This window comes from Nonomuraea montanisoli (assembly GCF_013363975.1).
GTDB classification, from domain to species: Bacteria; Actinomycetota; Actinomycetes; order Streptosporangiales; family Streptosporangiaceae; genus Nonomuraea; species Nonomuraea montanisoli.
The window spans coordinates 1-50,732 of record NZ_JABWGN010000031.1 but is presented as its reverse complement, the minus strand read 5'-3'; the positions used below and the strand labels follow the sequence as shown (position 1 = coordinate 50,732).

At 72.5% G+C, this 50,732-nt stretch carries 50 protein-coding genes and 3 tRNA genes; 24 read left to right on the top strand and 29 right to left on the bottom strand.

Annotation, left to right across the window (positions count from 1 at the left end; translation table 11 throughout):
• Positions 1-211 (bottom strand): helix-turn-helix domain-containing protein (locus tag HTZ77_RS44280; RefSeq protein WP_175588630.1); only part of this gene is annotated, 211 nt, incomplete at its 3' end.
• Between the two features lie 137 nt (positions 212-348).
• Here HTZ77_RS44280 and HTZ77_RS44275 point away from each other — a divergent pair.
• Positions 349-843 carry a DUF2087 domain-containing protein gene (locus tag HTZ77_RS44275; protein ID WP_175595801.1) on the top strand — a complete coding sequence of 165 codons (495 nt, stop codon included), beginning with the start codon at positions 349-351 and terminating at the stop codon, positions 841-843.
• A gap of 301 nt (positions 844-1,144) precedes the next feature.
• Positions 1,145-1,540, top strand: a complete 396-nt coding sequence (locus HTZ77_RS44270) for a hypothetical protein (protein ID WP_175595800.1) — start codon at positions 1,145-1,147, stop codon at positions 1,538-1,540.
• A gap of 142 nt (positions 1,541-1,682) precedes the next feature.
• On the opposite strand, the gene HTZ77_RS44265 is transcribed toward HTZ77_RS44270, so the two are convergent.
• The 7 genes from HTZ77_RS44265 to HTZ77_RS44235 all read right to left on the bottom strand — a co-directional run bounded on the left by HTZ77_RS44265 (position 1,683) and on the right by HTZ77_RS44235 (position 11,345).
• On the bottom strand, positions 1,683-3,356 hold the full coding sequence (locus HTZ77_RS44265; RefSeq protein WP_175595799.1) for a beta-N-acetylhexosaminidase: 1,674 nt from the start codon (positions 3,354-3,356) through the stop codon (positions 1,683-1,685).
• A gap of 69 nt (positions 3,357-3,425) precedes the next feature.
• Positions 3,426-5,378: an NPCBM/NEW2 domain-containing protein gene (locus HTZ77_RS44260; RefSeq protein ID WP_175595798.1), complete on the bottom strand. Its 1,953-nt coding sequence runs from the start codon at positions 5,376-5,378 to the stop codon at positions 3,426-3,428.
• Positions 5,379-5,389: 11 nt separating this feature from the next.
• A complete protein-coding gene (locus tag HTZ77_RS44255) occupies positions 5,390-6,958 on the bottom strand; it encodes an alkaline phosphatase D family protein (RefSeq protein WP_175595797.1) in 1,569 nt (522 codons plus the stop codon).
• Between the two features lie 42 nt (positions 6,959-7,000).
• Positions 7,001-8,311: an ABC transporter substrate-binding protein gene (locus HTZ77_RS44250; RefSeq protein WP_175595796.1), complete on the bottom strand. Its 1,311-nt coding sequence runs from the start codon at positions 8,309-8,311 to the stop codon at positions 7,001-7,003.
• Positions 8,312-8,327: 16 nt separating this feature from the next.
• Positions 8,328-9,146, bottom strand: coding sequence for a carbohydrate ABC transporter permease (locus tag HTZ77_RS44245; RefSeq protein WP_175595795.1), 819 nt, complete (start codon positions 9,144-9,146; stop codon positions 8,328-8,330).
• Between the two features lie 10 nt (positions 9,147-9,156).
• Positions 9,157-10,041, bottom strand: coding sequence for a carbohydrate ABC transporter permease (locus HTZ77_RS44240; RefSeq protein WP_205304723.1), 885 nt, complete (start codon positions 10,039-10,041; stop codon positions 9,157-9,159).
• Complete coding sequence (locus HTZ77_RS44235) at positions 10,038-11,345, bottom strand: glycoside hydrolase family 36 protein (RefSeq protein ID WP_175595794.1); 1,308 nt, start codon at positions 11,343-11,345, stop codon at positions 10,038-10,040. Before HTZ77_RS44235 ends, HTZ77_RS44240 begins: the two co-directional genes overlap by 4 nt.
• Positions 11,346-11,518: 173 nt before the next feature.
• Between HTZ77_RS44235 and HTZ77_RS44230 the strand changes: the two genes are divergently transcribed.
• Complete coding sequence (locus HTZ77_RS44230; protein WP_175595793.1) at positions 11,519-12,688, top strand: ROK family transcriptional regulator; 1,170 nt, start codon at positions 11,519-11,521, stop codon at positions 12,686-12,688.
• Between the two features lie 94 nt (positions 12,689-12,782).
• Complete coding sequence (locus HTZ77_RS44225) at positions 12,783-13,670, top strand: NAD(P)-dependent oxidoreductase (protein WP_175595792.1); 888 nt, start codon at positions 12,783-12,785, stop codon at positions 13,668-13,670.
• Positions 13,671-13,684: 14 nt separating this feature from the next.
• Here the strand turns inward: HTZ77_RS44225 and bla are convergent, their stop codons facing one another.
• On the bottom strand, positions 13,685-14,668 hold the full coding sequence (gene bla, locus HTZ77_RS44220; RefSeq protein WP_175595791.1) for a class A beta-lactamase: 984 nt from the start codon (positions 14,666-14,668) through the stop codon (positions 13,685-13,687).
• A gap of 196 nt (positions 14,669-14,864) precedes the next feature.
• On the opposite strand from bla, the gene HTZ77_RS44215 reads away from it, so the two are divergent.
• Together HTZ77_RS44215 and HTZ77_RS44210 are read left to right on the top strand one after the other, a co-directional pair.
• The gene (locus tag HTZ77_RS44215; protein ID WP_175595790.1) at positions 14,865-15,146 is read left to right on the top strand and encodes a hypothetical protein; all 282 of its coding nucleotides are present in this window, start codon (positions 14,865-14,867) and stop codon (positions 15,144-15,146) included.
• A gap of 50 nt (positions 15,147-15,196) precedes the next feature.
• Entirely contained in the window at positions 15,197-15,682 is a 486-nt protein-coding gene (locus HTZ77_RS44210) for a GNAT family N-acetyltransferase (RefSeq protein ID WP_175595789.1), read from the top strand.
• 77 nt (positions 15,683-15,759) lie between these two features.
• Here the strand turns inward: HTZ77_RS44210 and HTZ77_RS44205 are convergent.
• The 4 genes from HTZ77_RS44205 to HTZ77_RS44190 form a co-directional block, all read right to left on the bottom strand.
• A tRNA-Val gene (locus HTZ77_RS44205) sits at positions 15,760-15,834 on the bottom strand.
• Position 15,835: 1 nt separating this feature from the next.
• Positions 15,836-15,909: transfer RNA gene (locus HTZ77_RS44200), tRNA-Cys, on the bottom strand.
• A gap of 13 nt (positions 15,910-15,922) precedes the next feature.
• Positions 15,923-15,994, bottom strand: a tRNA-Gly gene (locus HTZ77_RS44195).
• Between the two features lie 94 nt (positions 15,995-16,088).
• Positions 16,089-16,724: an ACT domain-containing protein gene (locus HTZ77_RS44190; RefSeq protein WP_175595788.1), complete on the bottom strand. Its 636-nt coding sequence runs from the start codon at positions 16,722-16,724 to the stop codon at positions 16,089-16,091.
• An 82-nt stretch (positions 16,725-16,806) separates the two neighbouring features.
• On the opposite strand from HTZ77_RS44190, the gene dusB reads away from it, so the two are divergent.
• Positions 16,807-17,916: a tRNA dihydrouridine synthase DusB gene (gene dusB / locus HTZ77_RS44185; RefSeq protein WP_328809123.1), complete on the top strand. Its 1,110-nt coding sequence runs from the start codon at positions 16,807-16,809 to the stop codon at positions 17,914-17,916.
• A gap of 16 nt (positions 17,917-17,932) precedes the next feature.
• On the opposite strand, the gene HTZ77_RS44180 is transcribed toward dusB, so the two are convergent.
• Entirely contained in the window at positions 17,933-18,712 is a 780-nt protein-coding gene (locus HTZ77_RS44180) for a phytanoyl-CoA dioxygenase family protein (RefSeq protein WP_175595787.1), read from the bottom strand.
• A 41-nt stretch (positions 18,713-18,753) separates the two neighbouring features.
• On the opposite strand from HTZ77_RS44180, the gene HTZ77_RS44175 reads away from it, so the two are divergent.
• Positions 18,754-19,965 (top strand): helix-turn-helix domain-containing protein, encoded by a 1,212-nt coding sequence (locus tag HTZ77_RS44175; protein ID WP_205304721.1) that lies wholly within the window; start codon positions 18,754-18,756, stop codon positions 19,963-19,965.
• 43 nt (positions 19,966-20,008) lie between these two features.
• Entirely contained in the window at positions 20,009-20,821 is an 813-nt protein-coding gene (locus tag HTZ77_RS44170; protein WP_175595785.1) for a hypothetical protein, read from the top strand.
• A 42-nt stretch (positions 20,822-20,863) separates the two neighbouring features.
• Here the strand turns inward: HTZ77_RS44170 and HTZ77_RS44165 are convergent, their stop codons facing one another.
• Positions 20,864-21,493: an alpha-ketoglutarate-dependent dioxygenase AlkB gene (locus tag HTZ77_RS44165; protein ID WP_175595784.1), complete on the bottom strand. Its 630-nt coding sequence runs from the start codon at positions 21,491-21,493 to the stop codon at positions 20,864-20,866.
• Between the two features lie 257 nt (positions 21,494-21,750).
• On the opposite strand from HTZ77_RS44165, the gene HTZ77_RS44160 reads away from it, so the two are divergent.
• Complete coding sequence (locus HTZ77_RS44160; protein WP_328809122.1) at positions 21,751-23,019, top strand: MFS transporter; 1,269 nt, start codon at positions 21,751-21,753, stop codon at positions 23,017-23,019.
• Positions 23,020-23,061: 42 nt separating this feature from the next.
• Here HTZ77_RS44160 and HTZ77_RS44155 read toward each other — a convergent pair whose 3' ends face one another.
• Positions 23,062-24,375 carry an FAD-binding oxidoreductase gene (locus HTZ77_RS44155; RefSeq protein WP_175595783.1) on the bottom strand — a complete coding sequence of 438 codons (1,314 nt, stop codon included), beginning with the start codon at positions 24,373-24,375 and terminating at the stop codon, positions 23,062-23,064.
• Positions 24,376-24,588: 213 nt separating this feature from the next.
• Here HTZ77_RS44155 and HTZ77_RS44150 point away from each other — a divergent pair, with 213 nt between their 5' ends.
• On the top strand, positions 24,589-26,109 hold the full coding sequence (locus tag HTZ77_RS44150) for a glycoside hydrolase 5 family protein (RefSeq protein WP_175595782.1): 1,521 nt from the start codon (positions 24,589-24,591) through the stop codon (positions 26,107-26,109).
• Positions 26,110-26,166: 57 nt separating this feature from the next.
• On the opposite strand, the gene HTZ77_RS47180 is transcribed toward HTZ77_RS44150, so the two are convergent.
• The 5 genes from HTZ77_RS47180 to HTZ77_RS44125 all read right to left on the bottom strand — a co-directional run bounded on the left by HTZ77_RS47180 (position 26,167) and on the right by HTZ77_RS44125 (position 30,251).
• Positions 26,167-26,874: a CGNR zinc finger domain-containing protein gene (locus HTZ77_RS47180; protein ID WP_328809121.1), complete on the bottom strand. Its 708-nt coding sequence runs from the start codon at positions 26,872-26,874 to the stop codon at positions 26,167-26,169.
• Between the two features lie 41 nt (positions 26,875-26,915).
• On the bottom strand, positions 26,916-28,061 hold the full coding sequence (locus HTZ77_RS44140) for a WD40 repeat domain-containing protein (protein ID WP_175595781.1): 1,146 nt from the start codon (positions 28,059-28,061) through the stop codon (positions 26,916-26,918).
• A gap of 5 nt (positions 28,062-28,066) precedes the next feature.
• Complete coding sequence (locus HTZ77_RS44135) at positions 28,067-29,077, bottom strand: hypothetical protein (protein WP_175595780.1); 1,011 nt, start codon at positions 29,075-29,077, stop codon at positions 28,067-28,069.
• 84 nt (positions 29,078-29,161) lie between these two features.
• Complete coding sequence (locus tag HTZ77_RS44130; RefSeq protein WP_175595779.1) at positions 29,162-29,524, bottom strand: DUF2203 domain-containing protein; 363 nt, start codon at positions 29,522-29,524, stop codon at positions 29,162-29,164.
• 46 nt (positions 29,525-29,570) lie between these two features.
• A complete protein-coding gene (locus HTZ77_RS44125) occupies positions 29,571-30,251 on the bottom strand; it encodes a GntR family transcriptional regulator (protein ID WP_175595778.1) in 681 nt (226 codons plus the stop codon).
• A 94-nt stretch (positions 30,252-30,345) separates the two neighbouring features.
• On the opposite strand from HTZ77_RS44125, the gene HTZ77_RS44120 reads away from it, so the two are divergent.
• The 7 genes from HTZ77_RS44120 (at position 30,346) to HTZ77_RS44090 (ending at position 35,845) form a co-directional block, all read left to right on the top strand.
• Positions 30,346-31,650 (top strand): MFS transporter, encoded by a 1,305-nt coding sequence (locus tag HTZ77_RS44120; protein WP_175595777.1) that lies wholly within the window; start codon positions 30,346-30,348, stop codon positions 31,648-31,650.
• Positions 31,651-31,743: 93 nt separating this feature from the next.
• Positions 31,744-32,676, top strand: coding sequence for an SPFH domain-containing protein (locus HTZ77_RS44115; protein WP_328809120.1), 933 nt, complete (start codon positions 31,744-31,746; stop codon positions 32,674-32,676).
• 226 nt (positions 32,677-32,902) lie between these two features.
• Positions 32,903-33,610, top strand: a complete 708-nt coding sequence (locus HTZ77_RS44110) for a sirohydrochlorin chelatase (RefSeq protein WP_328809119.1) — start codon at positions 32,903-32,905, stop codon at positions 33,608-33,610.
• Positions 33,611-33,689: 79 nt separating this feature from the next.
• The gene (locus HTZ77_RS44105; RefSeq protein WP_235996097.1) at positions 33,690-34,202 is read left to right on the top strand and encodes a GNAT family N-acetyltransferase; all 513 of its coding nucleotides are present in this window, start codon (positions 33,690-33,692) and stop codon (positions 34,200-34,202) included.
• A 263-nt stretch (positions 34,203-34,465) separates the two neighbouring features.
• Entirely contained in the window at positions 34,466-34,921 is a 456-nt protein-coding gene (locus HTZ77_RS44100; RefSeq protein WP_175595775.1) for a hypothetical protein, read from the top strand.
• A gap of 88 nt (positions 34,922-35,009) precedes the next feature.
• A complete protein-coding gene (locus HTZ77_RS44095; protein ID WP_175595774.1) occupies positions 35,010-35,414 on the top strand; it encodes a nitroreductase family deazaflavin-dependent oxidoreductase in 405 nt (134 codons plus the stop codon).
• A 62-nt stretch (positions 35,415-35,476) separates the two neighbouring features.
• Complete coding sequence (locus HTZ77_RS44090) at positions 35,477-35,845, top strand: PH domain-containing protein (protein ID WP_175595773.1); 369 nt, start codon at positions 35,477-35,479, stop codon at positions 35,843-35,845.
• Between the two features lie 83 nt (positions 35,846-35,928).
• On the opposite strand, the gene glgA is transcribed toward HTZ77_RS44090, so the two are convergent.
• Positions 35,929-37,113, bottom strand: coding sequence for a glycogen synthase (gene glgA / locus HTZ77_RS44085; RefSeq protein WP_175595772.1), 1,185 nt, complete (start codon positions 37,111-37,113; stop codon positions 35,929-35,931).
• 194 nt (positions 37,114-37,307) lie between these two features.
• Between glgA and glgC the strand changes: the two genes are divergently transcribed.
• Positions 37,308-38,543 carry a glucose-1-phosphate adenylyltransferase gene (glgC, locus tag HTZ77_RS44080; RefSeq protein WP_175595771.1) on the top strand — a complete coding sequence of 412 codons (1,236 nt, stop codon included), beginning with the start codon at positions 37,308-37,310 and terminating at the stop codon, positions 38,541-38,543.
• A gap of 245 nt (positions 38,544-38,788) precedes the next feature.
• Here the strand turns inward: glgC and HTZ77_RS44075 are convergent, their stop codons facing one another.
• Together HTZ77_RS44075 and HTZ77_RS44070 are read right to left on the bottom strand one after the other, a co-directional pair.
• Positions 38,789-39,142 (bottom strand): hypothetical protein, encoded by a 354-nt coding sequence (locus HTZ77_RS44075; RefSeq protein WP_175595770.1) that lies wholly within the window; start codon positions 39,140-39,142, stop codon positions 38,789-38,791.
• Positions 39,139-39,609 carry a hypothetical protein gene (locus HTZ77_RS44070; RefSeq protein WP_175595769.1) on the bottom strand — a complete coding sequence of 157 codons (471 nt, stop codon included), beginning with the start codon at positions 39,607-39,609 and terminating at the stop codon, positions 39,139-39,141. The genes HTZ77_RS44075 and HTZ77_RS44070 overlap by 4 nt, the downstream gene beginning before the upstream one ends.
• Positions 39,610-39,831: 222 nt before the next feature.
• Between HTZ77_RS44070 and HTZ77_RS44065 the strand changes: the two genes are divergently transcribed.
• Complete coding sequence (locus HTZ77_RS44065) at positions 39,832-40,395, top strand: hypothetical protein (protein ID WP_175595768.1); 564 nt, start codon at positions 39,832-39,834, stop codon at positions 40,393-40,395.
• Between the two features lie 41 nt (positions 40,396-40,436).
• Here HTZ77_RS44065 and HTZ77_RS44060 read toward each other — a convergent pair whose 3' ends face one another.
• Complete coding sequence (locus HTZ77_RS44060; protein WP_175595767.1) at positions 40,437-41,666, bottom strand: transcriptional regulator; 1,230 nt, start codon at positions 41,664-41,666, stop codon at positions 40,437-40,439.
• 235 nt (positions 41,667-41,901) lie between these two features.
• Between HTZ77_RS44060 and HTZ77_RS44055 the strand changes: the two genes are divergently transcribed.
• Positions 41,902-42,135: a hypothetical protein gene (locus HTZ77_RS44055; protein ID WP_175595766.1), complete on the top strand. Its 234-nt coding sequence runs from the start codon at positions 41,902-41,904 to the stop codon at positions 42,133-42,135.
• Between the two features lie 917 nt (positions 42,136-43,052).
• On the opposite strand, the gene HTZ77_RS44050 is transcribed toward HTZ77_RS44055, so the two are convergent.
• The 3 genes from HTZ77_RS44050 to HTZ77_RS44040 form a co-directional block, all read right to left on the bottom strand.
• Positions 43,053-43,571 carry a type II toxin-antitoxin system RelE family toxin gene (locus tag HTZ77_RS44050; RefSeq protein WP_175595765.1) on the bottom strand — a complete coding sequence of 173 codons (519 nt, stop codon included), beginning with the start codon at positions 43,569-43,571 and terminating at the stop codon, positions 43,053-43,055.
• A 2-nt stretch (positions 43,572-43,573) separates the two neighbouring features.
• Positions 43,574-43,882: a type II toxin-antitoxin system Phd/YefM family antitoxin gene (locus HTZ77_RS44045; protein WP_175595764.1), complete on the bottom strand. Its 309-nt coding sequence runs from the start codon at positions 43,880-43,882 to the stop codon at positions 43,574-43,576.
• Positions 43,883-44,245: 363 nt separating this feature from the next.
• Positions 44,246-45,205 (bottom strand): YeiH family protein, encoded by a 960-nt coding sequence (locus HTZ77_RS44040; RefSeq protein ID WP_328809118.1) that lies wholly within the window; start codon positions 45,203-45,205, stop codon positions 44,246-44,248.
• Between the two features lie 388 nt (positions 45,206-45,593).
• On the opposite strand from HTZ77_RS44040, the gene HTZ77_RS44035 reads away from it, so the two are divergent.
• From HTZ77_RS44035 to HTZ77_RS44025, 3 genes are all read left to right on the top strand, one after another.
• Positions 45,594-46,535 carry a LysR family transcriptional regulator gene (locus HTZ77_RS44035; protein WP_175595762.1) on the top strand — a complete coding sequence of 314 codons (942 nt, stop codon included), beginning with the start codon at positions 45,594-45,596 and terminating at the stop codon, positions 46,533-46,535.
• A 160-nt stretch (positions 46,536-46,695) separates the two neighbouring features.
• Positions 46,696-49,623, top strand: a complete 2,928-nt coding sequence (locus tag HTZ77_RS44030; protein WP_175595761.1) for an ATP-binding protein — start codon at positions 46,696-46,698, stop codon at positions 49,621-49,623.
• Positions 49,624-49,686: 63 nt separating this feature from the next.
• Positions 49,687-50,544: a hypothetical protein gene (locus HTZ77_RS44025; protein WP_175595760.1), complete on the top strand. Its 858-nt coding sequence runs from the start codon at positions 49,687-49,689 to the stop codon at positions 50,542-50,544.
• A gap of 61 nt (positions 50,545-50,605) precedes the next feature.
• Here HTZ77_RS44025 and HTZ77_RS48915 read toward each other — a convergent pair whose 3' ends face one another.
• The gene (locus HTZ77_RS48915; protein ID WP_407940651.1) at positions 50,606-50,701 is read right to left on the bottom strand and encodes a proprotein convertase P-domain-containing protein; all 96 of its coding nucleotides are present in this window, start codon (positions 50,699-50,701) and stop codon (positions 50,606-50,608) included.
• Positions 50,702-50,732: the final 31 nt, after the last annotated feature.

Genomic DNA, 50,732 nt, shown 5'->3' with positions numbered 1-50,732 from the left:
CCGCGGTGCGGTGCGGGGTCGTATGGGGCCGGCTGGAGCGGTCGTGCAAGCCCGCTTCGCCATGGTCGCGCCATCGACGTACCCACTTGTAGGCCGTGGGCCGGGAGATGCCCATCTCGGCGGCCACGTGCGCGACCGGGCGGCCGGACAGGACGCGGTGAACGAGCAGACGGCGACCATGAACGGTCAGCCGGGCGTTACGGTGGGACACGAGGCCTCCGCGTGTGCTGCAGATTCGACACCTACACCACACCGGAGGCCTCTCCTATGATCAACCCCCACTGTTAACAACGTCCGTGATCAATACAGCTAACACCAGGTTGATCAGCATGCTTCAAAATAGTACGAATGAGTGACGAGGACATCCGGAGAACTCTCGGCCTGCTGGCGCAGGAGGACACGCTGCGCGCGTTCGCGTCCCTGGTGCTCGGCGTGGAGGGCGAGCAGCCGCCCAGGGCCCTCGAACGGCTCGCGGGCGGCGGCCTGGCCGCCCGCGGCGAGGACGGCACGTGGCGGGCCACCCCCGGGCGCTTCCGCGAGCTGCTGCGACAACTCGCGGAACCGCCCGCCCCGCTGAGCGAGGAGGAGCGCCTGCTGCGGACGTTCCTGGTGGACGGCAGGCTGCGCACCATGCCGATGAAGCGCGAGAAGCGCCTGGTGGTGCTGCGCTACATCGCGCGGCTGTTCGAGCCGGGCGTGCGCTACGCCGAGAAGGACGTCAACGTGACGCTGCGCGCCTTCCACGACGACTACGCCGCCCTGCGCCGCTACCTCGTGGACGAGGGCCTGCTGTCGCGGGAGGGCAACGTGTACTGGCGCAGCGGCGGCCCCGTGGACGTCTAGCGACGCCGGAAAGCGCTTGGCACGAGCGCCGTCATTTGACCTTGACGCTGCGTCAACTTCTAGCATCGGGGCCATGTCGATCACCGTTGTTGACACCTACTCTGCCAGGAAGGGCCCTCGGCGACGATGTCGCCGCCCCGTTCGAACGTGACCGGCATCCGCGCCACCGCCGCGAACGTCATCTCCTCTCTGCGGCGTTTCCAGGAGTCCCCACGCCGGGTGCAGACCGGAGTGTGCACGCCGGCTCCCCCCTCCGGCTGTCCTGCCAAGCACTCCTGAGGCTTCGAAGGACTGTCTTACCTTGCCTCTTGTTCCACTTGTCCTGGTCAGCCATGGATCACCGGCTGAGTGCCATGCGCTCCATGTCGTCGACAGCGTCACCTTCGAGACGGTGATCCGCCGCAAAGGCCGTCTGGTCACGGCCGCCCATGTCGCCCTCGTCGACCCCCACCCGGTCTTCGGCAAGCAGGCGATCATCGCCGCACTCCATCTGCGCAACGCCGGAATGACGGCGATCGTCGGTGACCCGACGCTGGTGCCCGGCGATCTCGTCCGGTCGCTCCACGCCTACATGGCCAAAGCGTGGGCTGAGGCGGTGCCCGTCCAGACGGACGTCCTCTTCCTGGAGGACGCCATGCACTTCTATGACGACCTCCACGCGATCATCCGAGAGTTCGAAAGTGAGACGGTCCGATGACTCCGCCCAGGAAACCCATGCGCGTGGCGGTGACGCCGGCCGCATGTTACGGCGAGATCGAGGACTTCGACCCCATGAGCTGGACGGGTGGTTCCGATCCGGCTCAGAGGTCGTAGGCGATCATGGACCTGGTGACGGTCGTCTAGGGCTCGCGGATGTTGCGGGTCCAGGCGTCGATCTTGGCCTGCCAGGCGGCGTCGTCCTCCGGCCGTCCCGGCACGCCGGGCAGCCTCTGCCACGGCAGCGGCCCGCCCTCGCGCCGGTACTCCACGCCGATGGCGTCCAGCCGGGGCAGGTGCGCCGCCAGCCGCTCCCGGAAGTCCGGCAGGTCGCGCCCGGCGGGGCTCCACACGGTCTCGGCGAAGGCGGCCAGCCGCGGGAAGGCCATGTAGTCCACGCGCCGGGGCGAGTCGATGAGCTCGGTCCAGATCGCGCACTGCGAGCCGAGCACCCGCGCCCCGGCCGGGTCGCCGCGCAGCTCCGCGGGCACCGGTTCGAAGGCGTGGACGTCCTCCAGCGTCAGCACCGTGCCGAACGGCGCGGGCTCCTCCGGTCCCGGGCCCTGTCGGTAGTCGAGGTAGACGGACGTGTCGGGACAGGTGATCACGTCGTGGCCGCGGCGGGCGGCGGCGACCGCGCCGTGCTCGCCGCGCCAGGAGGCGACCACCGCGCCCGGCGGCAGGCCGCCCTCCAGGATCTCGTCCCAGCCGACGAGCCGCCGCCCGCGCCCGGCCAGGTGGTCGGCGAACTGGCGGATGAACCAGCTCTGCAGCTCGTCCTCGTCACGCAGCCCCAGCTCGGCGATGCGGCGCCGTGCCGCGGGGCTGGCCCGCCACTGGTCCTTGCGGCACTCGTCGCCGCCCACGCACACGTACGGCCCCGGGAACAGCTCCAGCACCTCGTCCAGGACGTTCCGGAAGAAGGCGATGGTGGAGTCCTCGACATTGAGCACGTTGACCCCGATGCCCCAGGTGGTGCGCACCTCCAGCGGGACGTCGAGGTTGCCCAGCTCGGGATAGGCGGCGATGGCGGCCTGGGTGTGGCCGGGCAGGTCGATCTCGGGCACGATCATGATGTGCCGGTCGGCGGCGTAGGCGACGATCTCGCGCAGGTCGTCCTGCGTGTAGAAGCCGCCGTGCGGGCGGCCGTCCATGGGGCCCTCCCAGCCGGCCTGGCTCTCCCGGCGCCACGATCCCACCTCGGTGAGCCGCGGGTAGCGCCGGATCTCCACGCGCCAGCCCTGGTCGTCGGTGAGGTGCAGGTGCAGCACGTTGAGCTTGTGCAGGGCCATCAGGTCGATGAAGCGCAGCACCTCGCGCTTGGGCAGGAAGTGGCGGGCCACGTCCAGCACGCAGCCGCGCCAGGCGAAGCGCGGCGCGTCCTCGACGAGGACGGCCGGCACCTCCAGCGGGACGCCGCCGGACGCACCCGCCCTGCGAAAGGCGCGCGGCGGCAGGAGCTGCCGGAGCGTCTGCGCCCCGTAGAACGCCCCCGCCGGGCCGCCCGCCTCGATGCGGGCGCCGCCGGTGTCCACGGTCAGCCGGTACGCCTCCGGCGGCAGGTCGGCCAGGACCAGGCTGATCGTCCCCGACGGCCCCGCGCCGGAGGCCGCGGGCCCACCGCCGGAGGCCGCCGGCCCACCCGGCGGGAGCGCCGGCCCGCCCGGCAGGAGCTCGCCCCCGGTCACCGGGGCGAGCTCGGCCCGCAGCCAGGAGGCCACCCCGCCGAGCGCCGGGTCGGCGACGAGCGCGGTGTCGCGGTCGAGGAGCCATCGGCCCAGGCGGGGCTCGTACCGGACGGGCTTGGGAACGATCATGTGCTCTCTTTCTCCTCGGGACGCGCTCGGACGCGCTCGGACGCGCTCGGACGCGCTCGGACCGGGGGCTCAGTCGCAGGTGATGGCGGCGTCGGCGAAGTCGGCGTGGTCGGAGGTCGCGTTGTCGCCGCCGTTGGTGGCGACCAGGCGCACGAACCGGGCGCCGCTCACGGACGCGGTGACCTTCTTGCCGGGCTGCGCGCCGGTCAGCACGCCGGAGTACGCGACCCGGCCGCCGTCGGCCCACACCTCGAACCCGGCCGAGCCGGCCGTGCCCACCTCGTCGTCGATCCCGGCGGTGAACTCCACGCTCCGGCACCGGCCGCCCGCGTAGAACTCGATGTCGGCGGGCGCGTGCGCGCCCAGGCCCTTGGCGTACCGGACGCCCTCGATCGTGAGAGGCCGCCCGTCGCCCGCCGCCTTGTCGCCGTTGCTGGTGTCGCGCTCGACGGGGCCGAAGTAGTTCTTGACGGAGGTCCACGCCAGGTCGCTGAGGTACGTGCGGCCCGTCCCCGGCGCCTGGACGACGGCGACGACGGCCGTGCCGGTGACCGTCCCGCCCGTGAAGGCGGCCGTGGTGGTCAGGTCGTAGGCGCGCGGCTCGGTCCCGGCGGGCGGGGTGACCGCCCAGGTGACGGTGAACGCCTCCCCGGCGTCGAGCCGGGACCGGGTCGCGGGGGTGCGCGCCTCGGCCTTCCACCCGTCGGGCACGGCGAGCGTGACGCGCAGGTCGCGGATCCGGGCGGTGGCGCCGGAGTTGACGACCCGGGTGACGATCTCGCGCTCCTTGCCGGGTTCGAGGGTGCCGGGCCGGTCGTCACCGAGGAAGGCCGGCGGGTCGGTCTCCACGGTGAGCAGGGGCGGGGCCTGCTCACGGCTCGGGCCGACGCGGTACATCACCGCGCCGTGGGCGGGCACGTGGGCGGACAGCTCGCCGGTGGTGGTGGCGACCTGCCCGGTCCACAGCTCCTCGGCGCGGTAGCGCCCGGCGGGCAGCCGGTGCGCGATGGTGGTCGCCCGGTTGCTCTCGTTGAACAGCACGACCGCCTGGTCGCCCCCGTCGAGGGGTTTGACGAGGACGTGGTACCAGCCGTCGCTCCGGACCAGCCGAGCGGGTACGCCCAGCTTGTCCTGGTTGACGGCGATCACCTTGGGGTTGGCGACGATCGCCTTCGGGGCGGCGGCCGGGTCGGCCTGGAGGACGAGGGGGGCGGCGCCCACGGCCCACAGCGTGAACTGGGTCCGGTACTCCGCCTCGGTCATGCCGCCGCGGCCGGCCTGGATCAGGTCGGGGTCGGCCCAGCTGCCCGGGCCGGCGTACTGCACGCGGAGCTGGTTGGTCTCCCAGACGTCCACCATGGTGGCGTAGACGTCGGGCAGCGGCCGGTTGTAGATGTTGGTCCGCCAGGCGACCGCCCCCGAGTCCTTGGCCCACAGCCACGGCACGGTGCTGCCGTCCTCGTTGTTCATGGCGAAGGCGACGGAGTCGCCGAGCGCCTGGCGCATGCGCGGGAAGAGCGTCTGGGCGATCTGCTGGACGTTCTGGCCGGGGAAGTCGGCGGCGGGGATGTTGCACCAGTCGTACCTGACGTGGTCGACGCCCCAGCTCCGGACCAGCTCGGCGTCGGCGGCCTCGTTGCGGTAGGAGCCGGGGCCGCCGCCCGAGCACGCCTTGGTGCCGGCCGACAGGCTGAGGCCGAGCCTGAGCCCCAGGCCGTGCAGGTGGTCGGCCAGGGCCTTGATCCCGCCGGGGAAGCGGGCCGGGTCGGGGGCGAGGGCGCCGCCCACGCGTTGCGGGGCGAGCCAGCAGTCGTCGAGGAGGACGAGGCGGTAGCCGAGGGGCGCGAGGGCGGCGAGCCCGGCGGCGGCCTGCCGTACCGACGCCTCGGACACCGAGCAGCCCAGGGAGCGGCTGCTCCACCCCATCGGCGGGCCGCCGGCCGGCGCCGCGGCGGCGCCGGGCGCCGGGAGGAAGGGCAGCATGAGGAGGGCCGCCGCGGCGGCGGCCGTGAGCTTGCGCATGGGGGTTCCCGTCAGACCTGGTTGAGCCGGGGGGTTCCGGGCTCGATGACGAAGGAGCCGGAGGTGTAGGCCGTGGCGTACGGTTCGGTGACGCGCGCCAGCGACCGGAAGTCGACCGTCATCTCGCTCTCGGTGAGCTTGGCGCGGACGTAGCCGCGGCGGCCGTTGAAGAACTTCACGTGCGGGTTCTCGGCCAGCAGGACCCCGGTGTTGGGGTACTCGTCCAGGCCGTCGCCGGCGCTCGTCACCGACGTGGTGACCAGCTCGACGGCGACGGACTTCGACTCGGGGTCCTGGAAGCTGCGCTTCACCTCGCCGGCCCAGTGGGAGTGGACGTCGCCGGTGAGGACGACGGCGTTGCGCTTCGTGGCCTCGATCGCGGCGGTCAGCCGGTCACGGGAGGCGACGTAGCCGTCCCAGCCCTCGTTGGAGTAGCCCTTGCCCTCGCCGTTGGTCCAGTCCATCTCCATCATGAACACCTGCTGGCCCAGCAGGTCCCAGGTGGCGCCGGAGTCCTTGAGCCGGCTCGCCAGCCACGCCTCCTGCTCCTGACCGAGGATCGTCCGGTTGGGCGCCAGGCGCTCCGCGCAGTCGGCGCCGACCGTGCCGCTCCTGCCGGTGCAGGCGTACAGGTCGCGGTACTGCCTGGTGTCGAGCATGTGCAGGTTGGCGACCGCGCCCCAGCGGATCGTGCGGTGCAGCCGCAGCGCCGAGCCCTGCGGCTGCTGGGCGCGGCGCAGCGGCATGTTCTCGTAGTACGCCTGGAAGGCGTCGGCGCGGCGCTTGAGGAACGGCGGATCGGGCTGCTCGGGCACGTCGCCGGCCCAGGCGTTCTCGATGTCGTGGTCGTCCCAGACCACCGCCCAGGGCGCGACCGCGTGGGCGAGCTGGAGCTCGGGGTCGGCCTTGTGCTGCGCGTGGCGTAACCGGTAGCCGGCCAGGTCGAGGCACTCGCCGCCGGCCTGGTCGCGCACCGGGTACTTGTAGTCGCCGTACTCGTAGATGTAGTCGCCGAGGAAGGCGATCAGGTCGGGCTCGTCCTCGGCCATCCGCCGGTACGCGGTGAACCACCCGGTCTGGTAGTCGGCGCACGAGGTGAACGACAGGTTGAGCGCCCGGCTGCGCGTGCCCGGGGCGGGGGCGGTGACGGTGCGGCCCACGGGCGAGATCTCGCCCTCGGCCCGGAAGCGGTAGAAGTACTCGGCGCCCGGCTGGAGCCCGCCGGGCTCCGCGTGGACGCTGTGGGCCTCCTCCGGCCGGGCCGTCTCGACGCCCTGCCGGACGACGTGGCGGAAGTTCTCGTCCTTGGCGAGCTGCCAGTGGACGGCGACGGGCCGGGACGGCATGCCGCCGAGGCCGTCGGCGGCCAGCGGGTCGGGGGCGAGGCGGGTCCACAGGACCACGCCGTCGGGGACCGGCTCGCCGGAGGCGACGCCGAGCCGGAACGGGTCGGACAGGGGGGTGCGGCGGAGGGCACGGGTGGAGGCGCTGGCGGCCGTCGCCTGCGCGGGCGGGACGCCCAGCGCGGCGGCGGCGCCCAGGCCGGCGCCCCCGGCGAGAAACGCACGCCGGGTGATCATGGGTGGGGGGCTCCCTACTTGCCGGTGGTCATTTGCCGGTGGTCATTTGACGGTGGCGTTGCCCTCGGTGACCGCCTGGTCGGCGGCCTGCTTCGGGGTGAGCCGGCCGAGGTACATCTCGTTGAAGATCTGGTTGAGCTTGGGCTCGAACCCGGTGAACCCGGTGGTCACCGGCATGGGGAACGTGGTGCCCTCGGCCTCCTTGACGAAGGCGGACACGTCGAGCTTGGCGGTCTTCGCCCAGTGGTCGACGTAGCCCTGGGTCAGCCCGTTGAGCGCGGGGAAGACGTAGCCCTCGTCGGCCATGAGCTTCTGCGGCTCCTCGGTGCCGAGGTAGGCGGCCAGCTTCTGCGCCTGCTCGGGGTGCTTGCTCTTGGCGTAGACGGCCTCGGCCAGGCCGTTGAGGTTGACCGCGCGCCCGGCCGGGCCCTCGGGCATGGGGGCGACGCCCACCTCGAACGCGGCGTCGGGCACCACGAACGGCAGCAGCGCGTTGTTGGCGGGGAACATCGCCACCTCGCCGGCCTTGAACATGTCGGTGGCCTTGCCGGTGGGCGGGTTGGTGCGGGTGGCGGGCGGCGAGACGTGGTGCTTGTTGACCAGGTCCACGGCGAACTGCAGGGCCTGCACGCTCGCGTCGTCGTTGAAGGTGTACTTGCCGAAGGGCTGGTCGAGCAGCTTCCCGCCGTTGCTGCTGACGAAGTTCATCCACTGGGTCTGGTAGTGGTTCCAGGACAGGAAGCCGTACGTCTTGATCGTGGCGGGGTCGAAGCCGGGGTCGCCGGGGTGCTTCCCGGCCGCGTCGGCGGTGAGCTTGCGGGCCGTCTCCAGGAACGTGCCGGACCCGTCGGGCTTCCAGGTCAGCGTGTCGGGCATCTCGACGCCGGCCTTCTTGAACAGGTCCTTGTTGTAGAGCAGGCCGACGACGCCCCAGTCCTTGGGCATGCCGTACTGCTTGCCCTGGTAGGTGAACGCCTCGGTCACGGTCTTGTGGTACTTCGTGGCGTCCACCGGGACGGGGCTGAGCACGCCCTTGGTGACGTACTCGGGGAACTGGGTGGGCGACATCCAGAAGACGTCGGGCGCGGTGCCCGCCACGGCGTCGGCCGTGAGCTTGGTCCAGTACTGGTCGTAGGGCAGCAGCTCGATCTTCACGTCGATCGACGGGTTGGCCTTCTCGAAGGCCGCCATGACCTTCTCGTAGCCGGCCTTCTGCTGCTCGTCCCACAGGCGGTAGGTCAGGGTGACCTTCTCTCCTGGGGCGCCGTCCGAGCCGCCGGAGCCGCAGGCGGTCAGGGTGAGCACGGCGGCGCCGGCGACGGACGCGGCCCAGCGAATGCGGGGGGTGAGCATGATTCGCTGACCTCTTTCACTTGAGGCCGGTGAGGACCACCGACCGGACGATGTACTTCTGGAAGAAGATGAAGATCGCCACCATCGGCGCGAGGGCGATCAGGCCGCCGGCCATCATGAGGCCGCGGTCGACGCCGATGCCGACCTTGAGCGCGGAGATGGCCACGGTGACGACCTTGGTCTCGTCGCCGCTGGTGATGATCAGGGGCCAGAGGAAGCTGTTCCAGGACGAGATCACGGTGATGATGGCCAGCGTGCCGATGGCCGGCCGGCACAGCGGGAGCAGGATCCTGAACAGGATGGTCAGGGGTCCGGCGCCGTCGATGCGCGCCGCCTCCTCCAGGCCGCCGGGCAGGCTCTTGAAGAACTGCCGCATCAGGAAGATGCCGTACGGGGTGCCGAGGATGTACGGGGCGAGCAGGCCGTACCAGGTGTTGACCGCTTCGAGCTCGCGCATGATGAGGAACAGCGGGATGACCGTGACGGCGCTCGGCACCATCATCGTGGCCACGTACAGCCAGAACAGCACGTCGCGGCCCCGGAAGCGGAGCCGGGCGAAGGCGTAGGCGGCGAACGTCGTGAACACGAGCTGCCCCAGCGTGAGCAGGGCCGTCATCACGACCGTGTTGAGCAGGAAGCGGGGGAAGTCGCCGCCGAGGATCTCGGCCAGGTTCGCCGTGGACGGCGGCAGGCCGGGCAGCCACGGCTCGGTGGTGCTGAGCTGGCGCCGGGTCTTGAACGCCGTCAGCACGACCAGCAGATACGGGAAGACGGACACGAACGCGCCGGCCGCGAGCGCGGCGTACAGCACGGTCCGCCTGAGCGGTGTCGTCACCGGTGCTCCCTCAGCTCAGGTCGTAGGTGGTGCGGCGGCCGAAGAACCTGACCTGCGCCAGCGTCACCAGGAGGATGACGGCGAACAGCAGCATCGACAGGGTCGAGGCGTAGCCGAAGTCGAACTCGCGGAACGCGGTGCCGAAGATCCGGAAGTTGATCACGTCGGTGCCGCCGCCCGGCCCGCCGTCGGTCATCACGAAGATCGTGTCGAACGCCTGGAAGGCGCCGATCAGGTTCGTCACCGTGACGAAGAACATCGTGGGGTTGAGCAGGGGTAACGTGATCTTCCAGAACCGCTGGGCGGGGGTGGCGCCGTCGGTGGAGGAAGCGTCGTACAGCTCCTTGGGGATGCCCTGGAGGCCGGCCAGGAAGAACAGCATCGTGTAGCCGGTGTGCTGCCAGACGTTGACCAGCGCCACGGCGGGCAGCGCCCAGGCCGGGTCGGACAGCCAGTCGGGTCCGGTGACGCCGACCAGGTCCAGGGCCCGGTTGAGCGCGCCGTCGCGCGGGTCGAAGATCCAGTCCCAGACGAGGCCCATGACGATCGGGGTGGCCATCCAGGGGATCACGAACAGCGACCGCAGGATCCGCACGCCCTTGATCCGCCGGTCCAGCATCAGGGCCAGCGCCAGGGCGAGGACGGTCTGCAGCGGGATGCACAGCAGGACGTACAGGATGGTGACCCAGAGCGAGTGCCACGCCTCGCCGTCGCCCGCCAGGCGCGTGTAGTTGTCCAGCCCGACGAAGACGGGCGCCGACAGCAGCTCCCAGCGGAACAGGCTGAGCGCGAACACGATGACGACGGGCAGCAGGAGGAAGGCGACGACGCCGAGCAGGCTGGGCCCGATGAACAGGTAGGCGTACCAGTCGCCGAGCCGGCGCCGGCCCGTCACGACGGGTCCGTCCGGGTGGGCGTCAGCAGGCGGCGGGTGGTCTCCAGGCCCCAGGCGTCCAGGGCGGCGACCGGGTCGCTGGAGCCGCGCAGGCCGCCGCTCCCCTCGACGTGCGCGGCCCACTCCTCGCGGGCCTCCACCTCGGGGCGGACGATGAGGCAGTCGGGGTCGTTGACCCACCACCGCGCGTGCAGGAACTCGCGGGCCGCGCCGGTCAGCCGGGCGCCGAGCTGCGACGGCTGGCTGATGTCGCCCGAGCGCGGGTGCAGGGTGGGCGCTATGTCCGGGCTGACGCGCATGATGTCGACCAGGCCGATGCTGGGCAGCATCGGAGCGCCGCAGCCGTGCAGCGTGGCGTCCGGTCCCGCGCCCTCGCGCACCAGCTCCAGGCCGCGCCGGTACGCGGCGACGGGGTCGAGGTCCTCGTGCCGCCGGCCGGCCAGCGCCCCCGCGTACAGGTAGTCGAGCTTGAAGTGGGTGATGCCGAGCGCGGCGAAGGCGCGGAAGACGCCCACCAGGTGGGCGGCGGCGTCGGGGTGGGTCACGTCGAGGACGGCGAGGTCCTGGTCCCACATGCGGCCGGCGTGGGCGCCGCCCACCATCCAGTCGGGGTGCTCCCGGTGGAGGCGGCTCTGGTGGCCGGCCAGGAACGGGGCGGTCCAGATGCCGGCCCGCCGGCCCGTCCCGGTGACGGCGTCGACGGCCCGCTCCAGCGAGCCGAACCCCGGCCGGGGGTCGAGCCAGTCGCCGATCCCGGCCTCGTAGCCGTCGTCGATGAGGATCATGTCCGCCGTCAGCCCGTGGCGCTCCAGCAGGCGGAGGTTGTCGAGGACGTCGATCTCGGTGACCTTGTCCCAGTAGCCGTACCAGGTGCACCACATGGGCGGCACCGCGGGGAAGGCGCCGGGGGCGTGTCCCTCCGCCGTCGTGGCGGCCCAGTCGCGCAGGGCCGTGTCCAGGTCGGCGGCGCGCGTGTGCCGTACGGGGCCGTCGGCCGAGACGACGAGCCGGCCGCCCTCGCGGCGGGCCCGGATGGAGGGGACCTCCAGCGGGCCGGGCGCGGACCAGACCTCGACCGGCCCGTCACCCGGGTCGATCGCCAGCAGGCCCTCGCCCTGGTAGACCCCGTCGGGGACGGGCGTCTCCGGGCGGTAGCAGATCGTCTGGACGTTGCGGTCCGCCGGGCGCGGCGGGGTCTCGCCGAGCCGGTAGGAACCGGTGGGGCTCCACGACTGCCAGCCGTGTTCGAAGACCCGGCCCCGCTCCGGATCGCACCTGATCTCGCCGACGTCCGCGAACGGCATCCGGCCCTCATCTCTCTCATACTTACGAAGGAGCACTTCATTAGTAGCACCGCGCGTTCGGCAGGGTCAATGCCCGCTAATGCACGATATGGACGTCCGCTACGCGGGATGCTCCGGCTGGTGAACGCTGGCATAATGGCCAGTTACAGAGGAGACCTACATTAGGAGCGGCGATGGCGAACGTCCGTGGCGGCGACCTGTCGCGGCTCCGGCAGCTCAACGCGCTGGCCGCGATCAGGGCGCTGCGCGAGGCCGGGCCGCTCACCCTGACCGCGCTGGCCGAGCGGACGGGCCTGTCGCGGCCGTCCACCAAGGAGGTCGTGGACGAGCTGGCCGGGCTGGGCTGGGTGGAGGAGGTGCCGCCGAGCCCCGGCACCATGGGCCGGCCGGCCCGCCGCTACCGCTTCCGCGCCGACTGCGGGCACCTCGTGGGGGTGGACATAGGAGGGCACAACATCCGGGCCGCGCTCTCCGACCTGGACGGCGAGATCCTCGCCGAGACCCGCCAGCCCGTACGCCCCGACGACCCGCTGGAGGAGCGGCTGGCCGCGATCGAGCGCGCGGTGTCCGGCTGCCTGGCGCTCAGCGGCCGGGCCGCGTCCGACCTGTGGCTGCTGGCGGCCGGCACCACGGGCGTCGTCTCCCCCGAGGGCCGCGTGCAGTTCTCGGCCGCGATCCCCGCCTGGCGCGGCCTCGACCTGGCGGGCGAGCTGGCGCGGATGTTCCCGTGCGAGGTGCTGGTGGAGAACGACAGCCGCCTGGCCGCCCTCGCCGAGGCCCGCCGCGGCGCCGCCCGAGGGGCGCGCGACGTGGTGTTCCTGCACGTGGGACGGCGCATGGGCACCGGCCTCATCATCGACGGCAAGGTCCACCGGGGGTTCGGCGCGGCGGCCGGCGAGATCGTCATGCTGCCGGAGGCCCGCTGGTACGACGCGCCCGACCACCTCAACACCTGCGCGGTCGTCCCGCCCGGCACGCCCGACGAGGACGCGGCCGGCTTCACGCTGGCGGCGGCCCGCGACGGCGACCCGGCGGCCCTGGCGGCCGTCGGCCGGTACGTGGACGACCTGGCGGTGGGCACAGCCGCGATGGTGCTGCTGCTGGACCCGCAGGTCGTGGTGCTCGGCGGCGGCTTCTCCCGCTCGGCCGACGTGCTGCTCGGGCCGCTGCGCGAGCGGCTGGAGCGGGCGTGCGTGCGCTTGCCCGAGGTGCGGGCCTCGGCGCTGGGCGACGAGTGCGTGGTGATGGGGGCCATCGACTACGCGGTGGACCACCTCGACCGTCACCTGTTCACGCCGGACGCGGGCCCCTCGCTGCCCCTCCCCCAGCCGGCGGGCCGCTGACCGGGTCTGATCGGAGCATCCGATACGGTCGAAGGGCATCGGATCGGACCGGATCCGCCACCGTGTGGCGCCGGCAGCAGCAGGAGGTCGCGTCATGGCCGACGCCATCACCGTGAGCGTTCTCGGCACCGGGATCATGGGAGCGGCCATGGCCCGCAACCTCGCCCGGGCGGGCCACCGGGTCCGCGTCTGGAACCGGACGCGCGCCAAGGCCGAGCCCCTGGCCGCCGACGGCGCCCACGTCGCCGCCACCCCGGCCGAGGCGGTGGAGGGCGCCGACGTCGTGCTCACCATCCTGTACGACGGCCCCGCCACGCTCGACGCGATGCGCCAGGCGGCGCCGTCCCTGCGTCCCGGCATGGCGTGGGTGCAGTCGACGACCGCCGGGGTCGAGGCCGTCGGCGAGCTGGCCGCCTTCGCCCGCGAGCAGGGGCTGGCGTTCTTCGACGCCCCGGTGCTCGGCACCAAGCAGCCGGCCGAGGCCGGGCAGCTCGTCGTCCTGGCGGCGGGACCCGGCGAGGCGCGCGAGCAGGTGCGGCCCGTCCTCGACGCCGTCGGCAGCCGTACGGTGTGGACCGGCGAGGACGGCGCGCAGGCGAGCGCGACGCGCCTCAAGCTGGTCGTCAACAGCTGGGTCCTCGCCGTCACCCACGGCACGGCCGAGGCGCTGTCCCTCGCCAAGGCCCTGGGGGTCGACCCGCAGGGCCTGCTGGACGCGGTCGAGGGCGGCCCGCTCGACATGGGCTACCTGCGCGCCAAGTCCGCGCTCATCCTGAACGGCGACCTCAGCTCGCCCAGCTTCGCCGTCTCCACGGCGGAGAAGGACGCCCGGCTGATCGTCCAGGCCGGCGAGGGGGCCGGGGTCCGGCTCGACGTGGCGGCGGCAGGGGCCGAGCGCTTCCGCCGGGCCGCCGCGCAGGGCCACGGGGGCGACGACATGGCCGCCTCCTACTACGCCAGCTTCGACGACTCGGCCTCCTGAGGGCGCCCGGGGCCTTACGGCATCCGTCCGAGGCCGCGCGCCAGCACGGACGCCGTCGCGGAGACCACGCCGTTGTCCATGGTGGCGTCCGGGTCGATGCGGTTGGTGTAGACGGCGATGACGATCGGCGCGCCGGTGGGCGGCCAGGCGACCGCGATGTCGCTGCCGGGCGCGTACGCGCCGGCGGCGCCTCCGGTCTTGTCGCCGACGGTCCAGTCCGGCGGGAGCCCGGCGCGGATGCGCTTGGTCCCGGTGACGCTGGCGCGCAGCCAGCCGTTCAGCCGGTCCCGGTCCTCGGCCTTCAGGGCGCCGCCCAGGGTGATCTTCTGCAGGTCGCGGGCCATGAGCGCGGGCATGATCGTGTCGCGCTTCTCGCCCGGCTTCCAGTCGTTGAGCTGGGGCTCCCAGCGGTCCAGCCGGCCGATCGGGTCGCCGAGGGAGCGGTAGTAGCGGGTCAGGCCGGCGGGTCCGCCGATCTGCTTGAGCAGGAGGTTGCCGGCCGTGTTGTCGCTGACCGTGATGGCCGCGTGACACAGCCGCTCGACGGTCATGCCGTTGTCGATGTTCTTCCGCAGGCCGGTGATCGGCGAGTCGACGACGACGTCGTCCTTCGTCCACCGGAGGGTCCGCTCCAGCAGGCCCGGGTCGGTCCGGCGCGCCTTGTCGAGGATCGCGCCGCACACGATCGCCTTGAACGTGGAACGGCTGGGGAACCGCTCGTGCGCCCGGTAGGCGAGGGTCCGGCCGGTGCCCGTGTCGAGGGCGAACGCGCCGATGCGCCCGTGGTAGGCGGTCTCCAGCTCGCGCAGCCGCTTGACGACGTCGCCCGCCGCGAGCCGCTCGGCGGCCGCGACCCGCTCGGCGGCGACGACCGTGCCCCGCTCGGTGGCGGCGACCGGTCCCGTGGCGATGACGGTCCCGGCCAACGCCGTGGAGATCGCCAGCAGCGGCGCCCCCAGCCTCGTCAGGACTCTCCGTATGGGGTGAACATGCCGCATTCAGGCGCTCCCTGTCACTCGTCTCGATCTCCGTGCGGGGAAGAGCAGACCAGAGACGAGGCCGACTCGTCCAATAGTGATATCGATGAGCGACTCATGAAGATCTGGATATGGATCGAGGTCAGCGCCTCGCTTGGCCCGGCGGGACATCCGGGATGGCATGCTGTAACCCCCGGCGATCACGAGGAGATCAGCGATGCGCCCTCCCGGCACGCAGCCCGCTGCCCGGCACACCCCGCTCAGCACGGAGGAGAAGGTCCGGGCCGAGGCGAACTTCGTCCCTCTCGTCGCCGAGCACCTGAGGGCCGGCGGCCGGTTCAGGGTGAGCGCGGACACGCCGGAGCTGGTGGAGCTGTTCCAGGGCGTGGCCCGCAGGGTGGGCGACCTGCTCGGACGCCCCGTGACCAGCTACGCCAACGGCCGGTACATCGTGATCACCTTCCCCCAGGACGAGGAAGCCCCCGGCCTCACCGACTGAGGCAGGAAATCGGGTGGCGCCGGGCGCGGACCATGGTCATCATCCTGCGCATGACGAAACCCGTGCAGATCCGCCCTGCCACGCCGGCGGACGCGGCCACGCTGGCCGAGCTCAACGACTTCGTGCACGCCCTCCATGTGGAGAACCGGCCCGACTTCTTCCGCGCGCCCTCGTCGGCCGAAGAACTGGTGCCGACCTTCCGCGCCTTCCTCGAACGCGAGGACACCCTCGGGTTCGTCGCGGACTCCGCGGGACGCGCCGTCGGCTACGTCACGGCGACCGTTCGCCGGCACCCGGGAGACGCGCTCATGCAGCCCCGGAGCGTGGTCTTCGTGGACCACATCGCCGTGGACCCCGCACTGGCGCGTTCAGGAGTGGGCAGGGCCCTGGTCGAGTCGGTCCGCGCGGCCGGCAAGGAGGCGGGCTGCACACGCCTGATGACCGACGTCTGGGCCTTCAACGAGCGCGCGCTGGCCTTCTTCGAAGCCGCCGGTCTCTCGCGCATGACGTACTGGCTGGAACAGCCATTGGGATGAGCGACCCGGCACAACGAAAAGCCCCGGACTCCCGGCTTCCGCCGTGAGCTGGGGCTTCGTTCGCTGTGCCGACAGCGTGGTGGACGATACTGGGATTGAACCAGTGACCTCTTCCGTGTCAGGGAAGCGCTCTCCCGCTGAGCTAATCGTCCTTGGAGGTGGAGACGGGATTTGAACCCGTGTGGACGGCTTTGCAGGCCGCTGCCTCGCCTCTCGGCCACTCCACCGAGGCCAACTCCGAGCGGAAGACGGGATTCGAACCCGCGACCCTCACCTTGGCAAGGTGATGCTCTACCACTGAGCCACTTCCGCGTTGCCCGACTACTCTAGCGGGTTTTCCGAGCGGATGCTCACTCCGCGCGCGCCCGGAGCGCCGCGAGGGCTCCCGGCGGACCGCCGCGAGGGGCTACTTGCGGAGCTGGCGGGCCACGCTGCGCTCCGTCGCCGGGAGGCTGAGGAAGATCTCCAGGATGCGGGTGAGCCGGTGGACCTCGATGCGGTGGAAGGCCGGTCCGTCGGAGCGGGCCAGCAGCAGCGTGAGCGCGAGCGGCGGCAGCGGCGCGTGGATGACGTGCAGGCCGCCCTCCAGCGTGGCCGCCGTGGGGCGGGACGGCACGGTCTCCGGAAGCGGCACCTTCTGCGGCGCCCGCCAGCTCGCGTACAGGACGCCGTGCTCGGCGGCCGTGGCCGCCCAGTCGGCGCTGAACAGCACGGGCAGCGAGTCGACGAGGGTGGTCAGCGCCCGGTCGCCAGCCGTGGTGATGTACTTGAGGATCTCCAGCTCGGGATAGGTGCCCGGCGCCTCGCGGGTGATCCAGACGCCCTGGACCGCGACGCCGTCGATGCCCTCCAGGCTCTTGCGAAGGGCCTCCTTGGGGGTGCCCTCGGGACAGAACACGGTGATGTCGTCGACCGCCTGCCCAGCGCCCCTGTCGAGGACGGTGACCTGGGTGATGTCGGCCCCCGTCGCCCCGAGGACCCGGGTGACCTCGGCCAGCGACCCCGGACGGTCGGGCAGCGCGATGCGGACGCGAAGGAGCATCCATCCCCTCCCCTGCGAAGATGCCGTTCCCAGCCTATCGGCGAATACCGGTCATGGCCGGACCTGCGCTACAAATGTCCAGGTGAAGATTGGGGCGATGGGGGTGTGGCCGCCGGTCGTGCTGGCGCCGATGGCGGGCATCACGAACGCGCCGTTCCGGGTGCTCTGCCGCGAGCAGGGCGGCGGGCTGTTCGTGTGCGAGATGATCACCACGCGGGCGCTGGTCGAACGCAATCCCAAGACGCTCCGGATGGTCCGGTTCGCGGAGTCGGAGTCGCCGCGCAGCATCCAGCTCTACGGGGTCGACCCCGACACCGTCGGCCGGGCGGTCAGGATGATCGCCGAGGAGGACCTGGCCGACCACGTCGACCTGAACTTCGGCTGCCCCGTGCCCAAGGTGACCCGGCGCGGCGGCGGCTCGGCTCTGCCGTACAAGCGGCATCTGCTGCGGCGCATCCTGCGCGCGGCCGTCACGAACGCGGGCTCCCTGCCCGTGACGATGAAGATGCGCAAGGGCATCGACGACGACCACCTGACCTATCTCGACGCGGGCCGCATCGCGGCCGAGGAGGGCGTCGCGGCGATCGCGCTGCACGCCCGCACGGCCAAGCAGCACTACGGCGGCGTGGCCGACTGGTCGGCGATCGCCCGGCTGAAGGAGGCCGTGCCGGAGATCCCGGTGCTGGGCAACGGCGACATCTGGTGCGCCGACGACGCGCTGCGCATGGTGGCCGAGACGGGCTGCGACGGCGTGGTCGTGGGGCGGGGATGCCTGGGCCGGCCGTGGCTGTTCCGCGACCTGGCGAACGCCTTCGACGGCAGCGCCGAACGGGCCCGGCCCACCCTCGGCGAGGTGGCCGCGATGATGGCCCGCCACGCCGAGGGGCTGGTGGAGTGCTTCGACCTGGAGCGGTACGCGGTGGCCGACTTCCGCAAGCACGTCGGCTGGTACCTCAAGGGCTTCGCGGTGGGCGGCGAGCTGCGGCGGGAGCTGGCCTCGGCCGAGTCGCTGGACCAGCTCCGCGAGGGGCTCGCGCGGCTCGACCACGACCAGCCGTGGCCGCCGAACACCGACACGCCGCGCGGCAAGTCCGGCGAACGGGGCAAGGTGCAGCTCCCGGACGGCTGGCTGGACGACCCGTGGGACGGCGCCGTGCCCGCCGACGCCGAGTCCGACACCTCCGGCGGCTGACCCCGCGCCCCGGCGGTCAGTGGGGGCCGGTCGTGTCCGTGCCGCACGGGCCGCCGCCGACGGCGGGCTCCAGCGCGACGGGCTCGCCGGACATGGTCAGCGTCGGGTAGTGGACGGAGATCCGCTCGGCGGAACGGCCCACGTAGTGGCAGATGAAGCTGCGCCTGAAGCGGTCGGCCGTGGCGTTGGGCCCCGACCCGTGGACCAGGCTGCCGTTGAAGAAGAGCACGTCGCCGGGCTCCATGTCCACCGGCACGGCTTCCAGGCCGGGCGGCGGCGGGACGTACTCGCGGGTGAACGACACGTCCAGATCAGCCTCCTCCGGGCAGAACAGGTCCATCTTGTGCGTGCCGGGCACGACCTCCAGGCCGCCGTTCTCCCGGTCGATGCGGTCGAGCGCGATCCAGGCGGCCACGCAGGTGCCGGGCTCCACCTGGAGGTAGAAGTTGTCCTGGTGCAACGCCTGCCCGCGGGCGCCCGGCGGCTTGAAGTAGAACATGCTCTGGGCTGCTATCGGCTCCTCCCCCAGGAGCTCTCGGAGGATCTCCGCGATGCGCGGGTCGAGGAGGCGGCGCAGCGCGAGGTCGTTCACCTGGTGGGGGTGCATGACGCGCGGATAGTCGCGCAGGATGTCGTACGGCTGGCCGGGCTCCTGCGCCCTGGGCTGGAAATGCCCGGATATGGGGCCTGCCGCGTGCAGGTCCATGAACGCGTCGCGCAGGTCGGCGGCCTCGGCGGCGGTGAGGAGTCCGGGGACGACGGCGTACCCCTGGTCGTGGAAGGCGTTGAGCGTCATGCTTCTCACGCTAGGAAGCAGGACCCGCGAAAGGTATGCCCGTGACCGCTGACGACTTGTCCGTTCCTGCCGCGGAGCTGATCATCGTGGGCCACTTCGACCGGGCGCCGGGGTACGTCACGCGCCGGCCGGGCGGGTCGCCGAGCTGGCTGGTGATGTGGACCCAGGCGGGGGCGGGGCTGGTGGAGCAGGGCGGCGCGTCGTTCACCGCCGGGCCGGGTGACCTGGTGGTGCTGGCCTCGGGCGCGGCGCAGCACTACCGGGTGGCGCCGGGGGCGGAGCGGTGGCGCTTCTGGTGGGCGCACTTCCAGCCGCGCCCGTCGTGGCCGGGGTGGCTCGCGCCGTACGCGCGGGCGGCGGGCTGCCACCTGGTGGCGGGGGTGCCGGTCGCCCTGCACGAACGGCTCGACCAGGCGTTCCGCCGCGCGCTGCGCGACGCCCGCTGGCTTCCCCCCGCCGCCCCCGCGCGGCCGGACGCCACTCACTCCGCACGGTGGGACGCCACCGAGCCGACGGAGGCGCGTGATGCGAGCCATGGCGGGGCCGGGGCGTCGGCGGGGTGGGGCGCGGCCGATCCCGCGGGCATGGGAGACGCGGCAGCGGGCGGCGGTCCCGGAGGACCGAAGAGGCGGGACGCGGACAGAAGGGCAGCGCAGGCGGGAACGACGCGGGACACGGAGACCGCGCGGGACACGGAGACCGCGCGGGACACGGAGACCGCGCGGGACACGGAGACGGCGCGGGACGCCGAGATGGAGCGGGACGCGAGTGGGGCCGTGGCCGGGTCGGCGGCGGCCAGGGAGCTGGTGCTCGGCGCGGTCGAGGAGGCGCTGGTGCTGGCCACCGCCTCGGCTCCCCGTCCCGGCGACGGCGACACCGGAGTTGACGGTGGCGGTGGCGGCGGGCGGGGTGGCGACCCCCGGGTGCGCCGCGCGCTCGCGCTGATCGCCGCCGAGCCGGGCGCCCCCCATTCGGTCGCCTCGCTGGCGCGCGCCGTCGCCCTGTCACCGTCCCGCTTCGCGCACCTGTTCACGTCCGAGACGGGCGCGCCGCCGATGCGGGCCGTCCGCCAGGCCCGCATACGGCACGCCGCCCGCCTCCTGGAGGCCACGGACATGGACGTCGGCCAGGTCGCGACGGCCTCCGGCTTCGTCAGCCCGTTCCACTTCAGCCGGGCGTTCAGGCAGGAGTACGGCCTGCCGCCCCGCGCGTACCGGCGGAAGCGCCAGGAAGTGACCCGAGCGGGCTCCTGACGCGGTGGCCGATTCGTGATCATGCTCTGGAACGATCTCCCGCATGAAAATCGTGATCACCGTCATCGTGGCCGGCGGAGCCCTGCTGGTGGGCGCCGCTCCCGCGCAGGCCGCCCCGGCAGCCCCGGCTGGCGCCGCCCAGGCCGTCAAGGCCCGCATCGCCGCCAAGGACCCGCTCCGCGCCCTGAAGGCCCGCCTGGTCCCCGGCCACGGCGTCCGCTTCACCGACACCAGCACGGTGCAGGCCGACGACGGCGACACCGACCTCGTCCAGCGCACCGGCACGTTCCAGTTCTCCAGGAAGGGGATCGCGGCGTCGGACATCACCGCGAAGTGGGCCGCCGGGACCGGCCGGGAGAACGAGAGGCCCGAGCGGACCATCAGCATCGGGAAGGTCAGCTACGACCGCAGCGAGATGTGGAAGGACAAGATGCCGCCGGGCAAGACCTGGTACCGCTCCGGCGACATGCCCGGAGGCGGCAGCGGCCTCTACGGCCAGGTGATCAACCCCGTCGAGCCCGGCACTCTCGCCGCGCTGCTCAAGAAGGGCGAGCGGTCCGGGTCCACGCTCAAGGGGACGATCACCTTCAAGGAGCTCGCCAAGCTGTCGCCGTGGTTCGACGCGTCCGTCCCGATCCGCTCCGACAACGCGGCGAAGGTGTCCTACACCATCACGTTCGACGGTGCGGGGCTCGCCGCCAAGGTGACCAGCTCGTACGCGGCGAACGCGGTCCTGGACACCTCGGCGCTGGACGGCAAGACCATGACCATCGAGACCCGTTTCACCGGCTGGGGCCGGAAGGTGTCCATCAAGGCGCCGGACCCGGACACCGTCACCACCAAGATCTCGGACTGACCCTCCTCCACGGCCTCCACGGCGGACGCCGGGGACACCCGGTCAGCGGACCCCGCGCGGCCGGAACTGGATGCTGATGCGCGGCCCCGTGGGCCGGGTGGTCTTGGGCACGGCGTGCTCCCAGGTGCGCTGGCAGCTCCCGCCCATGACGATGAGGTCGCCGTGGCCGAGGTCGTGGCGCAGGGAGTGGCCGCCGCCGCGCGGGCGCAGCAGCAGGGGCCGGGGGGTGCCGACCGAGATGATGGCGACCATGGTGTCCTCGGTGCCGCCCCGGCCGATCGTGTCGCCGTGCCAGGCCACGCTGTCGCGGCCGTCGCGGTAGTAGCAGAGGCCGGCCGTGCGGAACGGCTCGCCCAGTTCCTCCGCGTAGTGGGCGTTGAGCGCGCGCCGCGCGTCGTCGAGCACCGGGTCGGGCAGCGGTTCGTCCTCCTCGTAGAACTTCAGCAGCCGCGGCACGTCCACGACCTTGTCGTACATCCGCCGCCGCTCGCCCTTCCAGGGCACCCGCTCGGCCAGCCGCTCGAACAGCGTGTCGGCACCCGACAGCCAGCCCGGGCGCACGTCGATCCACGCGCCGCGGTCGAGCCGTGTGCGGTGCACGGTGGCGCCGAGCGCGCCGACGGCGACGTCCTCGTCCAGCCCCAGCAGGGACGCCTGGAAAACACCCCTCATACCGCCGAGTGTATGCCAGCCTTCAAACACTCTTTCGACTAGCCCCCGCCGCCAGGCGGCCCCACGCGTGGCACGGCACCTGTGCCCGGCCGGTCCGCACGGCACGCAGCCCGCGCGGAACGGCCGGGCGCCCACCGGATGCCCGGGTCCCGCCAGTATCCGGCACAGGCCGCTGACCTGCCCAGTACCGGAGGCCGCGCGATTTCCGGCACAGCCCCGGTTCCGCCCCCGCGCGATCACCATGTAACGTCCTGTCAGTGATAGCCCGTTACATGTTCGGCGCGATCACGGCCCGCACGGGGGACGAGATGTCCGGTCCCGCCCTGCTCGTGGCCGGGCTCGCCCTCACCGGATCGCCCGTGGTGGCGTCCTGGCTGCTGGCCGGGCTGACCGCGTCGGCCGCGATCGGCGGGCCGCTGCTCGGGGTGCTGCTCGACCGCGCCGCGCACCCCGGCCGGATGCTCGCCGGCTGCCTGCTGGGCTACACCGCGGGCCTGCTGGTCGTGCTGCTCGGGCTGGGCCACGTGCCCGACGCCGCGCTGGTCGCGGTGGCGGTGCTCGCGGGCCTGCTGGGGCCCGCGCTCACCGGCGGCTGGACCGCCCAGCTCCCCCTCCTGGTCCCGGCCGGCCGCCTGGAGCGGGCCAGCGCGCTCGACGCGATCAGCTACAACGCCGCGGGGCTGACCGGGCCGGCCGCGGTGGCCGGGGTCGCGGCGGCGTGGGGCGGGCGCAGCGCCATGGTGGTGTCGCTGGCGCTCCTGGTCGCGGCGGTCCCCATCGCGTACCGGCTCCCCGCGAGGGCGCGCCGTGGCGCCCTTCCGGTGAACGACGACGCGGTGAACGACAACGCGGTGAACGACGGCGCGGCGCACGACGGCGACGGGAAGGGGATCCGGCGGGAGCTGGCCGCCGGGTTCACCGCGATCGCCCGCAACGCGCCCCTCCGCAGGGCCACCGTGACCTCGATGGTCTCCTACGCGGGCGTCCCCATGTTCGTCGTCGGGGCGCCCCTGCTGGGGGCGCTGCTGGCGGGGGCGGTGGCGTACGGGGCGCTGCTGCTGGCCGTGACCGCGGGCGCCGCGCTCGCCGCCAACGCCGCGCTGACCCGGCGGCGCGGCACGTCGCCCTCCCCCGACACGATCCTGGCGGCCGCGACGCTGCTCCTCGGCGTGGCGCTGGCGCTCGCGGCCGTCGCGCCGCAGCTCGCTCCGGCGCGGCCCGGGCCGTTCACGGCGGGGTTCGGGGTGGCGGTGCTCGCCGCCGTGCTCGCGGGCGTGGCGGAGGGACCGCAGCTCACGGCCCTGCTGGCGGTACGGCACCGCGAGGCGCCGCCGGAGCAGCGGAGCCAGATCTTCACCACGGGCGCCAGCCTCAAGATCACTTCGTTCGCCGCCGGGTCCACGGTGGCGGGCCCCCTCGCCGGGCACGACCTGGGCGCCGCCTTCCTGGCCGGGACGGCGCTCCAGGTCGCCGCGGTGACGGCGTACGCGCTGCTGTCGCGCGGACCGCGGCGTCCCCGCCCCTGACGGGCGCGCGGACGGCACGCCCGTCGGTTCCTGTCTCGGAGGTCAGCCCAGGACGGGGAAGTTGGCGCGGAACACCTGCCCCGGGTCGCGCGACTTCTTGATCTCCCGCAGCCGCGTGAGCGCCTCGGCGCCGAACGCCTGCGCGGCGCCCTCGCCGGGAACCAGGAACGTGTACGGCTTGCGCCCGCTGACCCGCCCCCCCAGCCGCCGCACGAGCTCCTCCTGCCTGGCCGGCACCGCCTCGGCGAGCCCGGGCAGCCGCAGACCGAGCAGGTACAGCAGGTACGGCTCGGCCAGCGCACCGCCCGCGCCCCCGGCGGGGCCGGCCTCGGCCAGCGCCCCGCCCAGATGCCTGAGGTGGAGGTTCAGCAGCGGCGCCAGCGGCTCGGCCGTGAGGGCCTCCAGCACCGCGTCGTCCAGGCCGGTCAGCAGCTCCGCCCGCGACAGCGACGGGCTCGGGTCGACCGGTTCGTCGGCGATGCCGCCCAGGTTGGCGACGTCCATGATCGCGCGATTGTCGGACAGGACGCCGCCGATCTTCTCGAACGGCGCCAGCAGGTCCCTGGCCTCGTCCGCACCGCCCAGGTACGTCACGTCCACCGTGACGATCGCGGGCGCGGGGGACGGCGGCTGCACGCGGTTGACCCACACCGACAGCTCATCCGGTGCGCCCGCCGTGACCTGGCGGAACGCCTCGAACACCTCCCCGGTGCGATCCCCGGGCCACACGAGCCGCCCGCCGTACAGGACCGGCAGCGGGAACAGCTCCAGCTCGACGGCGGTGATCATCGCGAAGTCCCCGCCGCCGCCCCGCAGGGCCCAGAACAGGTCGGCGTCGGACTCGGCGGTCACCCGAACCTGTTCGCCTCCGGCGTCCACGACCTCGAAGGCGCGCACGGAGTCGGCGCCCCACCCGTGCTTGCGGCTGAACCACGACAGCCCGCCACCGGCCACGAACCCGGCCACGCTCACCACGGGCGAGCTGCCCGCCGGCCCCGCCAGGCCGTGCGCGCCGGTCGCGGCCAGCACCCGGCCCCACCGCGCGCCCGCGCCCACGCGGACGACCCGCGCGGACGGGTCCACCTCGACGCCGTCGAGGCGGCCGGTACGCAGCAGGATCACGCCCTCCACGTCGCCCGATGCGCCGTGCCCCGAGGGCTGGGCGGCGATCGTCAGCCCCGCGTCGCGGGCGTGGCGCACCAGGGCCGCCACGTCCGCGGCGTCCTCGGCCTCGACGACGGCGGACACCGGCTGGGGCACGCCCACCGTCCACGGGCTGCTCGCCTGGTCGAAGCCGCTGTCACCGGGGAGGAGAACCCTCCCCTTGACGACATTCCGCAGGTTCTCGCTCGTCATGTGTTCCTCATCTTCCTCACGGGTCACTTCAGTGATCCTCGCGCATCTCCCGGGAAAGAGAGCGGGTCTGGCACGTGCTCTCGACCACATGACGGAGCCGAGCGGGAAAGTGTGACCGCCGCGTCCGCGGTGAGTCGGCGGGGGCGGGAGATCGGCGGGACAAATGCCCCAAATGCGCATACTCTTCCCGTGCTGTCGAGGGGAGCTGGCCGCATGAAACGTGTCGTACTCGTCCTTGCCGTTCTCGCCGCCGGTCTGGGATTCGCCCCCGCCGCGCAGGCCGCGACCGGCACCGTGGTCCTGAAGTTCTACGACCCCGCGGGCGAGGGCACCGAACTGAGCGCGAGCCAGGCCAAGGCCGTGATGCACGGCAGCGGCGGTTCCGACAGCGACGCCCTGGTCGACCCGGTCACGCTGGAGGACGTCAAGGGGTATCCGCTCTACAAGGGCGGTTCGCCAGCCCGGTGGCGCTTCGACGTCCCCGGCGAGGCCGTGGCGTTCGCCGTGAACTGGCCGACCAGCCGCGGCTTCTCGACGGTCGTCGTCGACAACGGCGGCGCCGGGTTCACCGCCGGCGAGACCCTGGTGTTCAACCAGCAGGCGGCCGAGGACGCCAAGCGGCGGCTGGACGCGGCTCTGGCGGCGCGGCCCGACTACGTCCGCTCGGCGGCGTTCACCCGCGCCCTGGCCGGCGCCGTCACCAACCTGAACGCGGCCGGCGCCGCGACGACCGACGCCGGCCGCGGCAAGTACGGCCAGCGCGCGCTGAACGCGGTCAACACGGCCAACGACCTGCTGCTCAGCGAGTACGGCCCGGCCTACGCCAAGGCCCACGCCGCCCAGCCGTGGATCGGCCTCACGGTCGACGACATCTCCTCGCAGCCGAACTGGCCCACCCTGGCCAGGACGCACACGCAGCCGTACGGCTGGGTCAGGATCGTCTTCGCCCCGACCGCGGACCACGGGAACGTCGAGCACTACCGCGGCGCCGTGAAGGCGGCCCGCGCCGCGGGGCTGCACGTGATCGGCCAGCCGGTCGACTCCGTCTTCGCCAACCGCTACACGCGGGCGGAATACCTGGCCAGGGTCAAGGCCTACGTCGACGCCTACCCCGACATCGAGGCGTGGGAGGTGGCCAACGAGGTCAACGGCTGCTGGGTCGACAGCCGCACCGACGCCAAGGGCGACTGCCGGGACGAGCTCGTCGACGGCGATGACCGGATCAAGAACAAGATCGCCGACGCTGCCGCCTACGTGCGCTCCAAGGGCGCCAAGGTGGTCGTCACGCTCTACTGGCAGCTCGGCACCGACGAGGCCCGGTGGTCCACCTTCACCTGGGCGCGCGCCAACCTGCCCGCCTCGACCAGGCGGGACATCGACGTGGTCACGCTGTCCACGTACGTGGAGGACGCGCCCATGGGCCTCGCCTTCGACCAGGTCATGCGGGCGCTGCAGGCGGAGTTCCCGCACCAGAAGGTGGCGCTCGGCGAGCTGGACTACTGGAGCGACGACACCACCAGGGCGTACTGGGCCTTCGACGAGAGCGACCCGCTCGCCGGGCGGCGCGGCGTCGCCGCGCACTACTACGCCGCCTCCCTGGGCTACCCGCGCAGCCTCGGCGGCGCCTTCTGGTGGTACTTCGTCCAGGAGCTGCCCGGCGACGCCGGCCTGCGGAAGGCGATCCGCTCGGTGGTGGACCGGCTCACCGCACCCGAGGTCGCGCCCGCCCCGTGAGAGGCGCGGGAGCGACTCGGGGCGGTGGTCAGGCGCGGGAGCGACTCGGGGCGGCGGTCAGGCGCGGGAGCGGTGGGCGGCGACGCGCTCGCGGGTGGCGCAGCGCGCGCTGCAGAAGCGGCGCGGGCTGCCGCCCCCGAGGTCGAGATACGGCCGGCGGCAGCCGGGCGAGGCGCACAGCCCGCCGGGCACCCGCTGGTGGTCGGCCAGCAGCACCGCCAGCGCCAGCGCCGACGACGACAGGAACCACTCCGCCCATGGCGCGTCGTCACGGCTGTCCACGTGCAGGTGCCACGGGCTCGTGCCGCCGTGGCGGGTGAGCCGGGGCGCCCGGGCAGTGTCGTCGAGCACCTGGTTGAGCAGCCGGGCGGCCTCGTCGGGCCCGGGGGCGGCGAGCACCTCCACCAGCCGGGCCGCCGCCTCCCGCATCGCGGCGACGTCGTCCTCGCCGAGGTACGGGCTCATCGCCGTCCCACCGCCGCCCGCCTCGGGAGAGGCGGGACCGCCGTCCGCCTCAGGAGCCGCGGGGCCGCCGGGCACCGGCGCGGGAGGCGCTCCCCCGCCGCCCAGGCCGGCGGCCGAGACCGGGACGACCGTCTCGCCGCGCGGGCCGGCGGCCGAGATCGGGACGACCGTCTCGCCGTGCGCCCGCAGCACCTCCGCCACCGCCTCCGCGGACGGGCCGCCGGGCGGATCCCCGTGCAGCAGCACGACGCACAGGTCGACCGCCCGCGCCGCCATCGCCTTGGTGGAGTGAACCTTCACGCCCGCAGCGTATGCCCGCCCGGCCCCGGTGGACGCCTCCGTCACCCGCCGCAGGCGGCGAAGACGAAGGTGTCCTTCAGCAGCGGGTACCTGTCCCTGATCGTGACCTTGCCCGTGCCGGTGTCGATCTGCGCGATCGCCACCGTGTCGGGCTTGCTGTCGTGGTAGGCGACCAGGTGCACGGTGACCTGCGACGGCCCCGTCCAGTCGACCATCTCGACGTCGCCGGCCGGCAGCTTCACCTTCAGCCGGGCCGTCACCTGGTCGCTCGCCATGTCGTACAGGGCCAGCCGCCGCTTGGCGACCAGCGCCGCGACCGTGCGGCCGTCGCCGGACAGCGCCGGCGGGCCGTTCGACGCGATGAGCTGCGGGGGCGTGACGCGGGCCAGCTCCTGTCCCGCGTCGCTGTAGGCGACCAGGATCTGCGAGCCCTCGTCGTCCTCCGACCCGGCGAGCACCTCGCCGCCGTCGGCGCTGAAGCCCTTCAGCTCGTACGCCGACGGGATCGTGCCGATCCGCTCGCCCGTCCCGGTGTCGAAGACGCGGGTGTCGCGCGCCTTGTCGCCGGTGAAGGACACCGCGAGCCGGGAGCCGTCGTCGGAGAGCCGGAGCCCGGTCTCGTACTGCGCCACCTTGGGCAGCGCGTTCTCCGGGAGCAGGCTGACGCCGCCCCCGAGGGTGCGCAGGGCGAGACGGCCGCTCCTGGTGAAGTACGCGAGCCGCTGCCCGTTGCCGCTGACCGCGACCGGCGCGGCCACCGTGGACGCCTTCCGGCCCTTGGCGTCGCGGGCGATCGTCTGGGCGTCCGGCAGCGTGCCGCGCGCGCCGCTGTGCATCACGACGCGCCAGGCGCCGCACGGGCGCGGTTCGCCGCCCTTGGACCGGCAGCCCTTGACGGAGACGTACCGGACGCTGTCCTGGCCGTGGCCGGCGTGGGCGTGCGGCGGCTCGTGGAGCGCGCCGGCCGCGACCGGCGTCACTCGGGCGGCCACCGGAGCGGACGCCGGGGCCGCCAGCGCGGTCGCGGGTGTTGCCAGAAGCGCGGCCAGCCCCAGCGCGGCCCCCGCCGCCACCCGGCGCGTGCGGCTCCCCGCCGCGGCCGTCGTCCCGACCGGCCCGGCGGCCCGCCCCGTGGCCCCCGCCACGACGCCCGCCGGGAGCGTTCCCCTGCCGTTCCCGTTCCTCATCGCGATCACTCTCCCGCCGCGTAGAAGGCGAACCGGTCCTTGCCGATGGTGTACGTGTCGTTCTGCCGGACCTCGCCCGTGCCGGGGTCGGCGGTGAGCACCCGTACCACCGCCGGCCTCTCGTCGTCGTCGGTCGTCGTCGTCAGGACGAGCCGCCCGTCGGCCGTCCACCGGGCGAGGTACGGCGAGGCGGACGGCTTGAGCGCCAGCTTCACCGTGTCGTGCAGCTCGCCGCTGTCCAGGTCGTAGATCCGCAGCCGCGGCGGCCGCTTCAGGTCCGCGTCGCCGCCGATCAGCACCGCCACGGTCCTGCCGTCGGCGGCCAGGGCGAGGGTGGTGGCGTTGGCCACGACCTGGGGCGGCGTCCTGCCCGTCGAGCCGCCGTCGCCGAGCCGGTGGGCGACGAGCGCCGTGGTGTTGTCGCCGGGGAAGCGGCGGGCCAGCACCTCGTCGCCGTCGCCGCTGAACCCGACGGGCTCCTCGGCGGCGGGCAGCTCGGTGACCTTCCCTGTGGCGATCGTGACGACCTTGGTGGGGCGGCGGGCGGGGTCGTCGGTGTAGCTCACGAGGAGCCGGTCGCCGGCCGGTGAGAGCGTCAGGGTCAGGTCGTCGGTGCCGATCCCCTTCGGCACGAGCGACCGGGGCAGCTCCGTGACCGTCCCCCCTGCGGCCCCGCGGACGACGACGCGGTGGTCGCGGGCCCGCTCGTAGGCGATGACGCGGCCGTCGCCGCTGATCGCGAAGCGGCCTTCGTCGGGGAGGGAGCGGCCCTTGGCGTCGGTCCGGTTGACGGCGGCGTCGCGGACGGCGAGCGTGCGGCCGTCGGCCATGAGCAGCCGCCAGGGCCCGCAGGCGCTGTTGTCGCCGGCCTTGCTGTCGCAGGTCGGGATCCACGCCGCCCGGGCCGCCGGTGAGCCGGTGGCGGCGCGGGAGGCGTGGGCGGGGAGCGGCGCGAGCGTCGTCCCTCCGATGATCGCCGCGGCCAGTAAGGCGGCGGATGCTGAGATGTGCCTCATGTCGGTGATCCTTCCGTTCACCCCGGTTAGATTCCGGCATGAGGAGCCCGGTTGGTCACATCTCGGCCACGACCGCCCGCGTCGCTACGGCAGCGGCCTGCGCCCCGCGAAGCCGAGGTCCGTGCGGTGGTACCAGCCGAGCTCCGTCTCGCCCTCGATCCAGCACAGCCGTACGGACACCCCGTCGAGCACGGCCGGGAAGTCGAGCAGGACGGGCGCGATGCCCTTGATCTCCAGGCCCTGGCCGGCCCAGCCGCTCAGGATCTCCTCGATGCGCGCCTCCAGCGCCTTGAGCTCGGGGATCCCGCCGAGCGGGGACGACCCGGAGGTGCGCCGGTCGTGGGCGAGCTCGGTCATGTCGGCGCGGGCGGCGACGAGCGCGCGGGCGTCCTCGACGATCGCGGGCAGCAGCGCGCGGGCCTCGTCGGGCGTGTACAGCCTGTCCATGACCGCACGTTAGCGCCCGCCCTCCGCTTCCGGCGGGCCGCGCCGGTCAGGCGTCCGGGTCGTACGCGTGGACGAGCAGGCGCTCGGCGTGGTCGAGGTAGCCGTCGAGGAAGGCGGCCGCCTCGTCCACGCGCCCGCCCTCCAGCAGCTCCAGCAGGCGGCGGTTGCGCTCGACGAACGGCTCGTGGAAGTCGCGCGGGTTCTTCATGACGTGGAAGACGAGCCGCAGCTCGGCGAGGAGCTGGCGCATGGCCTCGTCCAGCCGCGGGCTCCGGTTGAGGGTGACCAGCGCCTGGTGGAAGCGGATGTTGGCGGTGCCGACGGCGCGCCAGTCGTCGCGCGCGGCGGCCCGCTCGGCGTCGGCGACGGCCTCCTTGATCAGCCCCAGCGCCTGCGGGGTGGGACTGCGGCGCACGGCCGCGCCCTCGATGACGCGGCGCACGCGGTAGAGGTCGGCGACGTCCTCGGCCGACAGGATCCGGACGAACACCCCCCGGTTGAGCCGGTGGTCGAGCAGCCGCTCGTGGCCGAGGAGCCGGAACGCCTCACGCAGCGTGTTGCGCGAGACGCCGAGCGCCTCGGAGATCGCCTCCTCCGACAGGCGCTGCCCGGGCTCGAAGAAGCCCTCGCTGATGCGGTCGCGCAGGATGTCGGCGACCCGCTCGGCCGTGCTGCTGCGCCCCAGGCGCGAACGGTCTCGTTCGAGATCAGCAACCCCGTTGTCCACGACGCCAATTAATCATCGAACAAACCTCTTGTCGAATTGTTCAACGATTCCTATGTTGAGAACAAAGCCCTTCAATTCCCTTGGGAGCGAACCGATGGCAGGCTCCACCTCCCAGGCGCGGCGGGTGATCGTCGCCAGCCTGGTCGGCACGTCCCTGGAGTGGTACGACTTCTTCCTGTACACGACCGCGGCCACGCTGGTCTTCGGCAAGCTGTTCTTCCCGACCCTGGACCCGCTGAACGCCACCCTGCTCGCCCTGACGACCAACGCCGTCGCGTTCGTCGCCAGGCCGCTCGGCGGCATCGTCTTCGGCCACTTCGGCGACCGGGCCGGGCGCAAGACCGTCCTCGTGGTCACGTTGCTCGTGATGGGGATCTCGACGTTCCTCATCGGCCTGCTGCCCGGGTACGCCACCATCGGCGTCGCCGCCCCGGTCCTGCTGGCGGTGCTGCGGTTCGTCCAGGGGCTCGGGCTGGGCGGCGAGTGGGGCGGCGCGGTCATCATGTCGCTGGAGCACGCCGACGACCGCCGCCGCGGGTTCAACGCGAGCTGGCCCCAGGTGGGGGTGCCGGCCGGGTTCGTGCTGGCCACCGCGCTGCTGGCGCTGCTGTCGGCCACGATGACGGACGCGGCGTTCCTGTCGTGGGGGTGGCGGATCCCGTTCCTGCTGTCGGGCGTGCTGGTGATCGTCGGGCTCTGGGTGCGGCTGAAGGTAACGGAGTCGCCGCTGTTCGCGGAGGTGGAGAAGCAGGGGCAGAAGGCGCGGATGCCGCTGGTCGAGGTGCTGCGCACCCACCCGCGGGCGCTGCTGTCGGCCTTCACCGCCCGCATCGGCGTGGACGTGGCCTTCTACATCTTCACCGTCTACATCCTCGTCTACGTGACCGGCCGGCTCGGCCTGCCCCGCTCCGTCGGCCTGAACGCGGTGCTCATCGCCTCGGCCCTGCAACTGGCGCTGATCCCGTTCTTCGGCGCCCTGTCCGACCGCCTGGGCCGGCGGCCGGTCTACCTGGCGGGCGTGGCCGGCGCGGCCGTCTGGGTGTTCGCGTTCTTCCCGCTGCTCGACACCCGCTCGTTCCCGCTGATCGTGCTCGCCGCGGTCGTCGCGCTGGTCACGCACGCGGCCATGTACGGGCCGCAGGCGGCGTTCATCGCGGAGCTGTTCAGCACCCGGCTGCGCTACAGCGGCGCCTCCATGGGCTACCAGATGGCCGGGATCGTGGGCGGCGCCATCGCGCCGATCGTCGCGCTCAAGCTGCTCGACGTGTACGGCACGACGCTCGCCGTGTCGCTGTACGTGGTGGTGGCGCTGGCCGTCACGGCCGTGGGCCTGGCCATCGCGCCGGAGACCCGCGACCTGGACCTCGCCCGCCCCACCGACCTGGCCCACCGGAGCTGACCCCGGCCCCTGGGTCGTCCAGGCCGTACTCCCCCCATACCGCCGCGAAAGCGCGGGCGGCGGCTGCCACCGCCGCCCGCGCGGGAGGTCCCCGTGAGAACCACCCTGATCGTCATCGCCGCGATCCTGTCGATCCCGGCGCTCGTCGGCCTCGTCACCGGGCTGGAGCGGACCGACGGCGGCGAGGTCGCCGTGATCCGCGACGGCGGCCCGTTCGACGACAACAAGGTGCGCCAGGTCATCGACCCGGCCTCCGGCCTGACCTGGACCGGCTGGTGGTCGTCCACGCACGGCTACCCGGCCCAGCAGCGCTTCTACACGATCACCGCCGACCCCAGGCGGGCCACCACCCTCGGCGTGGACGTCGTGACGGTGCCCAGCAGCGACGGCGTGAACCTCGGCATCGAGGGCACCCTGTACTTCACGCTCAACCTCGACCACGGCACGCTCAAGACGTTCGACGACAAGTACGGCACCCGCACCTTCCGCGCGCAGGACGGCGCCGCGCTCTACCCGTGGGACGGCGACGAGGGCTGGAGCGCCTTCTTCGGTCAGGCGGTGCGGCCGGTCATCGACAACGCGCTGCGCTCCGAGATCGGGGCCATGCGGTGCGGCGAGCTGGTGCCGTCGTGCTCGCTGCTGGAGAGCACCGCGCTCAGGCCGCAGAGCAGCAACACCAACCTGGTCAAGGTGCAGAACGCGGTCAACGCCACGCTCGCCCGCGAGCTGCCCGGCACACTGGGCGGCGACTTCCTGACCGGGCTGCGGTTCACGCTGGCCAGGGTGACGCTCCCGGCCGAGGTGCAGAAGGCGGTGGACCGGTCGCTGGCCGCGGGCGCCGCCGTGTCGGAGGCCCAGGCCAAGGTGGAGCAGGCCAAGGCCGAGGCCGCGGCCAACCGGGCCCGCCAGGAGGGGTACGACAAGTGCCCCGCGTGCGCCGAGATCGAGAAGCTGAGGTCGTTGCCCCAGGGCATCACGGTGTACGCCCCGGGCAACCCGCAATCGGTCGTCGTCCCGGCCCGCTGACCATTCTGAGTCCCGGCCCGCCGATCTTCCCCGCCCGCTCCGCCGCGACCGCGGGGGCCGCGGCGGAGCGGGCGGCGAACGGGCCGGGGGCGAAGCGGGACGTTGTGATTGAATCGCTGCCGATTCCCAGAACACCGGGCATCCATTGGGCATAAACTGCGCGCCTGTGAGCCTGCCTGTACGTGAACGTTCCCCCCGGCCGGGCGGCGGTCGCCACCGCCGTCCCGTGCCCACGTCCCTGCCGCCGGACGCCCCCGTGCTCGTGCTCGCCGCGCCGGGCGACGCCTCCGGCGTGGCCTCGGAGATCGCCGCGGTCGTGCGGGTGGACAACCCCCAGATCGAGGTGCGCCTGGCGACGGTCGCCGACCTGGCAGACTCCCTGCCCTCCGGCCGCGACGCCGTGGTCGTGCCGCTGCTGACCTGGGACGACCCGGCCGTCCTCGCCGAGATCGGCAAGGCCGTGGCGGCCGGCGGCACCGGCGCGGTGGTGACCGAGGCGCTCGGCCCGCACCCGCTGCTGGCCGAGGCCCTGCACATCAGGCTGGCCGAGAAGGGCCTGGCCCGGGCCGACCGGGTGCGCCTGCTCAACGTCTCCAGCCCCGTCGACGCCGTCATCCTCGGCACCGCCGGTGGCGCGCGGGCGGTGCAGGCCGTCCAGGCCACGGCCGTGCTGCTCGCCTCCCGGCTGACCATGCCGGTCGTGGCCGCCTCGCTCGACAGCGAGCCGGGCGTGAGCGTGGCCGCCCAGCGGCTGCGCGCCGCCGGGGCCGAGCGGCTGGCCATCGCCCCCTGCGTGATCGGCCACGAGATGGCTCCGGGCACCCTGGAGCAGGCCGCCGCCGAGATCGAGGCCGGGCACGCCGAGCCGCTCGGCGCGCACGGCGCCATCGCCGAACTTGTCGCCCGGGCTTACGGGAGTCAACTCGCCACTTGACAAGGGCTTGTGGAGATCGCAAAACTCGCGTTAACTTCTCCCCATGCGCCACGTGCAGTGCAACGGTGCGCGTTTGTGCTTGCGTGACGTCACGGAGGCCGACGTGTCGGCGCTGCACGCCGTCTACGGCGACCCCGCCGCGACGCGCTTCATGCCCTTCGGCGCCCTCACCTCCGAGCAGGTGGGGGCGCTCGTCAAGGAGGCCCTGGAGGCGGCGGAGGACGAACCACGCCGCCTGTACGTCTTCGCGGTCGAGGACTCCGACCACCACGAGGTGATCGGCGTCGCCCGGCTGCACGTCGAGACCGACCTGCCGCACAGCGCCGAGATCGGCCTCGGGCTGCGCCCCGACCAGTGGGGCCGCGGCATGGGCACCGACCTCATCCGGCTGCTGCTGTCGTTCGGCTTCAAGCAGCTCGGCCTGCACCGCGTCTGGGGCGCCCGCTCCCCCGACAACCTGCCCGCGCAGCTCGCGATGCTGACCGCCGGCATGGTCGAGGAGGGCCGCATCCGCCACCACCTGCCGACGCCGGACGGCTGGCGCGACTCCATCGTCCACTCGGCGCTGGAGGACGAGTGGACCGACCGCTGACCCGGCCCGAGCCGCGGCACCGGCGCGGCCAGGGTTGACAGGCGGGCCGGTTCCGGGCGGGAATGACGACCGGCTCCCGGTCCGGCGGACTTGACGGCGCGCACCGGAACGGACGGGGCACGACGGGCGGGATCGGGTCCCGGCGGACAGGACGGCGCGCTCCGGAGCCCCGCGCCCCGCGGGCTTGACGCGGTGGTGCGTCGCCGCCGGGGATTGTCGGTGGCTCCCCCTACGATGAGGCTCCTCACGGAGGGATCACAGACATGCTCGACTCGCTGATCGTGCCCCTGTTCGTCACGACGGACCTGCCGCCGCGCGCCGACCTGGCCGAGTTCGGCGCGCTGCTGGCCGAGACGGCCCGCACGCTCGACCATGACGGCGTGAGCTACGAGGCGTTCCTGGCCGGCAAGGTGTTCTGGCTCGACCGCCCCGCCACCGCCCGGCAGCCGGCGGCCGTCGAGACCGAGCAGCGCTTCGCCGCGCTGCTCGGCTACCTCGCCGCCTCCGGCCCCGGCCACACGACGCGCGGCGTGGTCGCCGACGTGCGCCGGGCGATCTCCACGGCGGTCACCGGCCGCTACGGCGACGCGGGCGTCCCTCCGGCCGTGTTCGCGATCCGCGACCGCGACGTGCGCGAGCGCACCCCCGACGCCGCGCTCTACGTCGACACCCGTGACGCCGTCCCCGACCTGGTCACGGCCACCCGCTCCTACCTGTGACCCGCGGGCGGCGGGGCGGCCGGTCAAGTCCTCGTACAGACCGGGCCGCCGGCGGTGACATGCCCTCGGTCGGGGGTAGTCGGTCCTCATGCTTTTCGGCCAGGAACACGTTCAGCGCTATCAGCAGACCAACGGCGAGGAAGGCCACGACTGGAACAACACGACGGTCCTCCTCCTGACCACCAAGGGCCGCCGCTCGGGCCGCCCGTACACGACGCCGCTCATCTACCAGAGACACGGCGACGCCTACGTCGTCGTGGCGTCCAAGGGCGGCGACCCCGAGCACCCCGACTGGTACAAGAACCTGGAGCAGAACTCCGAGGCGGAGGTGCAGGTCAAGGGCGACAAGTTCAAGGCCCGCGCGCACACCGCCATCCCCGAGGAGAAGCCGGAGCTGTGGGCCCTGATGACCCGCACGTGGCCCGACTACGACGAGTACCAGAAGAAGACCGACCGCGAGATCCCGGTCGTCGTCCTGGAGCCCGTCCGCTGACCCACAGGTGACAAACCCCGGCCCGGCGGAACGGCGGGGGCCGGTCCGTTCGTTGCCCCGGCATGGCTGACATTCCCTATGATCGGAAAGAACAGCTCAGGCAGATCGAGAGCGGTCTCCTGCCGGGCGAGCGGATCGTGGCCGTCTACGACGCGATCGGCGCGGGAACCGGCTTCCTCGGCCTCACCGACCGCCGGGTGATCGTCCAGGACACGTCGTTCGTGGGCAAGAAGGTCGCGCTCACGAGCATCCCGTACGGGAAGATCTCAGCGGTGAGCGTGGTCAGCAACAAGTCGTTCGCCGGCGGGTTCTTCTCCTCGGGCTCGATCGCCGTCCACGTCGGGACGCACACGTACGAGGTGGACTTCCGCGGCGAGAACAAGGCGCACCACGTCCACGACGTGATCCTCCACCACATCTCCCAGGGCTGACGGCCTCCGGCGCCCGGACCCCGGCCGGGGGCGGGCGCCATGACCGTCACGCGCCCACTCCGTCGCGGTCGACGGGACCCGCGTCAGCGGGACCCGGTCAGCGAGGCGTACAGCTCCAGGGTGCGCTCGGCGATGCGCTCCCACGAGAAGTGCTCGATCGCCCGCACGCGGCCGGCCTCACCCATCCGGCGGGCCCGCCCGGGGTCGGCCAGCAGGGCGTTGACCTGCTCGGCGAAGTCGGCGGCGAAGCGCTCCGGATCGTGCGGGGTGCCGTCGGGGCCCTGGTCGATCGGCACGAGCAGCCCGGTCTCGCCGTCGGCGACCACCTCGGGGATGCCGCCCGTGGCGGTGGCGACGACGGCCGTCTCGCAGGCCATGGCCTCCAGGTTGACGATGCCCATGGGCTCGTACACCGAGGGGCACACGAACACCGTGGCGTGCGTCAGGAGCTGGATCACCTCGGGCTTGGGCAGCATCTCGGAGATCCAGACCACGCCCTCGCGCTCGCGTTCGAGCTCGCGGACCAGGCCGGTCACCTCGGCGGCGATCTCCGGCGTGTCGGGCGCGCCGGCGCAGAGCACGAGCTGCGCGCCGGGGTCGAGGGAGCGCGCCGCGTGCAGGAGGTGGACCAGGCCCTTCTGCCGGGTGATGCGGCCCACGAAGATCACGTAAGGCTTGGCGGGGTCCACGCCGTGCTTCTTCAGCACCGCGTCGTCCCGGTCGGGGGCGTACTCGGCGGTGTCGATGCCGTTGTGGATCACGGCGACCCGCTCCGGCGGGATCTCCGGGTAGGCGGCCAGCACGTCGCGCCGCATGCCCTCCGACACCGCGATCACCGCGTCCGCGGCGGCCAGGGCGGTGCGCTCGGCCCAGGAGGAGATCGCGTAACCGCCGCCGAGCTGCTCGGCCTTCCACGGGCGCAGCGGTTCGAGGCTGTGCGTGGTGACGACGTGCGGGACGCCGTACAGCAGCTTGGCGACGTGCCCGGCGAAGTTGGCGTACCAGGTGTGCGAGTGGACGACGTCGGCGCCCTCGCAGGCGGCGGCCATCTCGAGGTCGACGCCCAGCACCTGGAGCGCCGCGTTGGCCGACTCCAGCCCGCCGGGCACCCGGTAGGCGGACACGCCCGGCATGTCGCGCTCGGCGCCGAAGCACCGCACCCGGACGTCGGCCAGGCGGCGCAGGCGGCTCGCCAGGTACTCCATGTGGACTCCGGCGCCGCCGTACACCTCTGGCGGATACTCCCGGCTGAGCAGATCAACGCGCATGAGACGACCTTACGAGCATCCCGCCCATCGGGGACACACCGGCGTGCGACTCGCCGTCCACGCCCCTCCGCCTCGGGCCGGCCGAGGCCATCGCGGCCGACCGGCAAGGAGAAATCACCAAAAACTTAAGAAAAGTAACACTCCGGTACGGGGTCACGTCGATAGATCCGCCCGTAGGGGGTAGCGTCCTGCACATGAGGTCCCGGAGGGTGCTTGCGGTCGTACTGGCAGGTGGCGAGGGGAAGAGGCTCATGCCTCTCACGGCGGACCGGGCGAAACCGGCCGTGCCGTTCGGGGGGATGTACCGTCTGATCGACTTCGTCCTGTCCAACCTCGCCAACGGCGGTTACCTGCAGATCGTCGTACTGACCCAGTACAAGAACCACAGTCTCGACCGTCACGTCTCGCGCACCTGGCGGCTGACGGCCATGCTCGGCAACTACGTCACGCCGGTGCCGGCGCAGCAGCGGCTCGGACCGCGCTGGTTCTCCGGCTCGGCCGACGCGCTGTTCCAGAACCTGAACCTCATCTACGACGAGATGCCCGACCACGTCATCGTGTTCGGCGCCGACCACATCTACCGGATGGATCCCCGGCAGATGGTCGAGCAGCACGAGGACTCCGGGGCCGACGTCACGGTGGCCGCCATCCGCCAGCCGCTGTCGCTGGCCGACCAGTTCGGCGTCATCGAGACCGACCCGCAGGGCCGGCGGATCGTGGCGTTCCGCGAGAAGCCGAAGGACGCGGTGGGGCTCGCCGACTCGCCCGACGAGGTGTACGCCTCGATGGGCAACTACGTCTTCCGCACCCAGGCCATGATCGACGCGCTGCGCGAGGACGCGCTCGACCCGACGAGCAAGCACGACCTCGGCGGCAACATCATCCCGATGATGGTCAAGTCGGGCGGCGCCGACGTCTACGACTTCGCCAACAACGTCGTCCCGGGCTCCACCGAGCGCGACCGGGGCTACTGGCGCGACGTGGGAACGCTGGACGCCTACTACGAGGCCCACATGGACCTCATCTCGGCCCACCCGATCTTCAACCTGTACAACGACAAGTGGCCGATCCACACCGGCCACGACCCGCTGCCGCCGGCCAAGTTCGTGCACAACGACGGCGACCGGGTCGGCCGGGCGATCGACTCGCTCGTGTCCCCGGGCGTGATCGTCTCGGGCGGCACCGCGATCCGCTCGTGCCTGTCGCCCAAGGTGGTGCTCCACTCGCACTCGCTGGTGGAGGACTCCGTGCTCATGGACAACGTCAAGGTGGGCCGGGGCGCCATCGTCCGGCGGGCCATCATCGACAAGAACGTGGTGATCCCCGACGGGGCGCGCATCGGCTTCGACCTCGACTACGACCGCACCCGCTTCGCCCTGACGCGCGGCGGGGTCGTGGTCATCGGCAAGAACGAGATCGTCGAGCGCTGACCGGGCTTCCTGCTGACAGAGGCAAGGTCCTCACGGAGGCGCGCTTCGCGCGAAGGGGTTCAGGCGATCAGGGCTCAAAAGCGAGGTCCTCACGGGTGGCGCGCTTCGCGCGGAGGCGGTTCGGGCTGTGACAGTGGGGGAGCCAAGCTCCCCCACACCCCCTAGCCGGGGGCCTCCGGCCCCCGGACCCCCGAGCGCCGGCCACCTCGACGGCAGAGAGCCGGTGGCAGCGCATTGACAGCCGCCTAATCGGTGTCCTTCGGGTGTCGAGGCGATACGTAGACGACCCAGACAGTGCGAGAGACGTCATCTATGACATAGCGGACACGACCACCGCTGGTGACCTCGAACTCCCACTGCTCCAGGTCCTTGCCATTGTGACGATGAGTCGCGAGATCGCCACGTAGGCGATGCTGGCGGTCGCGGCTCGAACGCGAACGGGGGTCAGCACGCAGTACCTCGAAGCAGCGGCGCGTATTGGTCAAGGCATGACGGCACAGTTCTTCCCACCCCCTGACCGCGTCGCTGGTCCCGAACCGCACGTCCCACTCGTCATCCGGCGGTGGCACCGTTACGCGATCGCCGCGTTTCGGGCTCACGCTGAGACCTCCACCGGCCCGAAGTCACCTTCGGTCGGCTTGCGGGCCTCGGCATGGCGTTCAGGGTCGGCCTTGATCCGAGCGGTCGCCCGCCACCCTGCGATGACCTCTTGGGTGGTGACGTCAACGTCCAACTCCGCGGCATCGGAGAGCGCCTCGACCAGTTCCAAGGTGAAGGCGCGAAGCTCCTTCGGGGCAAGATGGCGCACCCAGGGGAAGACCTCAGGCATGGCGAGAACCAACGCACGCGCGGTGGGATCGTGTTTGATCAAGGCAAGAAAAAGCCGGGACGCCGTGGCCAGCGTCTGGTCGCGCTCCTCCTCACGGTCCACGGCCGTGAGGTAGAAGTCAGGGGCGTCCCGATGCGTGACTCGGACACGTCCCAGGCGTGCCGCGCGCTCGGCAACGGCCCGGGGGTTTCTCGACAGGTCGGAGAACGTGACGGCGTCGACATGGCTGGTGCTCACGCCATCAGGGTAAGTCAGAACACGATCTGAACACAGACAATCAGGGAACACCGATGGCAGTGCGCGGTGCAGGGCAAGAACGCCCCGGCCAGGTGATTGCTGACGGAGGGCTGGTGCGCACAAAGCCGAGCCCCCGCCCCGACTCAACGCGGGCGGCTGCAGGAGGTTCCACTGGTCAGCACACTTTTGGCGGCGCCCGAGACGTTCCCGTGTGTCGAGCGGGTGGCGTCCGGCAGTGGCAGCCTCAAGGTGGCCGGTTTCGTTGACCTGGTCGGCCAGGCGCACCGGCGCAAGGTCGTCTCTGTCGTCCTTGAGGAGATCCAGCTACGTGTTCAAGGGCGAGCTGTTGTCGGTTCAACCGCGCACCGCCGTCGAGGAGGTCAATCGGCGCTGAGCCGGCGGCCCTATCGACCAGCGCCTTCGCTGATGCCCCTAACGTCGTATCGCTATAGTCAAAACGATCGGTGGCATCGGCACAGGGAGGATCCTGACGGGCCGGCCGATGTGGTGGCACGTGATGTCTCGTTCGTGCGGCGAGCGAGCGCCAAGTCTGCGCTGTTCAGACTTCAGCTCGTCACAGCAGACCCGGCTCTGAATCACCTCGCCACTCAGGCGCTGGATGCCCCGTGGAGGATCTGTTCCTCGGCAGATCAGCCGGAGCTGAACGCTGGCCGTGATCAAGCACTCATCGCTCTCCAAGAGTTCATGAATGCGGCCTCGCAACAGGTGCTGGATGCGGCCGCACGAGGGCAAGCACAGCGAGCAAGCCTTTACCTCTCCCCGTGATCTTGGGGAGGGGCGGCTCGCAACCATCGACGCGAGAGCCGTTAAGTGCCGTCCAGTTCCTGGTACGCCTCGCGCAACTCTCCGGCTTCGGGGACACGGCGCGCCTCGATGGCGTTGATCACCTCTCGTGCTCGCCAATAGCTGGATGGCACCAGGGACCCGCTTGTGAGGGCAGCAAGCGTGATCTGCCCTGCTTCGTCTGGCTGGTCCGCAGCCAGCAGAGCGAGTGCGAGGTCGGGCCGGGCGGAAACTGCCCTCCTCGGGCGAACCGTGCCATCGGCAGCGGACTCCAGCCGGACGAGCACTTGCCTTGCGTACCTCTCGGCCGCCGGGTCCCCGAGCCAGGAAAGGGTGGTCGCGACGTAGGCGTCCCGCTTGGAAGGGTCGTAGCGGTAATGGTGCTCTGGCTGCTCGGGCACCGGCAGGGGCGCGACGAGCCGGTCAACTCGGTGCAGTGAGTCCCGGGTCTCCGGCCCCGCTCCCAGTCGGGCCCATGCCCGTCCCTCCTGGGCGGTCGCCTGAATGTAGACGGAGCTACCGCGTGGCGCGATCGTCTTTGCGCCCTGGGAGAGGGTCAGGGCACGACGGTAGTCGCCGATCGTGACCGCCTGCCACGCCTCCGTCTCCAGACACCATGCCGCGATCTCGGCATGCCCGGCATGGCCGGCCAACTGGGAGCCTGTCCGCAACCATGTCTTCGCCGCCTGGAACTGCCGAAGGTCGATATGGCAGGTGGAAGTGAGCAATGACAGCCAGCCGCCGACCACGAGAAGACGTCGATGCTCGTGGAGCGTCTTCTTGGCCTCGAAGAGATGCGAGACGTAGGACAGGTGCCGGCGGACCCGGTTGAGCAGCTCAAACGGCGGGGTCACCGGATAGGCGGTCGCGAGGTCGTCAACGGCTGCCTCCAGCCGGTCGAGCGTCTCGGCCCCTACGTCACTGGCAGCGACACGACGGGCCAACTCCAGCGCTTCGATCTCGTCCCCGTCGAAAGACACACGAGGGACCGCGCCGCTGGCCTCAGCGCCGAACAACTCCGCTTCCTCCATGCCGAACACCCTGCAGTAGAGCACTCGGTAGGGATCCTTGGGCTGGTGCCTGCCCGCTTCCCAATCCTTGATCATCCGTGTCAGGGATTCCCGTTCGGGGAGCCGGGCGCGGGTGCGGCTGTCAGCGGCCTCGGCAAGCTGCTTGGCCATCTCCCGCTGCGTCCAGAACTTGCCGCGCCTTGCGGCACGTAGCCGCGCGGCCCAGGCCGGAACGCTGTCCATGGCATGCACCTCGGGAACTCGGGGGACCCGCGTGTCTCCCCCAGTCTCCCCTACTCGAACTGCCGATGGGAGGCGCCTCGGCGATCTCATGAGAGTGCTGCACACGAGCGGGACCCGCAGGCGCGCGCACGCCGTACGGGTCCCTTGATCGCACACTGGAGGTGCGACCCATGGAGAACTCTAGAGGCGTCCCCGTCCCGAGAGCGGACTGAGCGAGGCGGGAATCCTGGCCGACGTGCACATCGGGTACGGGCTGGCGTTGGTGTCGGTCTGGGTCGGCCTGGTGGTGTGGTCCGATGGTGAACGCTACTGGTGGCGGACCGGCTGGGACGCCGACCGCAAGCGCGTGATCTACGCCCGGCATCCCGCTGTCGAGCCGGCTCGTGCCGCCCGCCGCATCGCCTTCCGGTACGCCGACCTCTGCGCGAACCAGCCACTGTCCACGGTCATCGCCGAGCCCAGCCGATGACAGATCACCGCGCAGCCATCGGAGGCAGAGCCAAGATCATTGACCTGCTCCATAGTCCCGCACGCACACGCGCATACGGCGCGTGGCTGATGGGGCAGCGCGGAACGATCGTTGGCGTCCTGCGTAACAACACTCTTGCGCTTCTGAAGCTCGACAGCGCTGCTATCGACATCCCGAACCAAGTCCAACGGTGGCCTGTGCACTGGGATGACCTGTTCATCTATGCCCGGCCATCTGAACCCGGCGGGCCAGAGCGCCCATTCCGGCTCGGCTTGTCCAGCCCCGGTCGCGACCCTGTCAAGCATGCCGTACGGCCTGAGACGCTGTCGGTCGCTCTATGCGGGGCTGTGGCACACCCGCTGCCCGTCTGCGGGTGGTCCCTGGTGTTCGCGGTCACAGCCGAAAGAGCCTGTCCGGAGTGTGTCCGTCTGGTGAAAAGAGCGTCATAGCCGAGGCGGTGGTGCGATCGACATCTCGGCGACCCCCAGGGGCACCGAGAGCTCCCCGTCTCGCATCACCACCTCCTGGTAGTGCTCAGGGGCGTCCTACGGCACTCTTTCCCCTCCCCCGACAGCTGTCATTGCGGGTCCGCCCGAGGCGTGGATTCCGTCTTCCGACTTCCGATACGACTGCCTGAGCCTTCCACGTCACCCACATCCATGCCGCACAGACGGAGTTGATGCCGACCGAGGGACACGAACCAGGCCGTGCAGGGAGCGGGTACGGACCTCAGCTTGCCTCCCGTCCAAATGCCTGGAGCTTGGCAAGGCCGCAGGGCACACAAGCGAAACGCACGAGGACCAGTCATAGCTGTGGGATCGGGCCCGCCCGCCCGCCTCCGGAGCCCCGAGCACCGGCCACCTTGACGGCAAAGAGCTGGTGGCAAGCGCTTCTCCTCAGACAAGAGATGCGCGGACCTAGCGAGCCTCTGACCGATACTCAGCCCACAAGTCGACAGCCTCCTGGAGATCCAGAGCAGCGACGTCCTCGCGGGCCATCCCCACCGTGTAGATCAACCGGTCGGCCAGCCAGTCTGGAACCGGTTCTCTACGCGGCGCTTGCTCCACCCGGATGTGATCGGCCAACGCGCCAAGACGCTCGATCACCTGACCGAGCCGGACGACCTCCGGACGGCCGGTACCCGCCTCGCGCACCCTGGCCGTCGCCTCGGCGTAGACCTCCGCGTCGGCTCGCTCACCGACAGCCCACACCTCGCAGATCTCCACCGCCTTGTCCTCGGTGATGCGGTAGACGACACGCCAGGTGTTGCGACCCACCACAAGCTTCCGAAAGCCGGTCAGGTCCCCACCGAGCGGGTAACCAGCCTCAGGGTGGTCCAACAGGAGAAGGATCTTCTTGAGCACCTTGGGCACCGCGTCTGGGCCGATGCGTCGCAGGTCATCGACCGCTGGCGCCGTGAAGACGACGTCCGACACGTCTACTCGTCGTCTGGGATGGCGGCCAGCGACTCGCGAGTGTGCCCGAAAGCGGCCAGCACCTCATCGAGCGAGACCCGCTCCCCCGTGTCCGTCACCGACCGAGCGAGCACAAGCGCCAGATCGCGCATGTCGGCCGCTGCCTCTTCCAACTCGTTGAGTCGGCGGATGCTCACCACAGCCGCCACCGGCTGGCGCCGACGGGTAACCACCAGATCGGCCCCTTGCTCCGCATCGGCCACCAGGCGGGCGACCCCTCGCTGGGCCGCCTCGGTGACACTCAACTCAGTGGCGTCGTGCAGAACGGTCATACCTCAACTGTACATCTTTCTGCACAGAACCGCTTCTGCCTGGATGTCAGTTCGCACGGGGGATCAGACCGCAATGATTGCTGCCCCCGTGAGCAGGCGGGCGGGGATGGTGCGGCCTCGGGCGGGGCTGGCGTGGGCCATGCCCGAGGCGGGGCCGCCGTCCGGCCGGGGGGCGCCATTCCCGCCGGTCAGACCGTGGCCCGTCGATCATCCGGATGTCATCCACGGTAGCCAGGTGATCGTCGCGGCTGCCACTCATTAACCCAGGAACGGCCGAACCAGGACTCGTCACCCAGGGATCCGCTACCCACGAACTCGTCACCCAAGGGCTGGCTGCCCCGAGGGCTCGTCGCCAGGAATCCGTCAGCGCAGGACGAGCACCCCGGCCAGCGCCACGAGCGTGACCAGCAGCGCCGAGAGGGCCCCGAGGGCGACGGCGCGGCGGCCGGTGCTCAGCAGTTCCCGCACCCGTACGGCCGTCCCCATCGCGAACAGGGCGGCGGTGAACAGCACCGTCTCGGCCGTCCTGATCGGCGCGAGCCAGCCGTCCGGCACCGCGCCGAGGCTGCGCAGGGCGACCACGGCCAGGAAACCGGCGACGAAGAGCGGCACCACGGGAGTCCGACCTCGGGGGCCGGGTTGGGCGGTGCGGCGGCGCCAGAGGCTGACGCCCGCGATGAGCGGGGCGAGCATGACGACCCGGGTGAGCTTGACGACCACGGCCGTGGCGAGGGCGGCCTGGCCGGCTGTCTGCGCCGTGGCCACCACCTGGGCCACCTCCTGCACGCTGGCCCCGGTCCAGACGCCGAAGCTCGCCGCGGGCAGGTGGAGGAGCCCGCCGGCGAGGGGCAGGAGGGCGATCGCGAGCGAGCCGTACAGGGTGACCAGGGCGACCGCGGTCATGACGTCCCGCTTCTCGCTGTCGGTCACGCCGTCCATGGCCGCGATGGCCGCGGCGCCGCAGATGGAGAAGCCGGTGGCCACGAGCAGGGCCGGCTCGCGGCCCAGGCCGAGCCGCGTCCCGAGCCACCAGGTGCCGGAGAACGTCACTGCCACCGTCGTCACGACCAGCAGCAGCACCGGGAGCCCCAGGGCGAGGACGTCCGGCACCGCGAGCCGCGCGCCGAGCAGGACGACGCCGAGGCGCAGCAGCCGCCCCGAGGCGAACGTCAGGCCGGGCCGCAGGGCCTCCGGCCGCGCGCCGAGGTTCCCCAGGAGGGCGCCGAGGACGACGGCCACCATCAGCGGGCTCACGGCGGGCACGAGGGCGTTGACGGCCACCGCCACCGCCACTCCGGCGGCGGCCACGAGCAGGCCGGGCACGAGGGAGCCACCGGCAGTCGCGACACGCGCCCGGCCGTCAGAGGGCGGATTGGCGGAGGGCGAGTTGGCGGAGGACCGGTTGGCGTCCGCCGGGCTGGAGGACGGCGCGCGTGTGGAGAGCGAGCGGGTCGACGTCGCGCTGGCGGCCAGCGAGCGGGTGGACGCCGCAGGGGTGGCCGGCGTAGGAGTGGCCGGCGTAGGAGTGGCCGGCGTAGGAGTGGCCGGCGTAGGAGTGGATGCCGCGTTCGTGGACGGTGTGCGGTTGGACGCCGCGCAGGTGGGCGGCGTGTCGGAGGGCGGGTGGGTGGACGCGCTCATGAGCCGATCTTCACAACCGCCGGGCCCGCCCGGTAGCCACCGGTTTCGCAGCGGGTCATACGGTGAGTGCATGACCCGACGATGGCCCGACCTGGGCAGCCTCGAACTGCTGCTGCTGATCGCCGAGCACGGCAGCCTGGGCAAGGCCGCCAAGCTGCACGGCATCACGCAGGCGTCGGCGAGCCGCCGGCTCGACACCCTGGAGCGCGAGCTGGGCGTGCCCCTGCTGCACCGCTCGACCACCGGCTCGCGGCTCACCCCGCAGGGCGAGGTCGTGGCGGGCCGGGCCCGGGTGGCGCTGGAGGCGGCCGGCGAGCTCCTGACCGGTGTCGAGGCGCTGCGCCGCGACCGTGACGCCCGCGTGCGGGTGGCGGCCAGCATGACGGTCGCCGAGTACCTGCTGCCCGGCTGGCTCGTGGCGCTGCGCCGGGCCGCGCCGGACGTGGAGGTGGGACTGCGGGTGGCCAACTCGGGTGAGGTGTGCCGCCTGGCGCAGGACGGCGAGATCGACGTGGGCTTCATCGAGTCGCCGTACGTGCCGGAGGGGCTGGCCGCCCGGCTCATCGCGCAGGACCGGATGGTCGTCGTGGTGGGACCCCGCCATCCCTGGGCGCGGCGGCGCGCTCCTCTGGAGTTCGCGGAGCTGGCGGCGACGCCGCTGGTCTTGCGCGAGCCCGGTTCGGGCACCCGCCACGCCGTCGACCGGATCATGGCCGGGCGGGACGTCGCCGCCCCGGCCCTGGAGCTGTCCTCGAACGCCGCGGTGAAGGTGGCGGTGGAGGCGGGGGTCGCCCCGGCGGTGCTCAGCGTGCTGGCCGTGGCGGCCGAGCTGCGCGAGGGACGGCTGGTCGAGGCGCTCGTCGCGGACTTCGACGGGCGGCGGCCGCTGTTCGCGGTCTGGCGGGGCCGGACCCGGCCGGCGGGCGCCGCGGCCGAGCTCGTCCGCCTCGCGAGCGCCTCCGGTCACGCCGGTCACATGCCGGGAGGGCCTCGTACGGGGGCGAGAGGGTAGGGCGAGGGCGGATCTGACCCGGCCCATTCGGTACCCGGCACGGCCCCTGCGGGGGTCCGGCGGGTGACCGGTGAGTAAGGGGAGGGTTGACCGCACTTGACCATTAGTGGATAACGGAATCCGGCACGGGCAGCACACCCGCACTGTTTCGGAGCACCCGATGACGAGCCTCGCCTCCCCAGCGCTGGTCGGACGCGACACACAGCTCAGGGCGCTCCTCCACGCGATCACCGACCCGCCCGCCGTGGTGCTCGTGCAGGGTGAGGCGGGGATCGGCAAGACCCGGCTGGTCCGCGCCGCCGTCGAACTCCTCCCGGACGAGCGCACCGTGCTGGTCGGCCACTGCCACCAGCTCAGGGAGCCGTTCCCCTACGGGCCGGTCTTCGACGCGCTCCGCCACGCGGCCGCCGCGCTGCCCGACCGCTCGGCGCTGAACCCGGTGACCGGGACGCTGCGCGGCTACCTGCCGGAGCTGGCCGAGCACCTGCCGCCGGCGCCGGCTCCGCCGCCGGTCGACGACCCGAGCGCGGAGCGCCACCGGTTGTTCCGCGCCGTCCACGCCCTGCTGAGCGCGGCGGGGCCGGTCCTGCTCGTGGTGGAGGACCTGCACTGGGCCGACGACGGCACGCGCGACCTGCTGCGCTTCCTCACCGACCAGCCCCCCGCGGGCCTGGCCCTGGTGGTCACGTTCCGGCGGGAGGACCTGCCGGTGCCGGGGCTGCCGTTCGGGCACGCCTACCGGCATCCGCAGGGCGTCAACAGCTCGGTGGTGGCGCTGGCGCCCCTGGACGTGGAGGGCGTCCGGCGCATGGCGGGCACCCTGCTCGGCCGCGCGGAGCTGTCCGCGTCCTTCGCGGCCCGGCTGCGCGAGCACACCGGCGGCGTCCCGTTCGTGGTGGAGGAGGTCGTCCGCTCGCTGCTCGACGAGGCCGGCCGGTTCGCGGGGGCCGACGAGGACGGTGAGGCCGACCCGGCCGGCCTGGACCGCATCGCGGTGCCGCTGCTGCTGCGCGAGGCGATGGCCGAGCAGCTCGCCGGCCTCTCCCCCGCCGCGCTGCGGGCCGTGCACGCCGCCGCCGTGCTCCAGCTCCCCGCCGACGAGCCGCTGATCGCGGCCGTGGTGCAGCCGCCGGGCGGCGAGGAGGCGGCCGCCGCCGTGGTCCGGCCGCCCGGCGCGCCGTGGTACGGCGGCCCGGACGGGACGGGGCTGCGCGAGGCGCTCAGGACGGGCGTGCTGCTGGAGCACCCCGACGGCCAGTACGGCTTCCGGCACACGCTCGCCCAGCAGGCCGTCTACGACGCGATCCCCGGCCCGGACCGGCGGCTGCTGCACCGGCGGGCCATGGCGGCGCTGGCCGCGCTCGACCACCGGCCGCTGGTCCGGCTCGCCTACCACGCCAGGCGCGCGGGCGACTTCGACGCCTGGCGGCGGCACGGCGAGGCGGCCGCCGACCAGGCCGCGGCGCTCGGCGACGTGCCGCTCGCCGTCGAGCTGCTGGAGGGCATGCTCGCCGACCCCAAACTGCCGCGCGAGGCCCGCGGCCCGCTGGCCCTGCGGCTCAGCAGGCTGGCCGCGGTCGGCCTGTCGCACCGGCGGGTCGTCCGGCTGCTGCGCCACCTGCTCTCGGACGACTTCCTGGCGCCGGAGGCCCGCGGCGAGGCCCGGCTCAACCTGGGCGTGCTGCTGTCGAACCAGGCCGGCGCGATCGAGGCGGGACGCCGCGAGGTGCTCGCCGCGCTCCCCGACCTCACCGACCGGCCCGGCATGGCGGCCAGGGGGCTGGCCCTGCTGGCCATCCCGGCGTGGGGGCCCGAGCCGATCGCCACCCACCAGAAGTGGATGGACCAGGCCGAGAGCCTGGTGGTCGCGGAGGACGACCCGGAGCTCGCGGCCACGGTCCACGCCAACAAGGTCGCCTTCGCCATGCTGGTCGGCTCGCCGGAGGCGTTCGAGCTGGCCGAGACCCTGCCCGCGGACCACCCGTCGGCGGGGGTGCGGCGCCAGGTGGCCCGCGCCTACTCCAACCTGTGCGACGCGGCCATCCCGCTCGGCCACTACGCGGCGGCCGAGCGGTACGCCCGCCTCGGCCGGCGGATCGCCGAGGAGAGCGGCGCCCTGTACCCGGTCTACCTGGTGGAGATGTCGTCGATCAGGCTCGACTGGCTGACCGGGCGCTGGGATCGGCTGCGTGAGCGGGCGGTCGCGGCCGTCGAGCGGATGCCGGAGGCGCCGCTGCTCGGCGTGGACGCCCAGCTCGTGCTCGGCATGCTGGCACTGGCCTGCGGCGAGTGGGAGGAGGCCGGGCGGCACCTGGAGGCCGCCGGTACGCGGGCGGCCGACTCGGCCTTCCTCCCGGTGGCGGCCTGCGCCTCCGGCGGGCTGATCGAGCTGTCGCTGATCCGCGGCGAGGTGGACGCGGCGCTGGCCGAGGCGCGCGGCGCGGTGGCGCGGCTGCGCCGCAAGGGCGTGTGGGTGTGGGGCGACCAGCTCGTCCCGGCCGCCGTCACCGCGCTGCTGCGGGCGGGGCGCCGTCATGAGGGCGCGGAGCTGGTGACGGAGTTCGCCGCGGGCATCGAGGGCCGGGACGCGCCGTCGGCCATGGCGGCGCTGGAGGTGGCGCGCGGGGCGCTGGCGCGGGGCCGGGGCGTGCTGGAGGAGGCCCTGGAGTGCCATGCCCGCGCCCGGGAGGCGTACGAGGCGATGTCCAGGCCGTACGGCGCGGCCCGGGCGGAGGAGGACGAGGCGGACGCCCGGCTGGAGCTCGGCGACAGGGAGTGGGCCGCGCGGCTCGTCGCCGACGCCGCCGAGCGGTACGCGACCCTCGGCAGCACCCACGACGCGGCCCGCTGCCGCCACAAGCTGCGCACGATCGGCGTGGGCGGGCCGCCGCGGCGGGGACGCAGGGCGGCCGGCGGCGTGCTGTCGCCCCGGGAGCGCGAGGTGGCCCGGCTGGTGGCGCAGGGCCGCACCAACAGGGAGATCGCCGAGGTGCTGTTCCTGTCGCGCCGTACGGTGGACACGCACGTGGCGCGGGTGCTGCAGAAGCTCGGCGTGCGCACCCGCACCGAGGTGGACCCGCCCCCCTGACCGGGCCCGCGAGAGCCGGAACGCGAGAGCGGGAAGGGGAATTCATGGTGCACGATGTCCCTCATGAGAACCACGAAGTCCAGGGTCGTCATCGGCAGGGGCGCCCTTGTCGGGATGATCGTCGGAGCGGTCGAGGCTGCGATCTGGTTGTCCGCGTCGGGCATCGCCGTCTACCACATGCTGGCGATGTGGGTCGTGCCCTTGCCGCTGGCCGCGGCCTTGGCCCTCCGGGCCGGGCTTCCCCGTTGGGGAGCGGCCGCTGTGGCGGGGTCGGTCACGTTCGCGTTCCTCACCCAGGCCCTGAATGCGCTCATGCCCAACCCCTCGCTTTTCGATCTTCCCGAGGCGTGCTACGCGCTCCCCTTCGTTCTCGCCGCGACGATCTCGTACGCGGCCGCGGCGTGGGCCGCTTCTCGTAACCCCTCGTGGTGGTCACGGGCGGCGGCGGCCGCCGCGATCTGCGCGTTCGTCGTCGCGGCGCTCCAGGGCCGGGTCGCCGTGGCCGACTGGTACAAGGAACGGGCGCTGGAGAGCCTGGATGTTCCTCTCCTTGCCCTGAACCTGCCGGGACACCGGTTCGACGGCTCCGGGATCGCCCGATCCCCCGGTGGACGCCCCGATGACGTCGGGCTTGAACTTGCGTACCGGAACGGCGACTCGATGACTTTCATCTCCATCGTTCCCGCGGCTCACCGCACTTCCGAGACGTGGTGCGCGGAGCAGCCCGGCGACCTGCGGCGGTCGGCCTGCCGCACGTTGCCGGGAGGCGACGTGCTGCTGGTGGAAGACCATGGCACAAGGAGTCTGTACGCCCGCCGGGAAGACGCCCTGATCCGCGTCGTAGGTGCCTCCGAGGCCGAGGTGCGCACCGTCCTGGCCGCTCTGAGCCCGGCGAGTCCGGCATCGCTGGCACGCGTCTGAAGAACAGCGAGAGCCGCTCGGCCTTGACCGAGCGGCTCGCTGAGCTCCTCCCTGTCGGGGATCAGACGGTGATGCTCCAGGAGTCCAGGAATCCGGTGTCACCGAGGTAGACGTCGCTGACCTCGAGGGTCCAGGTGCCGGCGGCCTGCTGGCTCACCGGTACCGAGTAGGTCCTGGTGCCGTAGGAG

Bases quoted from the DNA above. Each gene is read 5' to 3' on its own strand.
- HTZ77_RS44275 (WP_175595801.1), top strand. From the start codon at position 349: ATGAGTGACGAGGACATCCGGAGAACTCTCGGCCTGCTGGCGCAGGAG.
- HTZ77_RS44265 (WP_175595799.1), bottom strand. From the start codon at position 3,356: ATGATCGTTCCCAAGCCCGTCCGGTACGAGCCCCGCCTGGGCCGATGG.
- HTZ77_RS44260 (WP_175595798.1), bottom strand. From the start codon at position 5,378: ATGCGCAAGCTCACGGCCGCCGCCGCGGCGGCCCTCCTCATGCTGCCC.
- HTZ77_RS44255 (WP_175595797.1), bottom strand. From the start codon at position 6,958: ATGATCACCCGGCGTGCGTTTCTCGCCGGGGGCGCCGGCCTGGGCGCC.
- HTZ77_RS44250 (WP_175595796.1), bottom strand. From the start codon at position 8,311: ATGCTCACCCCCCGCATTCGCTGGGCCGCGTCCGTCGCCGGCGCCGCC.
- HTZ77_RS44235 (WP_175595794.1), bottom strand. From the start codon at position 11,345: ATGCCGTTCGCGGACGTCGGCGAGATCAGGTGCGATCCGGAGCGGGGC.
- HTZ77_RS44230 (WP_175595793.1), top strand. From the start codon at position 11,519: ATGGCGAACGTCCGTGGCGGCGACCTGTCGCGGCTCCGGCAGCTCAAC.
- HTZ77_RS44225 (WP_175595792.1), top strand. From the start codon at position 12,783: ATGGCCGACGCCATCACCGTGAGCGTTCTCGGCACCGGGATCATGGGA.
- bla (WP_175595791.1), bottom strand. From the start codon at position 14,668: ATGCGGCATGTTCACCCCATACGGAGAGTCCTGACGAGGCTGGGGGCG.
- HTZ77_RS44215 (WP_175595790.1), top strand. From the start codon at position 14,865: ATGCGCCCTCCCGGCACGCAGCCCGCTGCCCGGCACACCCCGCTCAGC.
- HTZ77_RS44210 (WP_175595789.1), top strand. From the start codon at position 15,197: ATGACGAAACCCGTGCAGATCCGCCCTGCCACGCCGGCGGACGCGGCC.
- HTZ77_RS44190 (WP_175595788.1), bottom strand. From the start codon at position 16,724: ATGCTCCTTCGCGTCCGCATCGCGCTGCCCGACCGTCCGGGGTCGCTG.
- HTZ77_RS44180 (WP_175595787.1), bottom strand. From the start codon at position 18,712: ATGACGCTCAACGCCTTCCACGACCAGGGGTACGCCGTCGTCCCCGGA.
- HTZ77_RS44170 (WP_175595785.1), top strand. From the start codon at position 20,009: ATGAAAATCGTGATCACCGTCATCGTGGCCGGCGGAGCCCTGCTGGTG.
- HTZ77_RS44165 (WP_175595784.1), bottom strand. From the start codon at position 21,493: ATGAGGGGTGTTTTCCAGGCGTCCCTGCTGGGGCTGGACGAGGACGTC.
- HTZ77_RS44155 (WP_175595783.1), bottom strand. From the start codon at position 24,375: ATGACGAGCGAGAACCTGCGGAATGTCGTCAAGGGGAGGGTTCTCCTC.
- HTZ77_RS44150 (WP_175595782.1), top strand. From the start codon at position 24,589: ATGAAACGTGTCGTACTCGTCCTTGCCGTTCTCGCCGCCGGTCTGGGA.
- HTZ77_RS44140 (WP_175595781.1), bottom strand. From the start codon at position 28,061: ATGAGGAACGGGAACGGCAGGGGAACGCTCCCGGCGGGCGTCGTGGCG.
- HTZ77_RS44135 (WP_175595780.1), bottom strand. From the start codon at position 29,077: ATGAGGCACATCTCAGCATCCGCCGCCTTACTGGCCGCGGCGATCATC.
- HTZ77_RS44130 (WP_175595779.1), bottom strand. From the start codon at position 29,524: ATGGACAGGCTGTACACGCCCGACGAGGCCCGCGCGCTGCTGCCCGCG.
- HTZ77_RS44120 (WP_175595777.1), top strand. From the start codon at position 30,346: ATGGCAGGCTCCACCTCCCAGGCGCGGCGGGTGATCGTCGCCAGCCTG.
- HTZ77_RS44100 (WP_175595775.1), top strand. From the start codon at position 34,466: ATGCTCGACTCGCTGATCGTGCCCCTGTTCGTCACGACGGACCTGCCG.
- HTZ77_RS44095 (WP_175595774.1), top strand. From the start codon at position 35,010: ATGCTTTTCGGCCAGGAACACGTTCAGCGCTATCAGCAGACCAACGGC.
- HTZ77_RS44090 (WP_175595773.1), top strand. From the start codon at position 35,477: ATGGCTGACATTCCCTATGATCGGAAAGAACAGCTCAGGCAGATCGAG.
- glgA (WP_175595772.1), bottom strand. From the start codon at position 37,113: ATGCGCGTTGATCTGCTCAGCCGGGAGTATCCGCCAGAGGTGTACGGC.
- glgC (WP_175595771.1), top strand. From the start codon at position 37,308: ATGAGGTCCCGGAGGGTGCTTGCGGTCGTACTGGCAGGTGGCGAGGGG.
- HTZ77_RS44060 (WP_175595767.1), bottom strand. From the start codon at position 41,666: ATGGACAGCGTTCCGGCCTGGGCCGCGCGGCTACGTGCCGCAAGGCGC.
- HTZ77_RS44045 (WP_175595764.1), bottom strand. From the start codon at position 43,882: ATGACCGTTCTGCACGACGCCACTGAGTTGAGTGTCACCGAGGCGGCC.
- HTZ77_RS44035 (WP_175595762.1), top strand. From the start codon at position 45,594: ATGACCCGACGATGGCCCGACCTGGGCAGCCTCGAACTGCTGCTGCTG.
- HTZ77_RS44030 (WP_175595761.1), top strand. From the start codon at position 46,696: ATGACGAGCCTCGCCTCCCCAGCGCTGGTCGGACGCGACACACAGCTC.
- HTZ77_RS44025 (WP_175595760.1), top strand. From the start codon at position 49,687: ATGAGAACCACGAAGTCCAGGGTCGTCATCGGCAGGGGCGCCCTTGTC.